The organism is Pseudobdellovibrionaceae bacterium (assembly GCA_019637875.1).
Taxonomy (GTDB): domain Bacteria; phylum Bdellovibrionota; class Bdellovibrionia; order Bdellovibrionales; family Bdellovibrionaceae; genus JAHBUW01.
Genome location: JAHBUW010000009.1, coordinates 57,672 through 114,146 on the forward strand (window position 1 = coordinate 57,672; position 56,475 = coordinate 114,146).

Sequence of the window (56,475 nt, forward strand, 5' to 3'; positions counted from 1 at the left end):
CACGGCATTCGGCGACTCCAGGTCTTCGGCCCCCAGATCGTGCGCGATCGTCGACATGCGCAGCGAAGCGTCGCGCTGAAACGGACGGATCAACGCTTCGATCCACTCGCGGCGCACCTGGGGCTCATCGCCCTGAACGTTCACCACCAGATCGTCCGCGCCCAAACCCAATTGCGTCGCGGCCTCGTGAATGCGATCCGAACCCGAGGGATGGTCGGTGCGGGTCATCGCGACCTGAAAGCCTGCGGCCTCGACCGCCTGGCGAATCCGCTCGTCATCGGTTGCGACCACGACCTGTGCTTCGGGCCAAGCCGCGCGCGATTTCTCCGCGACTCGTACGATCATGGGTTTTCCCTGCACCAGCGCCAGCGGCTTACCCGGAAAACGGGTCGAGGCAAAACGCGCGGGAATGACGATCGCAATTTTCATTCGCCCTCCACCGCTTCGTCGGCGACGGGTTTGGTCTTTTTCTTCGCGTTCAGCGCGGGCAACACCCAGCTCTTGAAAAGAAATTCTTCGACTTCTTCCGCGCCGATTTTTTTGGTGTTCGAAACCATGAAGACCGGGCTCCCCGAAGCCTTACGCAAAGACTGCTCGAGCTTGCGGACCTCGTTCGGTTTCAATTTGTCGATTTTGGTCGCGACCACGCAGAGCGAACGCCCCGTCGTGTTCATGAATTCTTTGAGCGCCTCTTCGTCCTCGGACCATTCGCGGCGGCAGTCCATCACGAGGATCGCGCCCACCAGACAGTCCCGATCCGCCAAGTACAGCTCGATCATCTCGGCCCATTCGTCGCGCTCGGCGTGGCCGCGGGCCGCAAAGCCGTATCCGGGCAGATCGACCCAACGGTATTTGCCGTTCGCGGCCTCGAAAAAATTGAGTAAACGCGTCCGGCCCGGAGCCTGACTCACGCGCGCGACGTCGCTTTTCGCCCAGTGATTGAGGAAGGAACTTTTGCCGGCGTTGGACCGACCGGTGATGGCGATTTCGGGTTTATTCCCGTCGGGAAAATCTTTGCTCCATTGAGCGCTCTTCAGGTAACGGACAACACGGCTCATGGGATTTAAAGACTAGTCGATTCTTCGAATTTGGACAACGAGTCTTAGACAATAGAAGTCCGCGGCAATCCCCTCGCCTCATCTCGAAAATACGGGCCCCTGAGGCCTTTCCGGCTTGGAACTGCTTTTGAAATGACCGCTTCGCGAGGTGATTATGAACGAATTCCAACTCCGCTTCCCCGGCCGTACGCAAAGTCTCGAGCTCTCCGAGCATACCCCCCTCGGCCGCGAAGCCCAATGGCCCGGGGCCACTGAGCCTAAAGCGAGCGACCGCCACGCCCGTATCGAACGCAAAGAACAAGGTTATCTGATCCGCGACCTGCGCAGTGAGCACGGCACCTTCGTCAACGGGACCCGCGTGAGCGAAGCCTGGCTGCAACCCGGCGACGAAATCCGCATCGGTGACGCCATCGGCCTTTTCCAAGCCATCACCGTCGAGCCCGTTTTCGGTTTGACCTCGAAATGCCCCGCTTGGAAGGAGCAGCTGAAACGGGTCGCCTCGGTCGCCCAATCCCCCTTCCCCGTCCTGCTTTTGGGTCCCTCCGGTACGGGGAAAGAAGTCCTCGCCGAAAGCATTCACAATTATTCTTCCCGTCGCGATGGCCCCTTCGTTCGCGTGAACTGCAGCGCCCTCACCGAAACCCTCGTTGAATCGGAACTCTTCGGTCACGTGAAAGGCAGCTTCACCGGCGCCATCGCCGACCGCAAAGGGGCTTTCGAGAGCGCCCGTGGCGGCACCCTGTTTTTGGACGAGATCGGCGACCTGCCCTACGGGCTTCAAGCAAAACTTCTGCGCGCGCTGGAAAACAACGAGATCCGCTCGGTCGGAAGCGACCGCACGATCCAAACCGACGTCCGCATCTTGGCCGCGACTCACCAAAATCTGATCGAAAAGATTCACGCCGGAAGTTTCCGTACGGATCTTTACTATCGTCTGAACGTCGTCGCGATCCAGCCTCCGGCATTGAACGAGCGGATGGACGATTTCGAGGATCTTCTGTACGGATTTGCGAAGCAGATGCGCGTGCGTTTCTCGCACGGCGCGATCCAAAAACTCAAAAAACACACTTGGCCCGGAAACATCCGCGAGTTGAAAAACACCGTGGCGCGGGCCTCCGCCTTCTTTCCGCAACGCCAAGTGGAAGAGACCGACGTCGTCGAAATCTTGGACCGCGCGAGCGTCGGTACACCCTTGCCGAGTTTCCCGGGCGCAGCGCTCGCCCCCGCCCCGGTTCCCGTGGACCTTCCCGTCATCAAAGAGATGGAGCGCCAGATGATCGTGAAGCGGCTGATCGCCAATCACGGCAACCAGCGCCGGACCGCGCAGGATCTGGGAATGCCCAAAAGCACCCTGCACGACCGTTTGAAACTCTACAATATCGACCCCCGCCAGTACGCACCCGGATACCCGGGCCTGGAAGGCGCCATCCGTGAAGCGATGGCGATTCCCGAGGCGCAAGGGGCGTCAGGAGTCTAAGGATTCACGGCCAAAAATTCGAAGTAAAGCTGCGCGGGACGCGGGACCTTGGCGCCGCAATCGTTCATCGTGTTCGCGCCCTCGCCGTTCAAGACCTTGTACTGCAACGACTCACGGGGTTTGATCCCGCCGGTATCGCGTTCTTCGAGCCGGATCTCTTCGAAGTCCTCGAAGGACATGTAGCGTAGAACGCCGTTGTGGTAGGTCGCCCAGCCTTTGGGGCGATCGGGATCCTCCGACGTCCAGATCAAAGCTTCGTTGATATAAAGTTCGACCCGACGATTTTCGATCGGCCCGAGTTTGAAATAGTACTGCGTACGTCCCATCGGGATGAACGAGAGCGTACATGGAACCGGCTCATTTTCGGGAGGCCGCTGGGCCGCCCGTTTCAATTCTTCCCAATCGCATCCAGACAAAATAAGAACCACCGCGGACAATAAAAGACCGCGCCAGGCGTTCGCCATGACTGACTCCTTCGTGAAATGTGTTAAGGGGACCGTTTATTCGCTAAAAATTTCCGCGCACTCGGGATTCGCCGTGAGCAAGGTCTTCAACGTCGGCGCGAGCTCCTGAAGCGGGGGAAGCTGGCCGCAGGCTTTCGCGTCCAAAGCGTTCAGGCAGGCACCCAATGCCGGGCCGTCGACTTTCACGCTTCCCTCACGCACACCGATCGCGACCGCGCGACTATCAGTGAACTTCGTCAGCCCGAAATGTGTCGGCAGCGTATCGGTCCCGAGCGTCCGCTCGCGGCAGTCGGCTCCACGGAGCGGTGAACCGCAGCGCTGAAGCGCGCCGCAGAGGCCCTGATCGATCAGCAGAATCGCGGGGTTTGATTGCGCGCAGTCCGTGTCATTTTCGCTTTCGCAATAACCGCTGTTCACGGGCATTTCCAAACCGGGGTTTCCCGAGTCCGTCCCTTTGAACATGCAGCCCGAAAGGGCGAAGCCGAGGATGAGAAGCAGTGCTTTCATGAGTTTCCTTTCTTCAGTTGCGCCACGGGAAAAAGCTGCAAGTTCAACTGAAGGACGTTTTCGGCGGTATCCGCCGCTTCGGAGAGTTCGAGAATTTCGTCTTTCAATTTTTGAATTTTTCGGCGCGCCAGTTCGTAGGCTTCGGGCGTCAGACGCACGGTGACCGCGTGGAACTCACGCTCGTGCGCCTTGAATCGACCGAGAGCTTGCTTCGCTAAATCGAGGATCTCGAGGTGGAAACCGAAGAGCGCCGAATTGATCACCCGGTCGCCCGAGCGTAAGGTTTGGTGGCGCACGCGCAGGAAGCCTTGGCCGTCGCTCGCGATGAGTCCCAGCTTTTGCAGATGCACGATCCCCTCGTGAATTTGCGCGCGCGAAAGCCCCAGGCTGACTTTTTCGTATATCTCGTCGGCGTTTTGAAAACCCTCGCGCAACGTCAGCACTTCGCGCAAAACCACGTAGGCCCATTTGCGGTGATACTCGAATTGATCTTTGGCTAAAATCGAAGTCGCCAGCCGTGGCTTCAATCCGACGAGCTTTTCGGCGTAGTGAAGTTTATCGGTCAGATCTTTCGCGCGTTGGAACTGCACCAAGGCGCGGAAGTAGTCCCCCTCGGCGACCGAAAGTTTGAACATCTGCACGACCTTCTCGGCGCCTTCGGCGGTCAGCTCGCGTTCTTGATCGATGACGAGCTTGAAGAAGTTCGGCGAGGTGTAGCCCGCCTGCTGCGCCATCCACCGGTAAGAGCAAGGAAGACCGCGGGCCTTGCGTTCGGCCATCAACTTCGCGAGCAACGCGCGGTAGTCGTCGTATTCAAAAAAGTGACGCGAAGGCGTCGTGGGCTCCAGGTTCATGTCCCTAAGTATCGGGGACCTCTGATGGAATTCAAGGCAAGGACGTGCAAATGCGTATTCAACCCGGAATACGCACCTGGACCATGGGCCAGGTCACGGCTTCAGCACGATGGTTTTGATCCGCAAGCCGCGCAGCTGCCCTTGGCTTAGATTGCGGTTCAGATCTTTGAGGAGATCTGCGGCCATCCCTTGCTTGCCGGGCGGCGTATCCAGGACATCGAAGCTGTACTCTTCGATTTTGCGCTGCATGCGATCACGGAAAAAGGCTTCCCGCGATTTCAACTCGAGGATGGATTCGGGACTCATTCCTTCGGCGAAAAATTCGACCGCGAGCATCGGGTTTTCGCCCGAATTCGAGCTGGGCCGGATGTTGACCACCATCTTCGTGATCAAAAGAAGGTTCGGTGTGGACCGGACGTTGTCGAAGAAAAGCTCCGGTTTTTCCGCCGGGTCGTATTCGAAAACGGGAGCGCCTTCGTCGGCGAAGTTCGCGATGAAAAGCTCTTTTTGTCCCGGCAGGAGGCGTCCCGTGAACGCGAAGTAGACTCCGTAGCCCGCGCCCGCGATGACCGCCAAAGTCGATACCAGCAGGAGCTTCCGTTTCAGGCTCATCGCGCCGAAGCTCTTCAGCCCGCCGCCCACGCCCTCTTTCAGCGAGGATGCGGCTTGGACCACGCCTTTGCGTGTCCCCTTCCACAGTCCGAGCGCCAAGTCGTGCGCCCGATTTCGCGAGGCGATGGCGAGCGCCACCGCTTTGGCCGCGAGCTTCGCGCGGAGTTTCCGCAGCCCCAGCACCCAGCCCGGCAAGAAGGTCAGATTGCGGTAGATGAATTTCCAAACCGGCTTACCGTGCTCCCACTTCGCGATCTCGTGGCGGAGCTCTTCGGCGACGTCTTCCTCGGGAACCTCGGCCAACTTCAGGTTTTTGTCGGCCGCCAGATCCTTCATCCGCGCGGCGAACTCGGGATCTTGTTCGTCGAGAAAACGATCGATCTCGGCCTCATCGGGCTCGTGATCCTCCGGAAGGAGTTCGTCGGGATTCGGATTGGCTTCGTCCTGCATCAGTTTCCAGTCTTCAGTCGAGGGAGATCCTGCAGATAGTCTAAGTTTTGCCGACCTTCACCGGCAACTGAATTTCGCGCGCGCAAGTTTCGTGTAGACTTGAGGAATCGGAGGCGTCGATGAAATTGGGGTTGCTGGCACTGTCTTTGGTCCTGAGCGCGGGTTGCACCCACTTCGAACGCAGCACCGGCAGCGGATATTCACCCGCGGCCAGCCCGAAAACCCAGGTTTACCGCACGAAGCCCAACGTCCGCGATCAGGAGTGGGGTTCACTGCAAACGAAAACCCGTATCAAACAGCTCGAAAACTCATTGCGCACCCGTAAGGAGCTCGATCAGTACTCGAAGGTACTGCCGCTTCTGAAAAGCGACCAAGAACGCATCGAATTCCTGGAGCTGAACAACTTCGAAGCGCGCAGCCGCTGGATGAACCAAAACAAAGTCCCGGCGCGCAACCAACTGCAGCAAGAAACGATGCGCGAGCTGATCGAAGCCCAGGACATCGCCGTCGGCATGCCGCAGAACCTGGTGAAAAAATCTTGGGGCGATCCCGAAAACATCGAAGTCTCGGGCAATCCCGAGTTCCGCAACGAGCGCTGGCGCTACTCGAAGTACGTCAGCACGCCCGACGGTTACAAACTCGAGCGCAAGGTCGTCTACTTCGAAGCCGGCAAAGTCGTCGGCTGGGAAGTGGAATAACGGCGCCATGTCGGTCGCCGGCAAAGCCGAATGCGTCGACGGCGGAGCCGTAACGTGCATACGGTGACGTGGATGCGTCGACGGCGAAGCAGTGACGTGCGGCTAGTGGGCTTCGGACCAGTTCGGCCCCTGGGCGGCGTTGACCTTCAACGGAACCGCGATCTTCACCACGGACTCCATGATGCGGATGATTTCGGGAGTCGCCTCGCGTAAACGCTCGGGCGTATCTTCAAAAATCAATTCATCGTGCACTTGCAAGGTCATCGGGACGCCGATGCCGTTCACCACGTCGATCATCGCTTTTTTCACGATGTCGGCGGCCGTACCTTGAATGGGCGCGTTGATGGCCGCCCGCTCGCCGAATTTACGGATCGCGGGATTCGCGCTCTTGAACTCTTTCATGTAACGTTTGCGCCCGAAGAGCGTCGACACGAAGCCGTCGGCTTGCGCCTGCGCGATCGTGGACTCGATGTAGCGACCGACGCCGGGGAAACGCTGGAAGTAGCGCGCGATGATCTCTTGGGCTTGTCCACGGGGAATTCCGAGCGTTTCGGCCAGACCGAAGGCCCCTTGGCCGTAGGCGATACCGAAGTTCACGGCCTTGGCCGTTCGCCGGTGATCCGCCGTCACTTCGGATAACGGAACTTGGAAGATCTCGCTGGCGGTCGCCGCGTGGATATCCAAATCGTCCTTGAAGGCCTGGATCAGATTCGCGTCGTCGGCGTAGTGCGCGAGGATCCGCAGTTCGATCTGTGAGTAGTCGATGCTCAAAAGCTCTTTGCCGGGACTTGCGACAAACGCTTTGCGGACCTCTTCCCCCCGCGCGGTGCGGATCGGGATGTTCTGCAAATTCGGATTGAGTGAAGACAGGCGGCCCGTCGCCGTATGCGTGGAGTTGAAGGTCGTGTGCACGCGGGCGTCGCCGTCCGCCAGCAGGGGAAGCGCGTCGACGTAGGTGGACTTCAACTTCGTGAGTTCGCGATAAGTCAAAATCTCGGCCGCGATCGGATGGAGCGGTTTCAGTTTGTCCATGACGTCGGTGTCGGTGGAGTAGCCGGTTTTGGTTTTACGTCCCGGCGGCAACTTCAATTCATCAAACAGAACCGCGCCCAGTTGTTTGGGGCTACCGATATTGAACTCGCGGCCCGCCAGCTCGTGGACCTTCTTTTCCACCGACTTGATATCGGCGGCCAGACCTTCGCTTTGTTTCGCCAGACGCGGCAAATCCAAACGGACCCCACGCTTTTCCATATCGAAAAGAATCGGGATCAGCGGCAAGTCGAGCGTCCGGTAGATCCCCTGCTGGGTTTCGTCGAGATCCGCGTCCAGCTTCGCATTCAAGCGGAGCAGCAACGCGAAATGTTCCGTGGGCGAAAGCGCGTCGGGCAACACTTCGCCCAACACTTTCGAAACGACGAGGGCGAGGTCGCTCCCTTCGCCGGGGGCCAGCAGATACGCTTTCACCTGCAAGTCGTCGCACATATGAATCGCTTCGAGTTTCAGTTCGTGGCCCAGGGCCTTGATATCGAAACCGCAGAGTTTCTGATCAGGTGAAGACAGCGCCGTTGTCCACTCGGGCATCTCGCCCGATAGACGGTAAATTTTTTGATCGTCATTCGGAGAAAGGTAAACCCCCATGGGCCCCGAAAAAAGCCACAGGCGTTCGGTCCGCGGAAACTTCGCCAAAAAGGCCGGAGCTTCGATCTCTTCGATTTCGATGCCGTCCGCCTCCGCCGAAGCGGCAGGGGCCTGAGGGGTGGGGGGCGTCTCGGTCGTCTTCGGCGCGAAGTTCGGCAAAGCCTTCTTTTCACCTGCGGCGGTTGAGGCCACATCCGTCGCGATCGTGAAACCGTCGGGAACTTGGTTGTCCGGATGATTCGGTAGTTCGCGGATCGTTTTCGCCAGATTTTTGAAATTGAGATCGGTGATCAGCTCTTCGATCTCGGCGACCTTCACGGGCTCGAGGTGATAGCTTTCGACCGTTTCTTGCAACGGCACATCGCAAACGATCGTCACCAGTTTCTGCGACAGATACGCGTTCGCCTTGTCATTGACGAGCTTGTCCTTCGTCGCACCTTTGATATTTTCGATGTTCGCGTAAATCCCGTCGAGGCTATCGAAATCCGTCAAAAGTTTCTGCGCGCCTTTGGGACCGATGCCCTTCACGCCGGGGACGTTGTCCGAAGAATCGCCCACGAGCGCGAGGTAATCGATCATCTGGTCGGGACGGATTCCCCATTTCGCGAGGGCTTCGGCCGGGCCGGTGCGCTCGGCCTTCATGGTGTCGTACATGACCACGCCGGGCTTCAACAGCTGCGCGAAGTCTTTATCGCCCGAAACGATCACGACATCGTAGCCCTTTTCGTGACCCTTCTTCGTGAGCGTGCCGATGATGTCATCGGCCTCGAAACCCAGAACATCGGCACACGCCACACCGAGCAATGGCCCGATCTTTTTGATGTACGGGATCTGCGGAATCAGATCCTCGGGCATCTCGCTGCGATTCGCTTTGTAGTTGGGGTCGAGCTCTTTGCGGAAGGACGGCTCGGGACGATCGAAACAGAACACCACGGCGTCGGGCTTTTCGTCCTTCAAAAGCTTCATGACCATGGTCATGAAACCGTAGATGGCGTTCACGGGCAGACCGCTCGGCGAAGTCAAAGGGCGGATCGCGTAGAACGCGCGGAAAAACAGCGAGCTGACGTCGACGAGGTAGAGATTTTTTTTAGACATTCGTGGCGCTCCCGGATCAGGAGCGCGTTCGGATGGCCCTAATCCTTTTTATCGGAACCGGACTCTAAACTGCGGAGATCGATCGACTCAAGGGCTCTTTCTCTTAATGCGGCTTCCGCTTGGCAGTTCTGCGAAATTTCGTACGCAGACAGCTCGGCTTGATTGAAGAGCATCTCCAGAATTTGCGTGATCGACGACTCGGGTTTCGACTGACCTTTTTCAAGGTTTGCGACAGTGCCGCTTTCGCAGTGAAGACGACGAGCCAGATCTGATTGGCTCCATCCCATGCGGCGGCGTAATTCACGGATACGTTCTGATGTCCATTCCATGAATCGAGTTTCCGCCCGAAAAGCGGCGAAATCAAGACTAGAGTTTGGATTCAATTCTAGCTTTTTCGCCACACTTTAAGTGTTGGAATCAGCTTGGGAATTTGACCCTGTTGCGAAGTGTCCTCAGTCAGAAGAGAACACAAATACAAGCTCATCTTCACCCGCCATATCCAGGCGGTCTTTGGCTTCTTTTTCGATGAAAACCGGGTCTTTCGCCTGACGGATTTTTTGATCAAGCACACGCAAGTCGCCTTGGATGTTCGAGAGGCTCGCGGTCAACGCTTCGCGATCGTTATGGAGTCGCAAGAGGTGAAACAGATTGCCCTGAATCAGCAGCTGCAAGAGCGCGAAAACCACGCACGTCAACAGCACCTTCACCGGGCTCGAGACCCAGCGACGAATCGCCTCACCTACATTTCGCAAGGATTGCATCATGTCCCGAGCTTACACCCGCAGGTGAGCCCGGAACAGTGAAGTGCGGCGTCTCGGACCTAGGCCTAGCGCGGCGGACGTGAGATTTCGTCCTGAGCCGAGGCGACGAGGAGGGGGCGACTGAGGCGTCCTTTATGGACGCCGCAGGGAGGAACCGACGAAGGCAACGAAGGATTCAGGGCGAAAGCTCACGTCCGCGAGCGGAAGGCCGATTTTCCCCAGTACTGCGCGGCCGAGCCCAATTCTTCCTCGATGCGCAGGAGCTGGTTGTACTTCGCCGTGCGATCGCTGCGGCAAAGGCTTCCCGTTTTAATTTGCGAGCAGTCCAGCGCCACCGCGAGATCGGCGATGGTGACGTCCTCGGTCTCGCCGCTTCGGTGGGACATGACGGTCGCGTACTTGTTGCGTTGAGCAAGGCGGACCGCACGGGTCGTCTCGGTCAAAGTGCCGATCTGGTTCACTTTCACGAGAAGGGCGTTCGCGGTGTTTTTGTCGATCCCCTCTTGCAGACGTTTCGGATTCGTCACGAACAGATCGTCGCCGACCAGTTGCAGTTTCGAACCCAGCGCCGATGTCAGATGCGCCCAACCGCTCCAGTCGTCTTCGGACAGACCGTCTTCGATCGACAGGAAGGGGAACTTCGCGGCCCAGCCGCGGTAGATCTCGGTCAGCTCTTCGGCCGAGATTTGTTTGCCTTCCCAAGTGTACTTCGAATCTTTGAAAAGTTCGGTCGCGGCGACGTCGAGCGCCAGGCCGACGTTTTCACCGGGACGGTAGCCCGCCTTTTCGATCGCGGTCATCAGAAGCTCGAGCGCCTCTTGGTTGCCCTTGAGCACGGGCGCGAAGCCGCCTTCGTCCCCGACCGCCGTCGACAGGCCTTTTTCGTTCAGGATTTTTTTGAGCGTGTGGAAAATTTCCGAGCCCGCGCGCAGCGAATCCGCGAACGAGTCGTTCACGGTGGGAACGATCATGAACTCTTGAATGTTCAGACCGTTGTTCGCGTGCGCGCCGCCGTTAATGACGTTCATCAAGGGAACCGGCAACTGACAAGCCTGCGAGCCGCCGACGTAGCGGTACAAAGGCAGACCCGACTCGATCGCCGCGGCCTTCGCCGAAGCCAGCGACACGCCCAGAATCGCGTTTGCGCCCAGTTGGGTTTTGTTGTCGGTGCCGTCGAGGTCGATCAAGGTTTCGTCGATTTCGACCTGATCAAAAACGTTCATCCCGATGAGCTCCACCGAAATTTTCTCGCGCACGTTCTCAACGGCCTTCTGCACGCCTTTACCTAGGTAGCGGCCTTTTTCGCCGTCACGCAATTCGCAGGCCTCGTGCGCACCGGTCGAAGCGCCCGACGGAACCGCCGCGCGTCCAGTGACCCCGGTGCTCAGAACGACGTCGACTTCGATGGTCGGAGTTCCACGGCTATCCAAGATTTCACGGGCACGAACGCTGACGATTTCAGACATGATGATCCTCCTGAGGATGGGGCAAACTGCGATTCTGACGGAAAAGGCGATAACACTGTTCGACGGTCTGCGGGAACTGCTGCTGGACGACCGGCCAATCCACCCGGCGCATGACCTCGCGCACTTCGGGCGAAATCTTTTTCGCCGAAGCCATAAGCGTGATGATCTGCTGCGCGCGAATCATGTAGTCACTGAGGCGCGCGATGTGATGACGGAGTTGATCGTAGTCCGCACGCAGCGCTTCGGCATCCGCGCTCGCGGCGGGAGTCGCGACGGGGGCGGTCGCGCGCATCGTGAACGGCGCCATGCCCGGAGAGAAAAAGAGCGGCAGCCGATCCATCGTCCGCGCCATGACCGAAGCTTCGATGTTTTGTTTCGCCACGGAGTCGACCACACTCGGCGCGAAGAAGCGCGGGTCGTTCGCACCGATCACGGCCGGTGCGGTCGCGGCGCTCTGCAAGTTCTGCAGCAGATCGCGCGCGAGCTCGGGACTCAACTGCCGATCAATCTGCTCGGCATCGAAAATCTGACGTTGGGGCGCATCCCAGTTGAGCGACAAACGGAAACCGTCCCACTCGCAGCGCGCGGCGGGGCGACCCATGAAAACCGGAATCGCCTCGAAGGATGCCGCCATGAATTTCGTGACGAGCGGATACTGCTCGCTCGAGATCGGCAAATCGAACGCCAAGCCGGACGACGAACGCTCTTGATTCGCGACCGGCGGCGCGGGCGCGATGAAGTAAGAAAGGAAACGCTCGGGCTGCGAAAAAACTTCGGCGGGCGAAGTCATCATGCGCATAACGGAATCGAGGACGCCCCAGCTGCGCGATTCAACGCAACTTTGCGCCATCGCCGAAAGAAGCTGTTGTCCGGGGACTTCACGCGAACGTTCGAGCACCACCGCGATCAGATGCTCGAGCTCCTCGGCTTTGATCCAGTACGAAGGGTCGCGAAGAAATTCTTCGGGCACCTCGACGGACTCGAGCAGCAACGTCGTATCGTCGCCACTGTTCTCGATGTAGCGCAGAATGGTCTGCGAAAGTTTGGAGCTAATATGCACGTCAAAATGCATACCTTAGCGTTTGGGGATTTGCGAGTGAAATGGAGGGGTTGCTGTTTCGAGCGGCGGCCGCCCGTGGGGACTCTAGGCCGCGCTCTTTTTCTGAAACTGAGCTTCCGTAAACGGAAGTTTGTTGTCCACGATCTCGGGCATGAAACTGGGGACGTAACCGGTGGGTTCGAGCTGCCCCTGGAGCTTCCCGTCGGGCAGGCGAGTCATGCGCGACATCTGATAAATCGGCTCTACGATGTAGGATCCGGTGCTATCGGTCCCTTTCACCTCGGAAATGGCGCCAATTCGACGCGACCCATCATGATAACGCGAGATCTGGATGACGACGTCGATCGCCGCACCAATTTGATAGCGCAGCGCTTTTTCCGACAGCTTTCCGTCACCGCCCGACGCCAAGGCTTCCAGACGCACCATGGCATCTTCCGGCGAGTTGGCGTGGACCGTTCCCATACAACCGCGGTGACCGGTGTTCATCGCCTGCACGAGCTCGAGGGCTTCGCCGGAACGAACCTCTCCGACGATGATGCGATCGGGACGCAAACGCAGGGAGCTTTTGAGCAGATCACGGATCGTGACTTCCCCTTTGCCGAGACCGTCGGCCATTTTGGTTTCGAAAAAGACGACGTGATCGTAGACGACTTTCAGTTCCGACGAGTCCTCGATCACGATCACGCGCTGACCTTTCGGAATGCGCGAGCACAGAAGTCCCAACAGCGTGGTCTTACCCGAACCGGTTCCCCCGCTGACCAGAATGTTTTTTCCGAGGTACATGCATACGTCGAGAAAACGCGCGCCATCGGCCGAGATCGCGCCCATGGCGATGTAGTCTTTGAAATTGATTTTCGACTGCGTGAATTTACGAATCGAGATCGTGGTGCCATTGCGTGCGCAGGGCGGAATCACGATACACACCCGAGAGCCATCGGGAAGACGCGCGTCCAGACGCGGTTCTTCGTCGGTGATTCGGCGTTGAATCGAATCGGCGATATTCCGGGCGGCGGCCAGGAGCGCGTCCTCGTCGGTGAAAGTCACTTCGGTCTTTTCGATGTGACCTTTGCGTTCGACGAAAACGTCTTGGTGTCCGTTGATCATGATCTCGGACACGGTGGGATCGTCGAGCAGCGGGACGATCGGGCCCAAAAAGTTACGGACCGCGCTTTGTTTCGCGGTCATCACCGGTTCTTTTTTGGCGCGCGCATTACTCATGACTTAAAACTCACTCGCTAGCCGGACGACGGCCCTCCGCATTGGGAGCGACGACGACCCGACCTTGTTTGGCGGTTTCCGGGCACTGAAACGAAAAGACCCCTTCGATTTTCGGCGAGATCTGGAAGGTCTTCGGCTGACCGTAAAAGGTGCCGTGATGTTCCGAGAACGCGTCGAACACGAAGCTGACGTTCTTCGCGGCCTCGTTCACGTTCACGACGTGAATCTTGTACGCTTGTCCCGCCTTCAGCTGAATCGTTTCGGGCACGAAACCCTTTTCGGTATTCATGATGACGATTTCCTGCGCGGGATCGAGAGAAGTGAAGATCCCGGCGAACATCGAATCTTTTTTCTGATTTTCGGTGACGACCGACGCGGGTCCGCGCGTCTTCACCTTTTGCAGATCGCCCTGACGACGCGAAAGATCGACTTCCCATGCGCGAACGGAAACGTGCATGAAGCTCACGGCCAGAAACAATGCGACCTTCATCGTCAACGCGAGACGCGCGACGAATTTAGTGTACGTCTTTGCGATCGGTGAATTCAGCGAACTCACGGGCCACCTCCACGGCGATAAAATTCACGGTCTGCGCATCGAGCGACATCAGTCTTTCAACCAACTGATTCTTGTCCCCGTGGCAGTCGTTCACGATCTTCATGGCTTGCGAGTACAGATCCGGACGCGCCTTCATCTCGTTCGAGATTTCTTTCCAATCGGCATTGAGAACGGGATCAATCGCTCCCACCGAATAAAGTGCGTCGAATACCGCTTGCAGATCGCCTTGAATGAACATCGTGTCCTCCCCTTGATGCCGGAAATCCTTTCCGGACATTGTCTTCATCGGAAATGAACCCGGAATACTTGAGTCGGATTGAGACGAATCCCCGTTTTTTTGAAAACGCGCCCGACGAAGATCGCGAGCTCGACGATTCGCTGAACATTCAAACATCCTGGACGTCCTGACGATGAGGAATCAGGCCTTCGTCTTGCTGGATGAAAGCCTAAAGGAGTCGCCATGAAAACCATCCTTCGTGTCTCGCGCGCTTGTCTGACCCTGGGCCTTCTGGTCGTGGTCGCCGCGTGCAACCGCACGCAGTTCTCGCCCATGCCGGAAGAGATTTCGAACTCGGTGACTCCGCAATCGGAAGAGATCATGCAGGGCTCGCAACCCGCGCCGGTGGATCTGCTCGTCGTGATGGACAACTCGCGCTCGATGGCCGACGAGCAAGAGAAGATGGCCGAGCGCACCCAAAACCTGCTGAATGAAATCGACTCGCTGGACTGGCGCATCGGCATCACCACCACGGACGTTTCGACCGGCAGCTACGGTCTGCGCGGCGAACTGCTGGCACTGACCGGTGGGCAAGGCAAAGTCCTGCTGAAAGGCGCCAACGACGCGCAACGGATTTTCGGCGACACCATGAAACGCGACGAAACCCTGACCTGCCCGACGACCGGAGTCTGCCCGACGGGCGACGAACAGCCGCTGGCTGCCACGCTGCAGGCCCTGCAGAAACGTAACGGCGTGAACCAAGGTTTCTTCCGCCCGAACGCGGACATGATGGTTTTGATCATCACCGATGAAGACGAAAAATCGAACGGCGCTGCGGGCGCGACGACGGGCGCGCAGCTGGTGAACGGCGTGCGCCAGATCCTGAGTGATGACCAGAAATTCATCGTGTCGGCGATCGTCGTGAAGCCGGGCGATACCTCGTGCTTCAATCAGAACTCTCCGGACGGAAATTACGCGAACGTCGTCGCGGGCGCGGTGGCATTGACCGGTGGATTTCTGGGTTCGGTGTGCGCGGTCGACTACGCCGATCAGCTAAGGCGCGTCGGGCAGTTGGTGCGTAAAGCGGCCGACTCGTTCGAGCTGACCCAAACTCCCGAAGCCGGGACCTTGGAGATCAGCTTCTCGCCGGCCCAACCGCAAACCAAATGGAAACTCGTGGGGCGCAAGGTGGTCTTCACGCAGAACCCGCCCCCGATCGGCACGTTCATGCGCGCGACTTATATCCCCATGCCTTAGCGGCATGGGGCCCGTCATCCCCATGCCCTAAAGACCTCGCTCGAAAAAGAAAACGCCGGGGGGACCCGGCGTTTTTCGTTTCGGCGGCGATTTGGATTCGCTCCCTATTCCTTTTTCTTTTCGGCGCCCTTGATGATCGCGCTCGCCATTTCCGACGGTGACTTGGTCGGCTTCATCATGCCGAGCTTGCGTTCGTTTTCGGCTTTACGGGTCAGCGAGATGTCGGCGTCGCGGATCTTCGTGACCATTTCCTTTTCGAAGCTTTCGGTCACCCGGGGCTTCATATCCGAAAGGAAGTTCTCGAGCATGACCGCGTAGGTAACCTGCGCCGTCGCCTTCACCTTGTCCGGTTTCTGCAGGGCCGCGATCGACTCCTCGACCAAAGACCGGACGGTGTCTTCGTAGGCTCCGTGCTCGTCCAACTCGTTGCGCAGGGGGCTCATGACCTTGTCGATCATGAAATCCTCGTTCGGACGGGCAAAAACGGCCTGCATCGCTTCACGCAAAGGGGCCACTTTATCGCCCTTGGACGCCCGCGACTCGCGGACCTTGTCTTGGACGAGCTTATTCATTTCGTCCAGATCCTTCAAAGCCAAGCGGGAGTAGCTGTACAAGGTGGTCGTCACCGTCGATTGCGCGAAGGCCGGAGCCTCGACGATCAAGGCCAGAAGCACCACGAGCATCAAAATCGAAAGACGTTTCGAAGGTATCATGCTTCATAGTGTAAGCCACTTGGGGGGTGGATGCCAAATGCGGCGGCTCGCCATTCGCAAAAGGGCTTGGTCTAGCCCGGGCCCTATGACAGACTTGGTGTCTCACAATGAGACACTCTCACGGAGGAAGCATCTTGAAAAAGTTTATCGTTGCACTGGCCGGTTTGACCTTCCTGCTCACGGGCTGCACCCCCAGCGCGGACGGACTGAAAAAAGCGATCGAAAAAGATCCCTCGATCGTGTTCAGCGCGATTGAAAAAGATCCCGAAGGCTTCATCGAAGTCGTCAACAAAGCGGCCCAACAGGCTCAGCAAAAAGGCGCCGAAAAAGCTCAAGCCGACGAAGGCAAGAAACGCGACGAAGAGTTCGCCAATCCCCTGAAACCCGAAATTCAAGCGGGTCGTCCGATCAAAGGTTCGGCGGATGCGGCGATCACGATCGTCGAATACTCGGACTTCCAGTGCCCCTATTGCACTCGCGGTTACCAGACCATCAACGAAGTCATGAAAGCTTACGAAGGCAAAGTGCGTTTCGTGTTCAAGCACTTGCCCCTGGATTTCCACCCGAAGGCGATGCCCGCGGCGAAATTCTTCGAAGCGGTCGCGATGCAAGACCACGCGAAGGCTTACAAGTTTCACGATATCGTGTTCGAAAACCAAGCCGAGCTGAACCAGCGTGGTGAGGACTTCCTGCGCGACGCCGCGAAAAAAGCGGGCGCGGACCTGAAGAAACTGGAAAAAGACATCAACGACCCGAAAGTCGCTGAGCGCATCCAAGCCGACATGGAAGAAGCCCGCAAATTCGATATCAGCGGAACTCCCGGCTTCGTGATCAACGGCGTGACCCTGAAAGGCGCATACCCTTTCTCGGAATTCAAAGTGATCATCGACCGCCACTTGGCTGCCGCGAAGTAATTTCGGCCCTCGTGAGTCTCAAAGAAAAACCCGGGTGACCCCCGGGTTTTTTATTTTTTGCGGCTTGTTTTCTTTTTCACCGGCGCGACCGGAAGATCCGACGGCCGCTCGAGGTCGAGCTCCAAAGCTCCGCCGACTTTCACGTCAAATCCTTCCGCCGACACATCCACCGTCCACACGCTGATTTTTACGCCATGTGCGGCCGCGCGCGCCAAGGTCTCGGCGTAATCGGGATCGATCTCCCATGCGGGCTGGAAGCGCGTGCAATCGGTTCGCTGCACGACGAAGATCAGCTCGGCTTCATGGCCCTCGTCGACAAGCTTCATCAACTCTTCGAGGTGCTTACGACCCCGCTCGGTCTTCGCATCCGGAAATTGCGCGACACCTTGCAGACGTTCGCAGTCCCCCACCGCCATCGAGACGTTTTTCACCTCGACGAAACGATGTTGGGAACCGTCCGACGACGTCAAGAGTCCATCCAAACGTGTCTCTTTCGAGATTTTGTGTTCGGGTTTGAACGTCGGGAACTTCGACCAATCGGGATTCAATCCCAATGCGTGAACTTTTTTGACGAGCTGATTCGGCCACGACGTATTGACGCCGATCCACGTCTTCCACGGCGTCTGGATCGCCTCGAGGCTGTAGCGAAGTTTGCGCTCGGGATTCGCTGCGGGACTCAAGAGCGCGCCGCCATCGACATGCAGGCAGGTTTTCATGCTGCCTGTATTCGCGACGTGCGCGACGACCGTCTCGCCATTCAGTTGGACGTCCGCGAAGAATCGATTGTAACGGCGCTGGAAGGAGCCCGTCTCGGTCGGCAAAGGGAACGCGAGCGTTTTATTTTTCATGGCGCAAACTTGCGTGAGCTCTGCCCGGTGGTCAAGCCGCCCCGAATGCTCTGACATTCATCACTTTACGACTCTGGATCGCGTTCATTTTTCAAAATGCGGCGTCAGGGTACTGTCTTCGGCCGGGGATTGTTAAGGAACGCTTATGCCTTTGATTCTGTTTGGGTTCGCGCTTTTCTTGAGCGCGCCCGCGTCCGCCGCTTTTTGGAATCCCCCGTCGAGTGTTGACCGTGTCTTCATCGGAAACTTTCACTTCGTCATGGACGTCGGACGTGCCGAACTTTACCGGGGCGCCCAACCTTCGGGCCGTGAACACGAAGCCCGCGACCTCGGCATCACCGACGTCCTCATTTTGAAAAATGAAACCTGGAGCGAAGTGCGCTCGGAGTTGCGGCGCTGGAGCGACCTGGGCTATCCGGAGAGTCGCGTGCGCCACGTTCCCTTCCGCTGGCGTCACAGCGAAGAAGAGACCGCCTGTTTACAGCTCATGGAGGGACTGGATTTCGCGCGCACGGTTCTGCGTGAGCCCGGCGCCAAACTCTACATCCACTGCACCGCGGGTGAGGACCGCACCGGCGTCTTCGTGGCGCTCATGCGCATGCTGGTCGAAGGACGTTCGCTGGAATTCGCCTTCGACGAGATGTGCGCTCGCGGTTACGCCGAAGCCAACCGCTGGAAGCCGGGCCTCATCGTCCGCCAAGTGAAAACGGGTCTCACGCCACTCCTCGTGAAGTTCGCGACCTGGATCGAACGGGGTGAGCTGCGCTGGGGACGCCCCCGTCCCGAACTCTGCCGCCAAATCGCTCAAACCGAGTCGCTGCGTCCTCCGGAAAGCCTGCGCTGCCGCTGATTTGACGCGGGCGCTATTCCCCCGGACTTGCGACCGAACGCCCCCGTCCCGTGTAGACAAAAACGTCTTTGCTCTATAAGACCTAAAGCCTACAAAAGAGGACGATTTCACATGTCATCTGCTGACCCTAAAGCGCCCGAGGCGCCAACGGCTCCCCCTCAACGGCCGACGAAACCGAATTGGCTCAAAGTCCGCGCCCCTTCGGGCGAAAACTACGCCCGCATCAAAGAGATGCTCAGCGACTTGAAGCTCGCCACCGTTTGCCAAGAAGCGAAGTGCCCGAACATGGGCGAATGCTGGGGCGGCGGCACCGCGACCATCATGCTCATGGGCGAAACCTGCACACGCGGCTGCAAGTTCTGTCACGTCAAGACCGGCAATCCCAAAGGCGTGCTTGATCCGATGGAGCCCGAAAAGGTCGCCTACTCGATCGCGCAAATGGGCCTCGAGTACGTCGTCATCACGTCCGTCGACCGCGACGATCTGCCCGATCAAGGCTCGAATCACTTCGCGCGCACGATCCGCACCGCGAAGCGCCTGGACCCCGATCTCATCGTCGAGATCCTGACTCCCGATTTCCGCGGCAGCTTCGAGTGCGTGGACTTGATCGTTCAAGCCAAGCCCGACGTCTTCGCCCACAACATCGAAACCGTCGAGCGCCTGCAGCGCCGCGTGCGCGACCCGCGCGCGAACTACGCGCAGTCGATGTCGGTTTTGAAACGCGTGAAAGACGTGGACCCCACCCGTTACACCAAAACTTCGATCATGCTCGGCCTCGGCGAAACCGACGAGGAAGTGCTGCAAACCCTGAAGGATCTGCGCGCCATCGGCTGCGACGTCGTGACCTTCGGACAGTATCTGCAGCCCACCCCCCGGCACTTGAAAGTCGAAGAGTACGTCACTCCCGAGAAATTCAAAGAGTGGCAAACGATCGCGGAAAGCATGGGCTTTTTGTACGTCGCCTCGGGCCCCTTGGTCCGCAGCTCGTACCGCGCCGGCGAATTCTTTATGAAGGGTATTGTAGAAAAACAGAGGAAGGAGACTCTCCAGCATGGCATCTGATTCGACATCCGTGAAACTCCCGGAACTGGGTGAAGGCGTCACCGAAGGTGAACTCGTTAAATGGCTGGTGAAGCCCGGCGATAGCGTGAAGCCCGATCAACCCGTTGCCGAAGTCATGACCGACAAGGCCACCGTGGAAGTCCCCTCGCCCGTCGCGGGCACCGTCAAAGAACTGAAGTTCAAAGTCGGTGACGTGATCAAAGTGGAAAACATCATCCTCACGCTGGAAGGCGGCGGTGCTGCGGCAGCTCCGGCTCCCGCGAAGACCGAAGCCCCGAAGGCGGCGGCTCCCGCAGCCGCGGCACCGAAGGCCGCTCAGCCCGCGGCGATGACGGCCGCTCCGGCTGGCGCAACCGCAGGACGTCCCGCCACCCAAGGCGTTTACCCGCCCGTGGCCGATGCCCGCACGCTCGCGACTCCCAGCACTCGCCGTCTGGCGCGTGAAACCAACGTCGACATCAATCAGATTCAGGGTTCGGGCCTCGCCGGTCGCGTGACCCGTGAAGATGTGATGGCCGCGTCGGGTGGGATGGATGTCCATACGCCCGCGCCCCAACGTCCGTCCGTGCCGATGCGGACTCCGGGTCCTCTGGCTTCGCACGGAACCGAAGAGCGCGTCCCGCTCCGTGGCATCCGCAAGAAGATCGCCGAGAACCTTCAGATGGCGAAACAGATCATCCCGCACTTCACCCTGATGGATGAAGCGGTCGTGACCGAGCTCGTGAAAACGCGCGAAGGTCTGAAAGATTTCGCGACTCAGAACAATGTGAAGATCACTTATCTTCCGTTCGTCATGAAGGCGCTGATTTCGTCTTGCCGTCAGTACAATATGTTCAATGCTTCGATCGACGATGCCGCCGGCGAAATCGTTTACAAGAAGTACTTCAACATCGGTTTCGCGGCCGATACGCCGAACGGCCTGGTCGTTCCCGTGATCAAAAACGCGGACATGAAGTCGATCTTGGAACTGTCGATGGAGATCACCGATCTGTCGAAGCGTGCGCGCGACGGCAAGCTGAAGCCCGACGAAATGAAGGGCGCGACGATCACCATCACGAACATCGGTTCGGTCGGCGGTACGTACGCGACGCCGATCATCAACCACCCCGAAGTGGCGATCCTCGGCATGTACAAGATCAGCGACAAAGTCATCGTCGACGAAAAAGGTCAGTTCAAGGCCGTCAAGTCGATGAACTTCACCGTGACTGCGGACCACCGTCTGATCGACGGCGCGGTGGCGGCGAACTTCTTGAAGGACTTCATCTCGAAAATCCAGAACCCGGGCCGTTTGATGCTCGACATGATGTAAGAGGACACGAATGGCACAGACTTTCGATACGGTTGTTATTGGCGCGGGTCCCGGCGGTTATGTCGCCGCGATCCGTTCGGCACAGCTGGGAAAAAAGACCGCGATCGTTGAACGCGAATACCTCGGCGGCGTCTGCCTGAACGTGGGATGTATTCCCTCGAAGGCGATGATCACCGCCGCGCACTTCCTGCACCGCGCGCAGCACGACGCCGCGACCATGGGTTTTGAAATCAAGGACATCAAAGTCGATTTCAAAAAAACCGTGGCGTGGAAGCAGTCGGTCTCGGACAAGATGGCCGGCGGCGTGAAGCAGCTCCTCGGCGGCTATGGCGTCACCATCCTGATGGGCGAGGCGGAATTCAAATCGGCAACCGAGATCAGCGTGAAATCTTCGAAGGGCACGGAGTCTGTGACCGCGAAGAACTTCATCGTCGCGACCGGTTCGCGTCCGATCCAGATCCCCGGCTTCACCTTCGACGAAAAAACGATCATGTCGTCGACCGGCGCGCTGGCGATGGACGCGGTTCCGAAATCGCTCGTCGTCATCGGCGGCGGCTACATCGGACTTGAGATCACGGGTTATCTGTCGAAGATGGGCTGCGAAGTGACGGTCGTCGAAGCCATGCCCGCGTTACTTAACGGCGTGGTCGATCCCGAGTGCGCCCAGGTCGTCGCGCGTAAGCTGAACAAGCAAGGCGTGAAGGTTCTTTTGAACGCGAAAGCGAAGGGTCAAAAGAAAGCCGGAAACGGCTATGAAGTGACCGTCGAAATCGACGGCAAAGAACAGACGATCAAAACCGAAAAGATCCTCGTGACCGTCGGTCGCCGTCCGAACTCGGACCAGGCGAACTTGAAGGCCGCCGGCATCCAGATCGACGAAAAAGGCTTCATCAAAGTGGACGCGCAACGCCGCACGACCGCGAAGAACATCTTCGCCATCGGCGATATCGCGTGCCAGCCCATGCTCGCCCACAAAGCGTCGCATGAGGGCGTGATGGTCGCGGAAGTCATCGCGGGTCACAACCGCGTGTACGACGCAAAGACCGTCCCGGCCGTCGTGTTCACCGATCCCGAAATCGCTTCGGCGGGGCTGATGGAGTCGGAAGCCAAGGCGAAAGGTTACGAGCTGAAGATCGGCAAGTTCCCGTTCGCGGCGAACGGTCGCGCGGTTTCGATGATGGAAACCGACGGTTTCGTGAAGATGATCGCGGACGCCAAGACCGATATTCTTCTCGGCGTGCACATCGTCGGTCCCGAAGCTTCGAACTTGATCTCGGAAGCGGTTCTCGCAGTTGAAATGGGCGCGCGTCTGCAAGACCTCGCACTTTCGATCCACCCGCACCCGACTCTCGGCGAAACGATGATGGAGGCCGCGGAAGCGACGCTGGGTCACGCGATCCACATCATCCAAAAGCCTTTGGCGAAAGCGACGACTCCGTCGGCCAATGTCTGAGTTGATTTTTCAAGACTGGGGGCTCATCGCTTACGATGAAGCCCTCCGTCGGCAGGAAGAACTGGTTCAAAAAGTCGCGGATGAAAAGTCCGCAGGTTACTTGATCGCCTGCCAACACCCGCCTACCGTTACCCTCGGCCGCAAAACGACCGCGGAGGATTTAACCGGCTGGTCGGGCCCCACCTTCGAAATCGCTCGTGGCGGTCGCGCCACTTACCACGGCCCCTCGCAAATCGTGATTTACCCGATCTGGAATTTGGATTTTCCCCGCACGGGCCTACCGGGCCGGGATCTGCATTGGTATTTGCGTTCGCTCGAAGAGGTCATGGTCCGCGCCGTCGCCGAATACGGAATCGAAGCCCAAGGCCGCAGCCTGCAGGCCAAAGATCCCGGCGTCGAGCCCGCCACTGAAGAAACCGGCGTCTGGGTCGGCCGCGAAAAACTCGCGTCGATCGGCATCGGTGTCCGCCGCTGGGTCACGTTCCACGGTTTGGCGATGAATGTGCTGGATGATCCGTCCGCGTTTCAGGGAATTCGCCCCTGCGGTTTCAATACGAATGTGATGACTTCACTCGAGAGACTACTGGGTCGCCCGGTCGAAATCGCGGATACGCAGACGAAGCTGCTTCGCCATTTCGCCGGGGTTTTTCAATCAACGCTTATTTAACCAAGCTGTCATCCAGCACGAGACCGCGCGCTTTCAGCGTGTCCATGCTGCAGTTTTCGGCCTGATTCGGCTTGGAGTGATATTCACCGTCGAAGACGAATTGCTTGCCGCGTTCGAACATCAACCAGTGACACTGAATCTCCTTGTTGAAAACGACCTCCATCATCCCCATCTCGTTCGCGCCGACGGGATAGTACAAAAGATATTCGTCCTTCGAGCCGTTCGTATAATAGGCTCCCATGGGTTGGCCCATGCTTGCGACGACCTGCTTGGGCGTCTTGCCTTTCTGCTCCCCGGCGACTTTCGCAAAGTCCTCGCCGTTCGAATAACCTCTGTATTTCACGCTCGCGCAGCCCGCCGAAAAGAGGACACTGAGCAAAATGGAAAACTTCATCAAAGCTGTCAAAACGATCTCCTTGGTTGAGTTCTGTCCCCCATAGTAATCAAGAGGAAATATCCAAGGAATACATATCGGGATCACCAAGACCAAAGCATGAACCTGCCCCACCTCTCGAGTGCGATGGCGATCAGACTGCGGATCTCGGGACAATGCTTCAACGATCTTGAGTATTTCTTGAAGGCGCGAGTTGATCAAACTTCGGCAAGCTTCTACTGACGACTGTCCTGGGGCTTACCGGCCTCACGCATTTTATCTTCGCGTTTCTTCACTTCACCGGCGATGCGATCCGCGGTCTTCGCTTTACACGAGGTCAAACGATCACCGAAGTGTTGGTAGATCCGTAGATACAAAGTGCGGAGCGCGGCCTGCTCGGGATCGTCGAGCTTCGCCACCAGCGGCAGCGAAATTTCGGCGGGCACGACGCCGCCCTCTTTTTCACCCGTCGCCTCACCGGTGCGCTTCGGATTGGGCACCAAGATTTCGCTGAGGGTGTTGTCGGCATTCGCGTTGTAACGAACCACCAGCTTGCCGGTTTTCGCGTCGTACATCTCGATTTTACCGAGCTTCGTTCCGTCGATCTGTGCGCTGACCCGCAACTCCAAACCCTCTTTGAGAACTTGGTAGAAGGCCTTGTACTCTTGCTTCCCTTTGGAAACGTCACCGATCTCGCCGCAGGTTTCGCCCGCGGTTTTGATGGGCGCTTCGCCCGGCTTGCTGTCGACCAACGCCGGTTTCGCGGCGAGCACCGTGGGGTTTTCCGCGACGACTTTTTTCTGTGCCTCGATGTACTTTTCGCACATCTTGGTCGTTTTCATATACTCCCAGCTGGCTTGTTCAATGCCGAGGTAACAGGCCCCGTACTCGGTCGCGTCCAAAGCGCGGTCGCCATAACGATCAACCAGCTTGTTGGCGATCGCCACCCCGACGAAGGCCAACGGGATCGCCACGAAGGGCGCCAAGGCATGGGCCTCGGGAACGAACGCGCGGTAAAGCGCCGACTCCTGCGCGCCGGGCTGGGCGAGGGCCTTTTCGATCTGCTTCAGGAAAGTTTCGTGATGATTCAGCTCGATGCGCACTTTGCCGAGGTACACGACCTTGCGCGAGATCTCGCGGAAGTCCATGCGCAGTTCATCTTTGCCGATCTTAAAACGTGCGGCGGTCCCGTCCTGCTGGATCTCGGGCCAACGCTTCAGCGACCTTGAGTATTTTTTGAAAGCGGCGCGATCTTCCTCTTTCCAGTTGGTCGTGTAACGAGCGACGAAGTCGTTCACGCTCTTCACCTGCTGGAACTCGAACAAGGTGCGCGAGATCAGGTAATACTGAAAATCGACGGGCTCCATGGCCCGCGCGTTCAATGCACCCGAGAAGACGAAAAAACTCAGTAGGACAAGCCGCTTGGTCATGCCTCTACATCGGCAAAGCGAAGCCCGCAATTGAGCTTCGCCCGTTTCAAGATGAAACGAACTGGACCTTCGCGTTCACTAGGCCTCGTACTCGCGACGGCCTTCGGCGCTCTGCAAGCGGTGGAGCTGGGCGTAGAGCCCGTTCTTCGCCACGAGGTCCGAGTGGGTTCCCTGCTCGACGATGGCTCCCGCTTCAAGGACCAAGATGCGATCCGCGGCCACCACCGTGGACAAACGGTGCGCGATCGTGATGATCGTCCGCTCCCCGCGCAGCGATTCGATGGCGCGCTGGATGAGCGTTTCGGTTTCGTTGTCCACGGCACTGGTCGCCTCATCCAAGATCAAAACGGGCGCACGCTTCAGTAGCGCGCGGGCGAGCGCCAAGCGTTGCCGCTGTCCGCCCGAGAGTTTCTGCCCGCGCTCCCCCACGACCGTGTCATAGCCTTCGGGAAGTTTCACGATGAATTCATCGGCACTGGCCAGTCGCGCGACACGCTCGACTTCCGCGCGCGAGATTTCGCCGTCCGAGCCGTACGCGATGTTTTCCGCCACCGTACCCGAGAATAGGAACACGTCCTGTCCCACGTACGCGACCGCACGGCGAAGGACCGAAAGATCCAGATCTTGAATCTTCGTGTCCCCCCACACAATTTCGCCGCCGCGAGGTTCATAAAAGCGCAAGAGCAATTTCACGAGCGTCGATTTTCCGCTACCCGTCGGACCGACGAGCGCCACGGATTCACCGAAGCGCACATCGAAAGAGACGTCACGCACCGAAGCCACGCGTCCCGGATACGCGAAGTCCACGTGCCGGAAACTCACCGTCGCGCGTGGATCGACCGCGGTTACCGCGCCGTCCTTCGAGCGGATACGGATCGGGGCGCGCAAAACTTCCAGCACCCGTGCGGCGGACGCCATCGAGCGTTCGAATAGATCGACGGTTTCGGCCAGCCCGGTCATCGGCCACAACAGCCGCTGGGTCAAAAACACGAGCACGCCGTATAGACCGACGTTCAATTCGCCCGCGATGGTTTTCTGCCCGCCGACGATCAACGTGACCAGAAAGCCCGAAAGGATCGCCATGCGGATCAAGGGAATGAACGCCGAGCTCACCCGAATGGCTTTGCCGTTCGCGGTCAAGTACTCACGACTTTCCCGGTTCAGCGCCTGCGCCTCACGGTCTTCCATCGTGAAGCTTTGGATCGTCATGATGCCCGAGATGTTGTTGGACAAGCGCGAAGCGAGCGCGCCCGCTTTGTTCCGCACGTCCAAGTAAAGCGGAGCCGCTTTGCCTTGGAAGAAAAACGCTCCCCACAAAATCACGGGGATCGGCAGGAAGCTGAACACCGCGATGAGCGGAGAAATGAAGAAGAACACCGCCCCTACGATCACGACGGTCGTCGCGACCTGAATCAGATTCGAAGCGCCACCGTTCAAAAAGCGCTCGAGCTGATTGACGTCGTCGTTCAAGGTCGCCACCAGCGATCCGGTCGTCTGATCCTCGAAGTAGCCCAGATCCAGCTTCTGTAAATGCGCGTAGGCATCCGTACGCAACTCGTGCTGAATATCCTGGGCCAGATTCCGCCAGGTGATCAAAAGCAGATACTCGAAGATCGACTCGCACACCCAGATGATGAATGTGAGCGCCGCCAGAAAGCCGATCTGCTCGGCCGGAGTCACGAACCCCAGCTGCGCGACGAAGCTGTTCTTCTGGCTGACGACGACGTCGATCGCGATCCCGATCAGAATTTCGGGAGCGACGTCGAAGATCTTGTTCATCACCGAATAGAACGCGCCCAGATAGAAGCGCCCGCGGTAGGGACGCGCATACTTCAAAAACCGGCGTAAACGCCCAACACTTGTTTCTTTCGACACGAACTAAACCTTTCCGTCCAAAACGGCGTTCAAAAATTCAAATTCATCTTTCGCCGCGGCCACGTCTTTATCGACGCCGCCGCCCTTGTGCCCTTCCCCGTCCTGAATCTGGATGCGGTGAGGAGTTTTCGCGCCCGCGAGTTTTTCAAGGAATTCGGTCATCGTCGAGATCGGCACACGGCGATCGTTCTTACCGTGCGCGACAAACAGCGGCGTCCGCAGACGTGCGAAGTTCCGCACCGGTGAACGTTCGCGGTACAGGGCCTCGTTCCCCTCGTAGGGACCGAGCAGATCCACCAGCCAATCCGAGATCCAGCTCGTGCGCATGAAATCTTCCAGGTCGGCGAAGCCCGCCCAGCACAGACCGAAACCGAAGTCGAAATCCGCGTTCACGCCGCGGAAATCCGCCGGCATCGTGAGCGTGCGCAGAACCGCGTAACCGCCGTGGCTTCCACCCTCGACACCGACTTTGTTTTCGGGAAGGCCCAACGTCTGCGCCAGAAAACGTGCGCCCCAGATGACGTCCAAGATTTCGCCGCCGCCCAGATCGCCTTTGAGTTTATTCTCCCACTCTTGGCCCCAGCCCCAGCTGCCGCGCACGGCGGGACTCAGAATCGCGATGCCTTGCTCGAGGTACATTTGGTATTTCGGAGCGAAGTAATCCTCGCCGCCGTAAAACGCGATCACGAAGGCGGCGCGGATCGGCCCCTTCGGACGGAAGAGGAAGGCCGGAATCTCGAGACCGTCGTAACTCGCGTAGCGCACGATCTCGCGCGTGCACTGGATGAAGTCCGCGCCGCCCCCACGCAGCGTCGTGAAACCCAGGCGCGGGCCTTGGTCGCCACGAAGGCTCCGGCGCAGGCGCATGTACCGGGGCTCGCGGGTCATCGCGGTTTCCGCCACCCACAAAGAGCCGTGATGGCGAACCGCGCGCAGGACATTGTCATGAACTTCACGCTCGATCTCGCGCCCTTCCAGATCGAAGAACACGACCTCGGCGTCGCGATTCGGCATACGGTCGAAGATTTGGTAGGCGAAAGGCTCACGCCCCTCACCCAAGCCGGCGAGTCCCGTGTCGTTTTTCGTCGTCGCGTGCGTCAGCTGTCGGACTTGCCCCGAGGCGGGATCGTAAACGTACAAATTGTCGTAACCGGTCTTCACGCTCGTGAAGTAGATGAGTCCGTTGATCGGCCGGTGGTACGCGAGGTAATTCCGCGACTCCGCGAAGTCCGGCGGCAGGCAGGGCTTGCGCTCGCCGGTGCGCAAATCGATATCGTAGAGTTGGAAATGTTGGCGACGACCGCCGCGATCCATGAACATGAAGACGCGATCCTTCGTCACTTCACACGGAGTCACGAAGTTGAGTTTGTCCTCCAGCGCGCCGTCGTTCAGCAGCGACGCGGATTCGCCCGAATCGAGATCGACCCGGCATAGGTGGCTGACGAAGCCGCCGCCTTCCGCCGGGACGCGCGAGTTGTACCACACCGATTTGCGGTCGGCCGAAAGCACCGGCATCAGTGCCTGACCTTCACGCGTGAGCTGACGGCGGGTGCCCGTGCGCAGATCCAAGAGGTAGAGATTGTACTTTTCCTCGTTCGCGACGTCCATGTGCAAGAGCAGCTGTTGCCGCTCGGGAATTTCCTCCGCGATCATGACCGACAGCTTCAGGAAATCCTCGTCCGACAAAGTCTGCGCGTTTTCAAAATCGAAATCGCCGCGCCCGCCGGTGCCGAGTTTCTGCAATGCCCGCTTCAACTTCAACTGAACCGGCGCTCCACCTTGACTGCCGAGCTTAGGCCGCTCCTGCTCGAAGTAATAAAGTCGCGTTTCGTCTTCGCTGATATGGAAGCCACGATAAGCCTGGGCTTCAAGATAGGAACGGATGCGCTCTTCGGTCAGAATGTGCGGTTTCGTCATGATGATCTCCGTGTGGCACGGAATTCACCACAAACTCGCCCTAATTGGCAGTAACGAATCCAGGCCACCTGCTGAAGAAAGCAGCCTGAGAGTGATAACGCACAAGCGAAAGGTAGCTGCTACCTTCCGGAAAGTAGCAGGTACCTTCTGGAAGGTAGCGCGTACCCTCAGTTCCCCAGATTGAAGAGGACCAGCTTGTACCAGGGTTCGTAGGTTTGGTTGATGCGTAAGGATTGGGTATCGAGCACCGGTTTTTTGCCGCTCATTTTGGTTGAGAAGTCGATTTTGACGCGGAAGGAGTTCACCAGCGACAGTTTTGATGAGCCCGTCGGGCAGACGTGGGTGAGGTTTCCGGTGATGCGGTACTCGCCGGCGCCGTCGTTTTGCGCACCCTTTTCCCAGTGGACGTTGTGGTAGACCACGCCGAGCGGCGGCTTTTTGCCGAACTGAAGATCGGGGAAAGGCAGAATCGGGATCGGCAGCGTGAAGACCGGGCAATGCACCGAGGCGCGGAAGGTTTTCGACAGGTCCCACATCTCGTCGCCGACGGTCAGCAGGATTTGCGGGAAGCTTTCGACCTCGTCGCCCGAGACGATGTTCGCTTCGACATCTTGGCTCCAGGGCAAGACCGGCGTCGATTGGATGCGCGCCTGCAGAACGTTGCCGACCTTTACGCCCAGCAGATCCAGCTCTAAGTGCGAAGCTTTCGAGACGTGATGCCCCAGCTCGTGAATCAAGATCGCCGTCGCTTGCGACAAGCTGATGGGCTCAAGCTTATTCATTTTGTTGAACGTATAGAGCATGTCGATGTTCACGTAGATCGGGTGACCGACCGTGGAGCCCGTACGTGCGACTTTGGGTTCACCGTCGATGATGAAAGTTCCCGGCGCGCGTTTTTCTGAGGCGAAAACGATCAAGTCGACGTTTTGTTTCGCTTTCGGCAGCGTCCGCAAAATCTCGCTCAGGATGCCGCGTTCTTTTTCGGAGAGATTGCAACGAACGCCGTCCAGGCAAAGTTTCGAATAGAAATCCAAGTTGGCCAGCGCTTGCAGGATATTCTTTTCGGCGAGGCCCCCGCCGTTACCGACGTCATCCCCCCCGAACCGCCACGCCTGTGCGGTGGACATCATCGCGAACAAAACACAGACTCCCAGAAAGATCTTTTTCATCTTCAGTTCCCCTTCGGTGTTTGGCCCTTCGGGCGGCTATTCGTTCGACTCTCGGTGATTGGAAACAGCTGCATGGCGAGAACAAACACGTCTTGCGGGTCTTCGCAATCGCCGATGAGTTTTGAAATACGGTGGCGCGTCCGCTGTAGAATTTTTTTCGCTTCCGACAGCTTGGCGGGATCGGCCGGCATCGTGATCGCGGTGATATCCCGCGCTTCGACCGGTAAATTCAGCAGAGCGTGCTCGGCCCGCCGAAGAAGTCCGGCGTGGAATCGACGGATGGCCGCCGAGGGCACATCGGTCGAGGTGACAAAGGGACGCGCGGTCCGCTCCATCCGTCCCTCGACATCTTTGATTAATCCGAACTTCATTAAACGGTCAAAAGACTCACGCGCCTCGCCCAAATTCAAACCCAGACGCTCCGCGATCCACTGGGGATCGGCGACGTTCGCTTTCAAACGAGCGAGGTTCAAAATGGCGACGGAAACCCAATCCGAGATCAGCTGAAACTCGTCCTCGCTGAGGACGGCATGGGATTTTGTGACATCCAAAGAGGACGGCGCGCGCGTCGCTTTCCCGCCAAAGCTCGCGGCATCCAAAGGCGAAAGCCCCAGCCGGGTCACGATGGAGTTGCGGTTCTTGGGCGAAAGTTCACGTTTACGATTCAGATATTGGGAAAGGGCCGCCGGGCTGACCCCCACGTCCCGCGCAAAGGCCCGCAAACTGTACGACGGATTTCGCGTACGGCGCTCGGTCATCTCTTGAATCAGTAAAAAGCGGCCATCCTTCATATATGGAGGCTCGGTCTAATCGCCATGAAGCAAAGGCGTCAACTCGAAACAATGTGTTTCGAGTTTTAAGGTTCGAAACACCTTGTTTCGAGAGGGGCTTGGCAAAACCTGCACGGCTGGCCTATTTCCAGCCCCGGGAATTGAAACAACAAACGGACTTCGGTCCCAAAAAACAGGAGATTCTAGATGAAAAAGTTTATCGTCGCGGCCGCTCTCTCGCTGATCGGTTTTGCAGCTCAAGCTGGTGAAGCACGTCCCGCATGGGTTTGCGCTTTGGGCTTCGAAGGTCAAGCACGTGGCGTGCAGATCCTCGTCGGTTCGTTCAAATCGGTCGCTTACGGCGAAATCCGTTGCACCGACCTGATCGGTGGCGAATACGTTCAGCCCGTGAAAGTGACGATCGGCGCTGAGCCCGTCGCCCTCAACCTGGCGATTGGTACTTTCGACTTCGTCGGTGGCGCAGCGGAAATCAGCCTGTTCAACAACCAACCTTCGGACCTCCTGGGCAACTATCTGGTCGTCCAAGGTCGCGCGGCCTTCGCACTGGGTGCGGGCGCGTTCACCGCGGTTCGCGTCAACATCCCCAACATCGCTCTGAACATCTCGGTCGAAGTGATGCGCGGTCTGGGTGCTCAAGTCGGCATCAACAAAATGCGTATCGAAGCGATCAACTAAGTTAAGTCGCTTTCGAACAGCTTAGACTCTTAAAAGGGAAGGCCGACGGCCTTCCCTTTTCTATTTCAATGTCCTTGAATGCCCCACGGCTTCCGTTATCCTTAAAAGGAACTTAGACTCCCCGTTTCTGACTAAGGGCTCTCATCATGAATATCTCGAAGGGTCAGTTTTCTGCATCGCTTACCGTGGTCGCCATCTCGGCTTTCGCGGCGGGCCTGATCGGCGCCAACATTCTTGAAGGCATCGAAGAGGCCCAACAGCAAACCGAGATTCATCTGGGCCAAACGGATTTGATCAATCCGCTACTGGCGTGCCGACCGCCGGAAGACGTTCCCTTCTATCCGCAGGATCGAATCGAAACCCATATCCGCAAGCTGATCGAAGAACTCAAGACGCGCCACCAACTTCAAGAGATGTCCCTGGTGTTCCGCGACCTCAACAATGGTCCGAGCTTCAGCATCAACCCCCATGCGAAGTATTCGGGCGCGAGCCTTCTGAAAGTCCCGATCATGATCGGCTATCTGCGCAAAGCCGAGGAAAGTCCCGATATCCTTCTAGAGAAAATCGTCTACGATCCCGCCAAACACGATGCCACGAACCACGTGCAGCTGGTGCAGCCGCCCGCCCCGCTACTTCCGGGCGAGGACTACACGACCGACGAGCTGATGGCCCGGATGATCACCCAGTCGGACAACTCGGCGACGATCATGCTCGGGACCCAACATCCCGAAGCCGACGTCATCCCGACGCTGCAAGCGATGGGTGTCACTTTGAGCTTCGTCGGCGATGACGCCTATATCTCCGTGCGTGACTACGCGAGTATTTTTCGAATCTTGTTCAACGCCACGTTCCTGACCCGGAAGTGGTCGAATGCCTCGCTCCATCTGTTGAGCCAGTCTTTGTTCAAGGACGGATTGGCCGCCGGCGTGCCCCCCGACATCAAGGTCGCTCACAAATTCGGTGAGCGCAGCGTGGACACCGACGTTCAGCAGTTCCACGACTGCGGAATCATTTATAAACCCAAACAACCCTACTTGCTTTGCGTGATGTCGCGCGGGTCGAACCTACAAAATCTGATTAAGTCGGTCGCCGAAGTTTCGGCGGCCGTTTATCAAGAGGTCTCGGCTCCGGCGGAACGCAATTAGCGACAGGTCACGCCCAGCGTATCGCTCGTGTAACTGGGATCCAGGCCCTTACGGATGATGATCCCGTTCAGGAATTCACCGAACTCATAGGGGCTTCCGGGAACGCCATCACCGCAATGGAAGCTGAAGGAGCCACGCGTAGCGCCACTTCCCCAGTAGTCCGTTGAGGTCGGCTTAACGGTGACCAACACTCCGCTCGTCAGATGTTTACAGACGTAACGAATGCGACCGGTCCGATCCTGGCTGGGGCTTCCGAAGGTTCCCAGGTCCCCTTCCACTTGGTAAAGCGCGTGGTCCGCGGGACACGCCGCGGGACCGATATTCGTGAACGGTCCACCGCCCATCCCACCGTAGTGGGGTCCTTGGCGAACCGGGCCGACGATCTGACCATCTTCGAATTTCGCGCACAGGACTCCCAAGCGGTCGATGATCGCGCCCGAACGTCCCCATAATCCCACGCCGACCTCGTCGTCCGCGCAGCTCAGCACCACCGCATCCGGATTGGCCACGCAGGCACTGCCGTTACTGAGATAACCGTCATCGCACGTCCACGGACAGTTCAGCGTTTTCGCCGTCGGACTGGTGTAGCGCGCATTCGTCGCGGGCTTATTCGAGCAGGCCGTGCGGCCGTTGTCGTTCGCCGGTGACCACCAACCCGCGCCCACCGGGACGCAGGCGTTCACACCGTTCGAATACATTCCCGCGGCGCAAACTCCGTAAGTGATCGCGACCGAGTAGGTGCGCGTCTGTCCCCCGAACGTCATGCGAACTTCGAGCGTATTATTCGAAGGGAGAGGCGTCGCCGGGGTTAAAGCCGCGCTGGCCACACCCGACGACACTTCCGAGAATCCACTGCCGTTGAAGTTGATTTCGATCTTCGTTTCCGGATCGGCCGCGGTCGGCGTTACCGTGAAATTGGGGGGAACATCGCTCATCAGTACACTGTAGTTCAAGGTCGCCGTCGCGAAGCCCGGAGTCAGCTCTCCCGAAGAGAGCGCCAGTCCCGTCAAGTTGAGGGGATCGGGTTTACGTTTCGCGACGATATTGTAAGTCTTCACCGTTCCGTCGGCCGCGGTCACCTCCACCACGACGGGGTTATCCCCCAACGTCAGCGCGAGAGTCTTAGCCTCGCCGGCGAGGACGCTCTGTCCATTGATCTTGAAGGTGCTATCCGGGGTTTCCGACAGCAACGAAAAGTCCATGCTGGTCGAGGCGAACGGCAACACCACGGTGTAGTCGCTCACGGAGGTATCGAAATCCGGAGTCAACGCACCGATCGACAACTGCAGTCCACTCAGTGGACGAGGCGCTTTCTGCGACGAGTGCATCGAATAGCCACCGTCCACGCAGCCGGACAAAGCAAAAACCAATACGGGCCACAAAATCAGATTTTTCAACATCATGACTCTACTCCTGTTGCCCTTGGGGGGTGACGATATGAATTTCGACGCGACGGTTTTTGGCACGTCCCGCTTTCGTGGCGTTATCGCGGATCGGTTTCTGCGACCCTAAGCCCACGGCCTGGATACGTTCGGCGGCCAGCCCCTGGCCGATCAAAAATTCCCGCACCGCCGTCGCGCGCTCTTCCGACAGACGCTGGTTTTCCCGGGCGCGGCCCGAGGTGTCGGTGTGACCTTCCACGCGAATGTGCGTGTCGCTTCCGGTTTTTGTGAGGGCTTCGGCCACCGACGTGAAAACCGCACGGGCCGAGTCCGTCATCTTTGCGCTCCCCGGAGGGAACGATCCATCGCCTTCGATTTTCAGCTTCAAACTATCCGCGGTTCTTTCGACGTCACCGACTTGGGCGAGGGATTTTTCAAGATCCGGCGCAGAGGGCGTGACCTCGGCGACCGGGGTCGGGCTCGGTGCTTCCACGACGGCCGGGGCACTGCCCGCCATCGCCGGTGCGCCGAAGTGATACGTGAGCGCGACCGCCGCGAAAGTTTGCGTCGTGCGCCAGTCGTGGTTTTGCCCGGCCAAACGGAAAGTTTGGAAACTCACCCATTGTAAATCCGCATCCACACTGAGCGGCAGTTCTTCGCTCCAGAAGTAACCCGCCTTCAGACGCAGACCCAAGGGCTTCTGCAGTTCATCCCGATCACCGGTACTGGTGGGCTCGGCGAAATCATAAAGACCGAAAAGATCCAAGGCGGCCATCGTGTAGAAGTTCTTGTTCACGCGGTAAGAGGCACCCAGCCCCAGCAGATAGCCGCTTCCGCGAAGATTGGTCTGGTTGACCTCGGACAGCGGAGTCATCTGGTATTGGTAACGTAAATCCCCGTGCAGACCGAAGACCCACGCCTCGTGGCGGTAGCCCACCAAAGCGTCGACGGAGGCCGCGTTCATCGTACGCGCGGCCAATCCGGCGTCGGCGCTTTCCGTGCGTCCGAGACCTAAACCGGCGCTAACGCTACCGGCGAACCGGTTCTGCGCGAGCGCGAAAGAGGTCGAGAGTAAAACCGCCAGTGCGACAGGGGAGCGAAGAGTGACTTTGGTAAAGTACGTCATGTCTTCCTTATCGGAAGGCCGTACCAAAGCCCCATGGGAATCACGATGAGGATTCCTTCTCGAATCGCCAAATAGCCGTTCAATTTGGGAATTTTGAAGAGCCGATCAGCTCTTCTTGATGGCGTCCGGGGACATGATCGTCGCGTCGCCCTTCACGCAGACGTCACCCGCTTGGTTCTTCACGATCGTTTCCACGAAAGCGAGACCGCGTTCCGCGCGAAAGTTGGTGAGTGTCAGTTCGAGAGTGATCTCGTCACCGATGAAGATCGGCTGCATGAACTTCAGGGTCTGCCCCAGATAAATTCCGCCGTGACCGATCTTCATCGCCAGAACCCGCGAAATGAACGCGGCCGACAGCATGCCGTGGGCGATGCGACGACCGAACCGGCTTTTTTTGGCGTACTCTTCATCCATATGGATCGGATTGTAATCGCCCGAGACCTCCGCGAATTTGCGGATCATCTCGTCGGTGATCGTGATCTTTTCCGTGATGACCGTACCTACAGCCGGCGTCATTTTCGACAGTTCTCCTTACAGAATATTCGCCGCGAGTTCCGCCAGTGCCGAACGTTCGCCCTTCGTCAAAGTCACATGGGCCGCAATCGCGTGGCCCTTGAACTTTTCGACGGCGTAGGTCAGACCGGAGTTCGCAGAATCGACGTACGGATTATCAATTTGGTAAACGTCGCCTGTCAAAACAACTTTAGTCCCCGCACCCGCGCGCGTGATGATCGTTTTGATTTCGTGAGGCGTTAAGTTCTGCGCCTCGTCCACGATCAAATACTGCTTCGGGATGCTGCGACCGCGAATGTACGTCAGGGGCTCGATATTGAGCATCCCTTGGTTAATCAGCTCCTGCGCGCGGCCCGCGGCCTTCTTGTCCGCACCCATCAAAAATTCGACGTTATCGAAGATGGGCTGCATCCAAGGATTCAGCTTCTGCTCGATGTCACCGGGCAGATAACCGATGTCGCGGCCCATCGGAAAGATCGGACGGCTGACCAGCAGACGTTGGAAAACGCCTTCATCCAGCGTCTTGTGCAAACCCGCCGCGATCGCGAGGAGGGTCTTTCCGGTTCCGGCCTTACCGACCAAAGAAACGAACAAGATCTCGTCGTTGAGCAGACAATCCAAGGCGAACGCCTGCTCGACGTTGCGGCCGTGAATACCCCAGATGCCGTTCGATTGTTGCAGAACGGGAACCACCGCTTTTTCGGCGAAGCTGTAGCGGCCGATCGCGCTGTGATTTGGATTCGAAACGTCCTTCATGATCACGTACTGGTTTGCCAGTAGCTTCATGTCGGGAACGAAGCGTTTTTCGCGGAAGAAGGTGTCGATCTGCGCGGCGCTGAGCTCGATCTCCTGGTAACCTTCGTACAGATCCTCTTGGGAATTGCCGTCGGGCTCGTAGTCACGGGCGTCGATGCCCATGACATCGGCCTTGATACGCAGGTTGATATCCTTCGTGATCAGTTCGACTTGGCTGCGCGGGAACTGCTTCTGCAGCGACATCGCCGTCGCGAGGATGCGGTTGTCCGCTTTCTCTTGATCCAGCTCGACCGGGATTCCGCTCATCTGGAAATCCAGGCTGATGTACATGATGGTGTCGTTGTTCTCGAGCTGCACGCCTTGGGCGAGGCTGCCCTTTTCACGGAGGGTATCGACGAAGCGGCTGAACTGACGGGCGTTGCGTCCGTTTTCACCCGGATCCCGTTTGAAACGATCCACTTCCTCGATCACCGAGATCGGGATGTGCACATCCGAATTGTGAAACTTCATGATGGCCAAAGCATCGAACAGGATGACGTTGGTATCGACGACGATTTTGCGACGTTTCGTTTTACCCGTGGATTCCTTCTCACTCGTGCGCGCCAAATTTCGCTCCTTGCGGAGTCCTTCGTGGACCCCGTCCTTCCATTGGAGCGAACTGGACTGGACTTGTCTACAGGCTTTACGAGTAGATGTTCGAGACAATGCGGTCGCCCGTATCCGTACGGAGTGACGCCGAAATCGTCTGCAGGAACTGAGTGAAGTGATGTAACGCCACGTTATTCAGCGATTCGCCGATGAACGCCGTCCCGTGACGGTAAACGCTTTCGTTTTCCACGAAGCTCGAGTGCGCGACCTGCACGTTGAATTTGAAGTAGGTTTCGTGATTCAGATAAAAGCGGATTTCGAGTGTCTCGCCGCGGGTGAACTGCCCCTGGCGCTCGTCGATATCGAAGGCCAATCCGCCATCGTGGATGTCTTTCATGGTGATTTTGACGAGTCCACGGCCCGCCACGAAGACGTGCGCCGAAATGAACTCGTTCAAAACGACCCGCTTCACGCGGCGGCGGTCTTCCGCCTGGCGCTCCTGGATGCGTTGGGTGACGTCAAGGACGCGGCCCTCATCGGGTGCCGGTGCGGGGGATTCCGGAGCGTTCTCAACGCCATTGGCTTCGCTGGTTTGGCTTTGTACTTTGCTGCCCGGAAACTTCAGAATATCGCCCACTTTGCCCCCTCTAAATGCGTAATCCCGTCTCTTGTCTTTTCGGCAGAAATTGTTTCAACTTGAGCCCGCTCGGGTGGCAGAAATTGAGACAGGACCTTAGAATCAAACCTGGCGGGAATCAGAATCAAAATGCGGATCTTACAGGGAATTTTACTCAGTCTAGGGGTTCACTTGCTGCTCGTCTGGGCCAGCCAGTTCCTTCCCCCTCCCGAGGCCTTCCAGGCCCAGCGGGAACGCATTGAGTTCGAGGTCGTCGAGAGCTCCCCCGAGACTCAGCGCGAACGCGGTCAGGTCGTGCGCCAGCCCCTCGTCCCCGACGACATGCTTGTCCAAGACAACAACGACGAAAGATTTTTGTCCGAGCGTCGCCAACGCGTGCGCGAGCAGCGGCGTGCGGCCCAAAGCGGGATGACCCAGAACCGCGCCCGCCCCGGCGCCCCCACTCCGCAAGGTGACGTCGCGGAAGAGCGGCTGCGCCCGCCCAAAGAACCCGACCTGTTCCGTTTGCGCCCGCGCGATCCCGAAGAGGTCGTCGCGCAAACACCGCCCCGCACGCGCGGGCAGCGACGCGCCCCCGGGGACGGCATCGCGAATCTGCCCCCCGGCTTTTCCACCGTCGGCGAGACGCTTCCGCGCGAGCTTGAGGTCGGCAGCTTCACCTCGCTGAACACCGATCGCTATTTGTTCTACTCGTTCTTCATGCGGGTCGAAGAACTGATCCGTTACAACTGGGAATCCTACGTCAAAGACACGATCAACCGGACACCCCGGAGCGACTTCCTGAAACAAACGGGCGATCTGTGGGTCACGCACGTCGAAATTCAGCTGAAGCCGAACGGCGAATTCCACCGCGCGCTGCTTTTGAAATCCTCGAGCATCGAAGGTTTCGACTGGGCCGCCGTGGACGCCTTCAGCCGCGCGCGCCGCTTCCCCAATCCGCCCGCGGAAATGGTGGAAGACGACGGCCTCATCCATCTGAAATACTCCTTCACCGTGCACTACCGCCCCACCACGCTGGGAGAAGGTCCAGGCCGCCCCACCATTCGGTAGCCATTGGTCACGTCCAGTCGCTTCGCGCTCACCCGCACGGGAGGCCGGTGTTAGACTGAAAACGTGAAAAACCTCATCCGTCTTTTGAGTCTAGTCGTCGTGGTTTGCGCGGGCGCGCGCGCGCAGGCCGTCTATACCGAAGTGAGCCTCATGTACAATTACAAGAAGGTGACCTTCGACAGTAAAAACACCAGCGAGTCGCAGGGCGCGACGGTGTCGATGTCCTTCTACCTGTGGGACCGCATCGCCCTGGAAGGCGCTTACACGAATTCGCTGTTCGTGAAGAAGGAAAGCGAAGTCGCGACGGTCGGCTCGACGCAAACGCGGACCGTGACGCAAAAATCCGACATCTACGAAATGAACTTGCAGTACCTGATCGTTCCGGATCGTAAGGCGGTCTTTCAGCCCTACGTGAAGGCCGGGGTCGCTTACATCAACAAGAAACAGAACATCCAAATCGATGGCGACTTTCCGTTCGAAGTGCGACCCGAGCCCGGCATGGGTCCGAGCGTCGGCGTCGGCGCGAAGATCTTCGTGACCGAGTCGCTGTCGCTGCGACTGAGCTACGACGTCGTCCGCACGCCCATCGAAGGCAGCCAGACCGCCGACGACGCCACCGGCCGCGCCGGAATTTCCTGGATGTTCTAATGCGCGCGCGGATCACCACCCTCGCGCTGCTTGTGCCGCTCTTGGCGGGCTGCCAGATCAACTATCTTTTGAAGTCCGCCAAAGGTCAGCTGAGTCTGCTCACTTCGGGCGTCGCCATCGAAAAGGCCCTGCAAGATCCCGCGATCGAGGAAGAACAAAAACGCAAACTGCGATTGGCGCAGGAAGCGCGCGAGTTCGGCGAAAAACAGCTGGGGCTCAAACCCACCAAGAACTACACCAAGTACGTGCAGCTGGATCGCTCATCGGTCACCTACGTCGTGAGCGCCGCGCCCGCCTGGGAACTGAAGGCGCACCAATGGAGTTTCCCCATCGTCGGGAAAGTCCCCTACAAAGGTTATTTCACCGAAAACGAAGCGAAAGAAGAAGAGCTCGAGTTGCGCGCGCAGGGACTGGACACCTATATGCGCGGGGTTTCGGCGTATTCGACGCTGGGTTGGTTTCAAGATCCGCTGCTTTCGTCCATGCTTCGGGCGAAGGATCACGATCTGGTCAACACGATCATCCACGAGTCGACCCACGCGACCCTGTACGTGAAAAGCTCGGCCGATTTCAACGAGCGGCTGGCCACCTTCTTCGGGAACCAAGGCGCCGAAGCGTTCTACTTCGCGAAGGAAGGCCCCGAATCGCCCACGGTAAAACAGATTCGTGACGAAAATGCCGACGAGAAGGTCTTCGCGGATTTCATCTCGAAAGAGCTGAAAGATCTTGAAGCTTGGTACAAGGCGCTTCCGGCCGAGGGGCGCGATCCCGCGCAGAAGATCGCGCGCATCAAACAGATCCAGGAAAAATTCCGGAGCGACGTCCAACCCGGCTTGAAGACCGACGCGTACAAACGCTTCCCGGAGCTGGAGCTGAACAACGCCCGCCTGATGGTATACAAGACCTATCTGGGCGATTTGCGCGACTTCCAAACGGTGTTCGACACCATCGGCGGCGACTTCCCGACCTTCATTCGCCTCGCGCATCTGCTGGAAAAAGTCGAAAAGCCCGAAGCCACCCTCAAAGAGTGGACCGGGCTTTCCAAGGAAGTCCTTCTCGCGAAGTTGAATTAATCCGTATCGCGGCGCTGAAGCCCCTCGTACAACTCGGCCTGACGCTCGAACGCACGGTACAGATGTTTCTGGCGGTCGGCGAGCTGCGTGTACTTGTAGGTGACGCCGGCGTGGGTGAATTTGTTCGCCCCCCGTCCGGTCAGAAACGGCGAGAGCTGCGCGTCCGCGCCTTGCGCGCGCGGGAAGATGTGGAAGCCTTTCGCGGCGCCTTCCTGACTGTGGCAACCCGAACAGGTGCGGATCGCGAAGGCGTGACGGCGCTCTTCGGGCGCGCCGGCGGCCAACTTCCAGATTTGTCCTTCGTCACGGAAAGTCGCGAACGGCGCGGTGAAACGCGGCGACTTTTCCTCTTGCTGGTCCGACCACATCTCGTAGGGCATGTTGTTTTTGTTCTGACCGCAGCCGTCGAAGGAAGCCGCGACGCCGTCCGATCCCATCTTCACGCCGTCGGCGTTCGTCAGGTTCTCGAAGAACGGGACCGCGACGTCGCGGTAGACGGTATAACCGTTGCTGTTGCGACGGGCGACGCCGACCGCGGGCTTCTTGTAACCGAAAACATCGAGGTCGCCCTTGTCCGCGCGCCAGAAGCTGTTCACGAACTTCGTCAATAGCTTACCGCCCGACAAGCAGCGGTAGGGTTCCGCGCGCGGTTTACGTGGAATCAGCTGCAGGTTCGTGTTCAGCAGGTACCACTCGCGCATTTCGAACGAACGCTCGTTGATCTTCGTATTGGAGCGGATGTTCATGAAGTTCTCGGGCTGCACCGCGAGCTCTAAGATCCGCGCCAGGCGCGCTTGGTACTCGGGCGAGGTGGGGGCGTACTGCGAAAGCCCCGCCCACAGACGCGCCCACCACTTCAAACGCCAGCGCCAAGTGGCGTCGTCCTTCATGAGCTTATCCATGTCGACGTCTTTATTACCGCCTTTGAGCGACTCCAGTCGCCCGTCACGCCACTCCAGGATCGGTAAACGGTAACTCAAAACGAAAGTCTGCGGATACACGCGACCGTTCTTTTCGTAGGTCGGATCGACGAAGCCGTAAACGAGGTGCACCTCGCCGAGCGCCCGCGCGTTTTGCGTGGGTTCGGTCGTGCCGCGGTCGTCGATGTTGCCCGCCTGATCCATCAAATTCGCGACCGCCAACAGCCGGAAGGGCGAGCCCTGAAGTTCTTGGCGACTCTGCTTGTAAAGCGTGTCGGCCGAGCGCCAGGTCGTGAAGATGCGGTCCATCCGGCGGTCCGCGTTCGGCACGTCGCCCACGCGCAGGCTCGCGTCCTTCACTTGCGCGTGCGCCGCTTGCTCTTCGGCGGCGTTTTCGAAAATCCGCGCGAAGAACTCGCCGGCTCTTTTCGCGCGCATCTTGTCGTCGGGCGTATTCAGATTGTCGCGGACGTAATGGTAGAAATCACCGAGCTTCACGGCGAAGTCGACCCGCCCCTGCACTTTGTCGAGCACGCGGTGATCGGTGATCAAGACGCTGCGACCGATGTCGATGTCGGCGGGAGCGCGCACGTCCAGACCCGAGTTCGGATCGTCATCGCGCAACAGGCGCGGTAGACCGTCGGAATCGGCGGCAAAAAACCGCGTATCGAGCGCCTCGGAGGACAGCTCGGAGGTTTGCAAATGTTGACCGCAATTTTGGAACGAGAGAAGCGCGATGAGCGCGATCGGCGTCGCGAGCATCCACGGTTGACGCCACTTGGAATTCCCCACACATCCCCCTGGTGAGGTTCTCAGTTTAGCGTAAGCGAATTTCGTTCTCGAACCGGGGTGCCCCCCCCGTCTCAGACTGAGGCGGGTTTAACCAAAAACAAAGGCCACAAGGATGTGGCCTTTGAGTCTATTGAATCTTACGTTTCTCGACCGGGACCGCACTCAGCGCGGGCCGGGCTTCGGGTTTAATTTCGAGCGCGAGCATGATCCGGTCATGTAGCGCCTGAAAGTCATAGCCTTTTAGAATCTCCTCGATGGGATCGTTCTCTTCCACGTCAGGGGGACGCCACTCCACCTCTGCATTGCGGGGTTTGGTATCGACCATCACGTTTCGACCTCCGTCCGTTTTTTCTGGAGTTCCATGAGTCCTCCCTCATCGAAGTTCCAGTGTTTGAGTTCCGTGTCCATTTCGAATTCATCTTTGAGTTTCAGAAGGGCGTGGCGGTAATTCGCCTTGGCCGTGTCGTAAGGACATTGCATGATCTCGGCGATCTCTTTGAAGCTCAGGTCTTCAAAGATGCGCAGGACCAGTGCCGTCTTCTGACGAAACGGGAGCTCCTCGACGGCTTTGTGGATCAACTTCGACAGCGCCTGGTGGCTGACAGACTCTTCCGCCACCGAGGGAATCGACAGTTGAACCGAATCCAGATCGGAGTGACCGTCACGACGCTCACGAAGTTTATTCTTCGCCGTGTTCACCGCGATCTGGAACAACCAACTCTTGAAACTCGCTCGACCTTCGAAACTGTCCAGGCGCTCATAAGCCTTCATGAACGATTCCTGCACGACATCTTCCGCGGTCGCGAGGTCCTTCACGAACCTCAGACTCACCCGCAGCAGACTCTTCTGGTACTTTCGCACCAGATGAGAGAAGGACGTCCTTTGTCCCGCGCGAATTTGGCCAATCCACTGAAGATCTTCGTTCCCAAAAATCTCTCTCTCGCCCATAAGACACGCCCCCCCTGTCTTTCGGTGAATGGGGGAAACGATTTTTCGTCGCGGCCCCCGCTGTTTCCTTTGTGCAACGGGGGGACCACGAACTTCTTGCTGAAATCGGTAGCAGAATGGCTCCGCGAAAAGGCGGGCTCGAAGCTGGTGAATTTGGCGTTAAGACGGCCCGCGAAGGGGGCGGTGCGAGTTGGATCGCCCCCCGCTGAAAGCCGGTGGCGATCCGAACCAGGGACGAATTTTGTTAGGGACTTGGTGTTACGGAACCTGGGGCTCAATCGACTCGGGGATCAGGACCAGGTCGTAGTTGGGTTTTTGGTAAACTTCGCCCTTCAGGCAATAGCGCTGGCCTTCCACGAGGGAGTCAATAATCAGGCCGGCCTCTTGGACTTCGCTGTAGGTCTCACCGGCCGCGGCCAGCTCGAACTCTTGGAAGGCCGGAGTCATCGGACCCGACGACACTTCAAGGTAGTTACGGATGACCATCAGCATGCCGTCGGAGCTTTCCGTGCGGTAGATCCCGCAGACGGTTTGGATTTCGGCTTGAGCGAAGGTCGCGGGCAGGATCAGGGACAGGATCACGAACAGATGTTTCATGGAGTCTCCTTGGTTGGGGGAACCGAGAAGTACCAAGGAGAACGGAATCTGCTCAACGGCCGCGCGTGACGCCTGACGTATTCACAGGGTGGGTCCCGGAAGGGGGCCACCCGCGTTCTCAAATCTGATTATTACTGAGAGATCGTGACCCGGTTCCGGCCGTTTTGTTTGCTCTGGTAAAGAGCGGTGTCGGCCCGTTTGAAGAAGGTGTCCCAAACGTCCTCGTCGGACTTACGGGTCGCCACCCCCACCGAGACGGTGACGGGAATACGTTTCCCTTCCGACATGAACGCCGTCGACTCGACCGTCGCGCGGATCCGCTCCGAGACTTCAGCCGCCGCACGCAGGGGCGTGTGCGCGAGCAGAATCACGAACTCTTCCCCCCCGTAGCGGGCGAAGAAATCCTGCGAACGGACCACCTTCGTGGAGATGACATCCGAAAGCTGTTTCAGAACCACGTCGCCGGCCGCGTGGCCGTACTGATCGTTGATCTTTTTGAAGTGATCGATGTCGAGCACGATCAAACTGAGCTCTTCGTTCAAAACTTCCGAGCGTTTGATCAATTCGGGACCGCGTTCGATGAGGGCGCCTTTGGTGTACGCGCCGGTCAGACCGTCTTTCACGGCCTTTTCGTTCATCTCGCGGTTCGTGATCGCCTCCAAGTTTCCTTTTTCGAGAAACTTCAGGATCAGATTGCCGATTTTAATTTGATCGTTGTTCTTCAGCTTCATCGGCGCCATCGGGTTCAGCACGTTGCCGTTCACGACGGTCTTGTTGGCCGAGCCGAGGTCGACGACCGTCACTTCGCTGCCCACGATCACGAGACGTGCGTGGTTGCGGCTGACGGATTTGTCATCGAGGTGGATTCCGCAATCGACGGAACGGCCCAGAACGTACTCGGCTTGGACGAGCGCGTACTGTTTTCCGACGTAGCCTTGCGGCCCCAGAAGGACCACAAGTGCGGGGGGCGCCTCGTCCGCGGGACGCATCAGACCGTTGAAGGTCTCGCCCGTGACGATGCTCGTTTTTTCGGTGAGGTCATCGCTCCCGAATTGCTGGTTGTTGGCTCCAGAACTTTGCGACATCCCTCATAGTATGGGCTGCCTTTAAAGCTCCGGCAAGACTCCGTTTTTAAGGATTCCCTTGGCGAGTCTTTTGCCCAGCTCGACTCCAGGCTGGTCGAAGGCATTGATGTCCAGGGCTTCGCCCAAAGATGCGACAACCAGCATCCAAGTCTGAAGCACGGCCCCGATGGTTTGGGGCTTCAGGTCCTGGAGTTCCAGCTCCAAAACCGAGACACCTTGACGGCGCAGGGCTTCGGCGGTCGCCCGCGCTTCGACGTTCAGGATTTCGCCCAATTTTTTGCCACCGATCTCGGCGAGTTCGGGGATCACCGGCGACGCCGCCAGCTGGATATCGCCCCCGAAATCGGCGACGCGGTGTAGGACGACCCACTTGTCGCGGGGCCCTTCCATGACCTGCTGAAGGATGGAGTGCTGATCGTTCGCGCCCAGCGCCGCGACGGGCGACGACGCGCGGGCCGGAGTTTTCCCCTGACGGTCCTTCGCTTTACCGAGACTCTCGGCCCACAGCTGCACGATCCACGCGGCGAGGTTTCGGATCGAAGAGCTGTAAGTCCAAAACTGGGTGATCCACTCTTCGCGCTTCCAGCTGGCCAGGGACTGCGCGGTCAGCTCCGCGACGAGTTTGTCTTGAGTTGCGGCCCACGCCGCGCCGTCGTGAAAGGCCTTCGCGTCCTGACCGAGGTATTCCGCCAAGAACATCCCCACCGGCGACAGCACCGAAAAGCGTCCGCCGACGTCCAGGGGCACTTCAACCTGGCGCACGCCCTTCGCTTGCGCCCAGTTCATGAGGGGGCTCGCTTTGGACTCGGTCACGACGAGCGCACGGTCGGTCCAACGGGGATCGAGGGTCGCGAGTTGATCGTGCACGTACTGAAGGCCCGAGAGGGTTTCGAGGGTCGTTCCGGATTTCGAAACGAACACGAACGCGGCGTCGCTCCAGGTTTTGGCGTCGCCGAGGGACTTTTTCACGAAGTGGGGATCCGGATTGTCGATGATCGTCACTTGGCCCGGTTGCGCGAAAACGTCGGCCAGAAACTGCGGTCCGAGCGAGCTCCCGCCGATGCCGAAGAAGAAAAGCCGCTTCGACATCTTTTGCAGACGCTGCGCCTCGGCCCGGCACGACTCGCGAAGGGCGGCGCGGGCGGGAAGCTGCGTGAATCCCAAATCCGCGCGCTTCAGCACGGTCCGCAAATGTTGGGTGGCTTGTTCGAGGGCGGGAGCGGAAACTTCGGAGGGACGCGACAGGATTTTGATCATGGCAGAGAACCTAGGCGGACTCTTCCCGCCCGTACACTCTTGGCGCGGCCTATTATCGTTGTCCTCCGCGGAATTTCAGGCTGAGATGTCGGAAACGGAGGACCCACGGATGAAAAGCCTCATTGTTTCTTTGCTCACGCTGGCCGCGTTTCCCGCTTCAGCCCATATCCTGAGCTGCGCGTACACCATTTACGGCGCCCCTTTTTCCACGGTCGAAATCCAGTTCGATGAGGCGGGTCAGGCCCTGTCCCCGGCGACGATCATCGTCTCGGGAAAAGCGCATACCGAATCCGTCACTCTCGAGCCCAACGGCCCCGGCGAAAGTCTGCATCTGTGGCTGTCGAAGGAAAGCTCCCAGAACGACGTCGAGCTGATCGTTTACGAAACGCGCCAAGCCCAGGGCGACTCGAAGATGATCAACCACCACATCCCCATCGGCAAAGAGATGTGGGGCGACTGCACGACGCGCGAATAGCGGTTACGAAACGCCCGCTCCGGAGCGTGAAGGACGTTCGTAAAGCTTCACCTGCAAGGCGGAAGGAGGAAGGCGTACCCTCGCGGTACGTCGACGACGACCAACGCAGTCAGGTGAAGCTTTACGGACGTCCCTAAGACACCGCGACGTCTTCTTCGATGCGGTGATAGCCCCGCCATTCTTTCAGGCGGCAACGAGGACGGGTCGAATCCTCGGGGTATTCGATCAAGACGTAGGTGAGCTTGGTGATTTTCCCCAGCGAGACGACGTCCAGGCTCGTGATTTCGGTCCACGTGCCGGTGTTGAAGTACTCTTTCCCCTGCTTCCACTGACGGTACTGGTAAACGTGCGAGTGACCGAAGATCACGGTGTGCACGCGGTCGTCCTGCAGGATCTTGCGGGCGGCGCCGCCCAGATCCGGGAAGATCGCGCTCTCCAGAATGATGCCCAGGACCTGGCTCGCGCGAACGTGACGCCGCGGATCCTTCACGAAGGCCGACTTCACGAAATAACCGAACATCTGCCACGAGGTTTTCACCGTCATCCAGGTTTCGTTGAAGATCGCCCAACGCACCATGCGGCCGAAGGGGCGAATCTTGTCCACGAAGGGGTAACGGTGTTTCACCTTCAAGACGAGATCCACGAAGAAATGGCTGCCGAAGGGTAGATTCAGGATGGGCTCGGCCAGATCCTTCTTCAGGAAGAAGCGGCGCGGGTCCATGCGGTTCGCGGCCTCATGCATGTGGCCGTGCTCGATGTGGACGCCGTCGAAAAAGTGCACGATGTTTTTGTAATGGATCGAGGCGTCGATCACGCCGTTCAGATACTCGCGGCAGGCGGGCCAGAGCATCGCCTGGTCGTGATTGCCGATGATGTAGGTGATCTTGTTTCCGGGCTTCGCCGCGAAAGCCGCGAGCGCCGCGAAGACGCGTTTGTGACCGTCGCAGATGGATTTCAAAATCTCCAGGCACACGGGCTCGGTCAGGACCGTCAGAAAGTGTCCGCGGTAATCGACCTGCAGGAAGTTCAGAAAATCGCCGTTGATGATGAGCTCGACTTCGGCTTCGCTGAAGACGCCCGACGAGTAGTACTCGATGAACTCGACGAGTTTGTCGCCGAAGTAGAACTCCTCGAGGAAGTTCACGCCCCCGCCGGGAAGCAGGCGACCTTTCCCCAAATGCAAATCGCTGACGACGACTTTGATTTTTCGTTTGGGAGAGGGAGGGTTCGCGACGTCCATGGCAGTCTCTTTACCTTAACAAGGTGGCCAGCGGAAGTCTCATTCCGCCTTTTTGATCGGGAGGATCTGGCCGCCGGTCGTGTCACTCGACTCGAGATTCGTCAGGGCCATGCGGAGCGCCCGCACGGTCCGGCCGAGCTGCTCTTGTTGCGCGTCGATCCGTTTTTGCAGATCGGCCGCCTTGTGCTTTTCGAGCTCCAAGTTGCTTGAATACTCATCGAGCTTTCGCTTCAGATCCAGGATCGTCTCGTCCTTGGTGCGGACGAGCGCCGATTTTTCCAGGCGCGCCAGCTCCAGACGGTTTTCCAGCTCGCGTTCGCGCACCCGGACCTTCTTCAAGTCCGTGTGCATGCGGCCGTCCATCTCGTCGAGCTTCTTTTTCAGTTTGTTGTACTCGCGGTCCTTGTCCATCAAGCTTTCCTTGAGGATTTTGACTTCGAGCTCCGCGGTTTGCAGGACGTCGTTCCGAACCCGTTCGGCCTCGAACAGCTTGGCCTGCATCTCGTCTTCCTGGCGCTTCGCGATCGCGCCGGCCGAAACCAGCAGGCGGATCTCTTCTTCCAGGCGTTCTTTTTCGGTCGTCAGTTCGTTGATGCGCGCTTGCGCCAGATCCAGGGTCGCCGCTTGCTGGAGTGCCACCTCGGATTGCTGTCCCGCAGCCGATGCGGGATTGCGGCCCGCGCTGCGGCCCACGCCCACCGCCACTTTGATCGAAGACTCGCGATTTGATGCAAGGCCCTTCGCCATGGGTTGAGTACGATCCGAGAACCCAGCGCCCACGCCGCCCGTGCTTTGCGAGTGCGTGACCGAGGGATTGGAGTGATTGCCGGTGTCCTTCGGGAGCGGCACGGTCACGCTCTGCTCTTCTTGCAGCGGACGGACCTTGTGTTTCGCGTTCACGTCTTTCATGTCGAGACCGTCGGGCAGCGCCGCGGTCGTCGACTCGTCCGAGGGCGCTTCGCCTCCGACGTCTTCGAAGTTGATGTCCTTCGCGATGTCCTTTTGGGAAACGTCGATCACGGATTCCGAGACGTCGGCTCCCAAAACATCGCCCTCCCCTTGCTGTTTCAGCTCGGAGATCAGCGCTTCGATATAACGGTCGGACGTGCGACCCTTTTTGCCCTTGGACATAACTTAAGAGACATATCGGCAAAAAGAGCCGGGAAGTGAAGAACCGCCGCCGGGACGGAGCCCGGCCTGGACGTTGGCCGGGTTTCCCCGGCCCACTGTCAATTCCTCAGACAAAAAGAACGGACCTAGGCGTGGGCGACGGTCTTGAGGTAGACGCCCATGCGGGTTTCCAGAGCCTCGGGCGCGACTTTCGCCAGCGCGCGGACGCTGAAATCCTGGATGGTGAAGCTCGCGAGCACGGTGCCGTGCATGCAGGCTTTTTTCAGGTCTTGGAACGTGGGTTTGCGATCGAGCTTCGCGAGGTAACCGAAGAAGCCGCCCGCGAAAGTATCGCCCGCGCCCGTCGGATCCACGACGTCCGCCACCGGTACCGCCGGCAGGATGAAGTAGCCTTCGCCTTTGACGTACATCAGGAAGCCGTACTCACCGCGTTTGATCACGATGGCCTGCGGTCCCAATTCGCAAACTTTCGGCGCCGCCTCGATGGCGTTTTTCGCGCCGGTCAGCATTTTCGCCTCGCCCTCGTTGATGAGGACGACGTTCACGCGCGACAGGGTCTTTTTCAGATCGTCGATCTTCGACGAGATCCAGAAGTTCATGGTGTCCATGCCGACGAAGACCGGCGACTTCACTTGATCGAGGACTTTCACTTGCAGATCGGGCGAGATGTTCGCCAGGAAAACGAACTTCGTGCCTTTGTAGGAATCCGGAAGATCGGGATCGAAAGCTTCGAAGACGTTCAGCTCGGTTTTTTTGGTGATCGCTTCGTTCATGTCGCCGGCGTAGGCGCCTTCCCAATGGAAGGTTTTGCCGGGAGCGACGAACATTCCCTCAAGGTCCACACCGCGAGCGCGCAGAAGTTCTTTGTCCGAATCCGCGTAATCTTCGCCGACGACGCCGACCACACGGACTTTCGCCGACAGCGAAGCCGCGAGCGAAAAATAATTCGCGGAGCCGCCGAGAGCGCGCTCGACTTTGCCCGACGGTGTTTCGATGGTGTCATACGCAAGGCTACCGACGACGAGAATTTCAGACACGATTTCTTCCTCCCAATTTCGAGTTGGAGATGTCCATGTTGGTGGGTTTGTTTTCAAATTCCGAGGTCAACTGACCGCAGGCCGCGAAGATGTCGCGACCCATCGTCCGGCGCAGCAGCACGTGCGCGCCCAGGCGCATGAGCTCGGCGTGGAACTTTTCGACCTGCGCATCGTCCGGACGTTGAAATTCCGAGCCCGGATGTTCGTTGAACGGGATGATGTTGATCTTGCAAGGGATGTGGCGGACGAGCTGCCAAACTTTCTTCGCGTGCTCGAGCTGATCGGTGATGCCTTTGAGCAGGACGTACTCGAAGGTCACGCGGTCGCCGGTCTCTTCGCAGTATTTCGAGCAGGCGTCGAGCAGCATGGGAAGCGGATACTTCTTGTTGATGGGCATCAGCTTCGTACGCGACTCTTCGTCGTAACCGTTCAGCGAAACCGCGAGGCGCGTCTTCGACTGGGCGATGCGGTACATCTCGGGAACGAGGCCCGACGTCGAGACGGTGAACTTCCGGCGCGAGAAATTGCGGCCGGTCGGCTCGTGCAGAATTTCGATCGATTTGAAAACCTCGTCCGGATTGTCGAGAGGCTCGCCCATGCCCATGAACACCACGTTGGTGACGCGGGCATCGGGGTTGTCCTTCTTGATCATGTCTTCGACCATCATGAACTGCGCGACGATTTCATCCGCGCGCAGGCGGCGCTTCAATTTCTGCTTCCCGGTGAAACAGAAAGCGCACGCCATATTGCAGCCGACTTCCGACGACACGCAAAGGGTCTCGCGGCCTTCCGAAGGGATCAGCACGGCTTCGACGGTGTAGCCGTCTTCAAGCTTGAACAGGAATTTCTGGGTGCCGTCCTTCGACTTCAAGTGCGCGGTGGGCTTCGGCAGATGCAGCGAGAAAAGTTTCGGCAGCTCTTTACGGAACTCTTTCGAAACGTTCGACATCTCTTCGAAGTCGCTGACGCGCTTTTCGAAAACCCATTTGTAGATCTGGCCGGCGCGGAACTTCTCTTTGCCGAGGCCTTTGAGCTCGGCCGCGAGATCGCTCAACGTCAGGCCGTAGATGTTCTTCGCGGGACGCTCGATCTTCTCGGCGGTGGCCTGTTCGGCCGCCACCTTCTGGATCAGCTGTTGGTTGAGCGCGAGCTTGAGGTCCGCCGCCGTCAAAGACGACGCTTGGGGCTCGGCCGTCGGCGGAACCACCGGCTTCGATTTCTGGATTTCGTTCTGTGTTTGCACGGGCGAAGCTGTACCACATTCCGGGCGAAAAATCGAAATATGAGGGCGCTTTAAAAAAACCGACCTCATTTTGTGGAATTTTTCCGAAAGCTTTGTGTTTACGCCTACTTCGAAGAGCGGATATAGGCCACCAGCTCGGCCGAACTGCAGGGAACGCAGCCCACCTGACCGACGACCACGCCCGCCGCGAAGTTCGCGAGGACCGCGGCCTCTTCCGCCGGAAGCCCCGCCGACAGGGCGAGCGCCAAGGTCGCGATGACCGTATCCCCCGCCCCCGTGACGTCGAAGACCTGGCGCGCGTAGGTCGGAACCTGCACCGTCTTTCCGCCCTCGAACAGGATCATGCCGTCTTTACCGCGCGTGACGATCAGGCGCTCCGCACCCGTGCGCTCGAGCAGCACCTGCCCGATCTGGCTCACTTTCGCGGGCGAATCGCGGAAGTCGTCGTAGCTGAGTCCCGAGAGCGCGAGCGCCTCGTCGAAGTTCGGCTTGATCAGATCCACGCCCTTGTAGAAGTCCGCGACGTTCGAGCGGTGCGGATCGACGTAGATCGGTTTGCCGTGGGCACGCGCCAGGCGAATCAGGTCTTTCATCAGCGACTCTGACAGCAGACCCTTCGCGTAGTCCTCGAGGATGACCGCATCGACTTCGGGTAGAACTTTTTCGATCATCTTCACGGTCTTCGCTTCGGCCGCGGCCGAAAGGAATTTGCGCGACTCATAGTCGACGCGGACCAGGTGGTGATGCTTCGCCATCACGCGGGTCTTGCGCGTGGTGGGACGCTCGAGATCTTCGATCAGGTAATCGGTCGACACGCCTTTGGACTGAAACAGCTCACGCAAACGATCGGCGCCCGAGTCGCGGCCGACGACCGAAATCAGATACGGAATACCGCCCAGAGCGGTCACGTTCTGCGCCACGTTTCCCGCCAGGCCCAGGCGCATGTCTTCGCTTTCGACCTCCAGCACCGGGACCGGGGCTTCGGGACTGATGCGGCGGACTTCGCCGAGGACGTACTCATCGAGTCCGACGTCCCCCAGGATCATGAGCTTCTTGCCCGCGAGTTTCTTCACGTCCTCGATGAGGCGGGTTTTCACCTCGCCGGTGACTTGGAAAAAGGGGATGGGCAAGCTCGTGGATCCGGCACTTTTTGACATTCCCGGATATGACCAGCTACACCGCCTTTATGCAACGACAGACGCGGCGCCAGCCGTTCCCAAATCGCGCCAAAGAGACCACGGCCCCGGCCGCGAAAACTTTGCCGCAAGGGCTGTTTTACGAGGCGAATTACCTCGCGCCGAAAACGAAGTCCGCCGTGCTCGCCGAGCTGGAAGGCTTGCGCCCGATCTGGGAACAACGCTTCTCGAAGTCGAATCCCCCTCCCGAAGGCAAAGAAAACCGCCAGCTTTTGCGCCCGGTGTATTGGCTCGGCAATTGGCAGTTCGCGTGCCTGAACTACTACCATCCCCCGAAGGGCATTGAGTTTCGCTGCGTGCGCGGCGAAGCCTACCCGCCCGCGCTGGCCGCCGAGGTCGCGAAAATCGAAAGCTTCGTGCGCGCGAACTACACACCACGCGATCTACCGCGCGGCTGGAATCTGAACACCTGCCTCGTGAATTATTACGGAGCGAAAGAGGGCGACCCCGGGAAGTGGACGGACTCCGCCCGCGTCGGCGAGCACAAGGATTTCGAGCCCGGCCCCGTGGCGTCGTTGTCGTTCGGCGAGCGCGCGCTTTTCCAGTTCGTCGCGAGTGAAGGCAAACAGGCGCAAAGCCAGGTCCGCCTTCAGATGTGGCTCGAGGACAATTCATTGCAAATCTTCGGCGGCGACAAATGGAAGAAGCACCTCTTCCACCGCGTGCAACGCGTGGAAGACAAGGACCGCTTCGAGTACCTGAAGGGCTTTCCGGGCTACCGCACCCGTCGCATCAACCTGACGTTCCGCTACGTCCCCGACGAGCACATCCTGCCCCTCGCGAAATTCCCGCCCCATCTCCTCGAAGACATCAAACCCTACGTCACCCAACTCGCCGAAGGCGGCTCCGCCCATTTCCGCGAAGCCCTGAGCTCGGTCCGCTAAGGTACCTGCTACTTTCCAGAAAGTAGCAGGTACCTTCCAGAAAGTAGATGCTACCTTTCGGGCACGGGCCACGCCAGCGCGAGGTGGCCGTCTTCGGTGGCGCTGAGGTGGATGTTTTGCTGGGCCCAGCGGGCAAGGGTGCGGGCTTCGGTTTCGTTGCGGACGCGGCCGATCGTGCCCCAGGCGAGAGCGTCGATCGGGATTTGTGTCGCGACCTCTGTGCCTTCGGCCGTCGTGATTTTGGCGGTCAGGAATTGATCTTGATCGCGCAGCTCAAACTTCACTTTCGCGTTCACGACCTGGCCGGACTCCAGTTGCGGGACCGGCCACGTCTGCCGGCGGAAACCGGGCACGCCCGACTCTAAGCTGCGCGCGCCGAAGAACTGCGCCTTCAGAAGTTCGCCCATCTGCGCCCAAGAGTAGGCGCCCGGAAAACTGCAATGGAACGACTCTTCGAGAGGGTAGATCCGCACGTCGGGATTTTTTTCGGGCAGCTCCATCAGCATGCCCGTGTTGATCGCGAACGGCACGAGGTCATCTTTCTTCGTCGCGAACACCGAGACCGGGTGACGGATCGTTTTGATGTACGGAAGCAGCACGTTCCCCCTCAGGAAATCGGCCTTCGGTAGTCCCTCGGGGAACTTCACGCTTCCGTCGTCCGTCAACGGGCCCTGGTAGCCGTCGCGCACGTAAGCGAAAGCGTCCGGCAAAAACCACGAGCGACGGATGTTCGGAATGCGCTTCATCAACGGCGACATGCGGAACGAGGCGTACAGATTCATCCCGAGAAACGACAGCGGGCTGCGCTCATGACCGGAAAAGGTCTCTTGGAACTGCACCATCGGGCACAGCCCCACCGCGGATTTGAAAACCGGCGGATTGAGCTCGTTCAAAATCATCGCCATGAAAAGACCGTGGCCGCCCATCGAAAGCGCCATCAGGTGAATGTCGCCGACCAGACGGCTGAGCGGTTCCGCGGGATCTTTCAGCCGACGCGCGATCTGGTAATTCTGCAAGCCCTCATCGAGTCCGCCGACCGAGAGTTTTTCGTTGAGTTTGATCGTTTCGGCGCTCGTCATGCTGTCGAGGAAGATCACGTTGAAAGGACCTTGCTCGAAAAGTTGCAGCAGGATGAAACGCTCGGCCTGGATATCCACCGAGTTTCCCAGAATCCCCGCGCGCAAGATCAGCCACGGACGACGATGTTTATCGTCCTTCAGCGCGATCAGCCCCGGTTGCCGATAGCCGTTCGGCAAATTGAAAATCACGCGGCGGAAGTACGGATTGTTTTCGACGGCGAAGCGGATGAACAGCGTGCGGTAAAGGTTGCGCGCCAGATCCTTCGGCCCCGTCGCGATCTCTTTCTCGCATTTCGCGAGGTAGTCCGCCGTCAGGTCGACCAGCGCCTGACCTCCGGCCGCGGTCTCGGCCGCGCCGTGCGCTCCGTAGATCGCCTCAAAATTGCGGAACTCGCAGGCAGCGGAAATCTTCTCGTCGTCCAGGCCCGCGTCGAACGTCAGCCAGGGCGATTCGTAGATCCAGCGGAGCACTTTCAACTGCTCGGACGAGGCTTTGTCGTTCGTCGTCATGAAAGAACTTTCAAAAGCTTTGATCCACGAGCTGGCTTGCAACGGATCTTGAAGCGCACCGGGTGAGCAACTCACGACGAACCCAACGCCCAAAGCGCACAGAATGATTTTGGCGAATCGGAAAAGGGCTAGCTCTCGGATGTTGCGCAACGGCATGGCCCCGATTTAGCCCTGAAACCCGCGCTCCGCAAGGAAGGATAATAGGCCGCGCCAACGCTATACGAATCATGAATCTGGGCCTAGTCTCGGTAAACTTATTGCTCTAGTCGTGTCCTCTAAGGAGACCGCATGTCCACCCACGATATTCCCGAAACGGAATCGCATCTGAAGCACCCTTTGTTTTTCAACGCCCTACAGTCGATCGACGAGGCCGGCCGCATTATCAACTGCGACCCGAACGTGCTCGCCCGACTCAAGCGACCCAAGAGGTCCATCGCGGTCAGCGTGCCCGTGCGGATGGACGACTACTCGGTCAAAGTCTTCACGGGTTTCCGCGTGCAATACAATTCGACTCTCGGTCCGTACAAAGGCGGGATCCGTTATCACCAAGATGTTTGCATGGGCGAGGTCACGGGCCTGGCGGCTTTGATGATGATCAAGAACTCGGTCATGGGTCTTCCTTACGGAGGCGGTAAGGGCGGCATCAACGTCGACCCGACCAAACTCTCGCGCACCGAAAAGCAAAACCTCACTCGTCGTTATACGTCCGAGCTCGGCCCGTTCATCGGACCGACCAAGGACATTCCCGCTCCCGACGTCGGCACCGACTCGCAGACGATGGCTTGGATGATGGACACCTACTCGCAAGAGCAAGGCTTCGCGCAACCCGGCGTCGTCACCGGTAAGCCCGTCGAAATCGGCGGTTCGTTGGGTCGCGCGGGCGCGACCGGTCTCGGCGCGGTTTACGTCGCCGAAAAAGCTTACGAGCGCCTCGGCTGGACCATGAAGGGTTCGACGATCGCGGTCCAAGGTTTCGGTAACGTCGGTAGCCACGCGGCTTTGTACGCGTGGGAGCGTGGCGCGAAAATCGTCGCGGTCTCGGACGTGAAGGGCGGCATCTTCAACGGTGACGGCCTGAACATCCCCGAAGTCATCGAGTACGTGAAGCAGAACAAATTCCTGGAAGGCTTCCCGCGCACGCAGCCCGTTTCGAACGACGAGCTGCTGCTCTTGAAAGTGGACGCGCTTTTCCCGTGCGCCCTCGAAGGACAAATCGACGTGCACAACGCCGAAAAAGTTCAGGCGAAGATGATCGTGGAAGGCGCGAACGGTCCCGTGACCAACGACGCGACCAAGATCCTTCACAAACGCGGCATCTTCATCTGCCCCGACATCATCGCCAACGGCGGCGGCGTCGTGGTTTCGTATTTCGAGTGGGTCCAAGACATCATGTCGTTCTTCTGGGACGAAGATGAGATCAACGGCCGCCTGAAAACGATCATCACGAAGGCCTTCGACAAGGGCTACCAGATGTCGCAAGAGAAAAACGTCGACATGCGCCAGGCCGCGATGGCCGTCGCCGTCGATCGTCTGCAGAAAGCGATGCTCCTCCGGGGTCTGTACCCGAGATGAGTTTTCGTCCCTGGAAATACCTTCCCGTTTCACTCGCTCACTCCCTCGCGGGAGTGGGCGTCGAGCTCTCGGCCACTTTTTTCGGACAGGATGAACCCGCGACGTGGAATTCGTTTTCCGCGAAAGGGCTCGTTTTTCCGAATCGCTTGGGTCTTGC

Annotated in this window: 57 protein-coding genes (2 of these 57 running past the window's edge); 18 read left to right on the plus strand and 39 right to left on the minus strand. The window is 58.6% G+C overall.

Going from position 1 to position 56,475, the window contains the following annotated elements; genetic code table 11:
- Both kdsB and yihA read right to left on the minus strand, forming a co-directional pair.
- Positions 1-429, minus strand: the 5' portion of a protein-coding gene (kdsB, locus tag KF767_12120) for a 3-deoxy-manno-octulosonate cytidylyltransferase (protein MBX3018629.1). 315 nt of this gene lie to the left of the window's left edge; 429 of the gene's 744 nt are visible here — the first part of the coding sequence; it begins with the start codon at positions 427-429; its stop codon lies beyond the left edge, outside the window.
- Positions 426-1,058, minus strand: coding sequence for a ribosome biogenesis GTP-binding protein YihA/YsxC (yihA, locus tag KF767_12125; GenBank protein ID MBX3018630.1), 633 nt, complete (start codon positions 1,056-1,058; stop codon positions 426-428). The genes kdsB and yihA overlap by 4 nt, the downstream gene beginning before the upstream one ends.
- 154 nt (positions 1,059-1,212) lie before the next feature.
- On the opposite strand from yihA, the gene KF767_12130 reads away from it, so the two are divergent.
- Positions 1,213-2,535: a sigma 54-interacting transcriptional regulator gene (locus KF767_12130; GenBank protein MBX3018631.1), complete on the plus strand. Its 1,323-nt coding sequence runs from the start codon at positions 1,213-1,215 to the stop codon at positions 2,533-2,535.
- Here the strand turns inward: KF767_12130 and KF767_12135 are convergent.
- The 4 genes from KF767_12135 to KF767_12150 all read right to left on the minus strand — a co-directional run bounded on the left by KF767_12135 (position 2,532) and on the right by KF767_12150 (position 5,422).
- On the minus strand, positions 2,532-2,999 hold the full coding sequence (locus KF767_12135) for a hypothetical protein (protein ID MBX3018632.1): 468 nt from the start codon (positions 2,997-2,999) through the stop codon (positions 2,532-2,534). The two genes, KF767_12130 and KF767_12135, sit on opposite strands and share 4 nt — an antisense overlap.
- 36 nt (positions 3,000-3,035) lie before the next feature.
- Positions 3,036-3,506 (minus strand): hypothetical protein, encoded by a 471-nt coding sequence (locus KF767_12140; GenBank protein ID MBX3018633.1) that lies wholly within the window; start codon positions 3,504-3,506, stop codon positions 3,036-3,038.
- Positions 3,503-4,360 carry a TIGR02147 family protein gene (locus KF767_12145; GenBank protein ID MBX3018634.1) on the minus strand — a complete coding sequence of 286 codons (858 nt, stop codon included), beginning with the start codon at positions 4,358-4,360 and terminating at the stop codon, positions 3,503-3,505. The genes KF767_12140 and KF767_12145 overlap by 4 nt, the downstream gene beginning before the upstream one ends.
- A gap of 93 nt (positions 4,361-4,453) precedes the next feature.
- Complete coding sequence (locus KF767_12150; protein MBX3018635.1) at positions 4,454-5,422, minus strand: hypothetical protein; 969 nt, start codon at positions 5,420-5,422, stop codon at positions 4,454-4,456.
- A 119-nt stretch (positions 5,423-5,541) separates the two neighbouring features.
- Between KF767_12150 and KF767_12155 the strand changes: the two genes are divergently transcribed.
- Complete coding sequence (locus tag KF767_12155; GenBank protein ID MBX3018636.1) at positions 5,542-6,120, plus strand: hypothetical protein; 579 nt, start codon at positions 5,542-5,544, stop codon at positions 6,118-6,120.
- A gap of 102 nt (positions 6,121-6,222) precedes the next feature.
- Here KF767_12155 and polA read toward each other — a convergent pair whose 3' ends face one another.
- From polA to KF767_12195, 8 genes are all read right to left on the minus strand, one after another.
- Positions 6,223-8,853 carry a DNA polymerase I gene (gene polA, locus KF767_12160; protein MBX3018637.1) on the minus strand — a complete coding sequence of 877 codons (2,631 nt, stop codon included), beginning with the start codon at positions 8,851-8,853 and terminating at the stop codon, positions 6,223-6,225.
- Between the two features lie 38 nt (positions 8,854-8,891).
- Positions 8,892-9,254: a helix-turn-helix transcriptional regulator gene (locus KF767_12165; GenBank protein ID MBX3018638.1), complete on the minus strand. Its 363-nt coding sequence runs from the start codon at positions 9,252-9,254 to the stop codon at positions 8,892-8,894.
- 51 nt (positions 9,255-9,305) lie between these two features.
- Entirely contained in the window at positions 9,306-9,617 is a 312-nt protein-coding gene (locus KF767_12170) for a septum formation initiator family protein (GenBank protein MBX3018639.1), read from the minus strand.
- 185 nt (positions 9,618-9,802) lie between these two features.
- A complete protein-coding gene (gene eno / locus KF767_12175) occupies positions 9,803-11,080 on the minus strand; it encodes a phosphopyruvate hydratase (GenBank protein MBX3018640.1) in 1,278 nt (425 codons plus the stop codon).
- On the minus strand, positions 11,073-12,152 hold the full coding sequence (locus KF767_12180) for a hypothetical protein (protein MBX3018641.1): 1,080 nt from the start codon (positions 12,150-12,152) through the stop codon (positions 11,073-11,075). Before KF767_12180 ends, eno begins: the two co-directional genes overlap by 8 nt.
- Before the next feature lie 72 nt (positions 12,153-12,224).
- Positions 12,225-13,325, minus strand: a complete 1,101-nt coding sequence (locus KF767_12185; GenBank protein MBX3018642.1) for a CpaF family protein — start codon at positions 13,323-13,325, stop codon at positions 12,225-12,227.
- A gap of 43 nt (positions 13,326-13,368) precedes the next feature.
- The gene (locus tag KF767_12190) at positions 13,369-13,815 is read right to left on the minus strand and encodes a cupredoxin domain-containing protein (GenBank protein ID MBX3018643.1); all 447 of its coding nucleotides are present in this window, start codon (positions 13,813-13,815) and stop codon (positions 13,369-13,371) included.
- A 58-nt stretch (positions 13,816-13,873) separates the two neighbouring features.
- The gene (locus tag KF767_12195; GenBank protein MBX3018644.1) at positions 13,874-14,152 is read right to left on the minus strand and encodes a cytochrome; all 279 of its coding nucleotides are present in this window, start codon (positions 14,150-14,152) and stop codon (positions 13,874-13,876) included.
- A gap of 222 nt (positions 14,153-14,374) precedes the next feature.
- Here KF767_12195 and KF767_12200 point away from each other — a divergent pair, with 222 nt between their 5' ends.
- Positions 14,375-15,388, plus strand: a complete 1,014-nt coding sequence (locus KF767_12200; GenBank protein ID MBX3018645.1) for a hypothetical protein — start codon at positions 14,375-14,377, stop codon at positions 15,386-15,388.
- 104 nt (positions 15,389-15,492) lie between these two features.
- Here the strand turns inward: KF767_12200 and KF767_12205 are convergent, their stop codons facing one another.
- On the minus strand, positions 15,493-16,014 hold the full coding sequence (locus tag KF767_12205; protein MBX3018646.1) for a hypothetical protein: 522 nt from the start codon (positions 16,012-16,014) through the stop codon (positions 15,493-15,495).
- Between the two features lie 194 nt (positions 16,015-16,208).
- Between KF767_12205 and KF767_12210 the strand changes: the two genes are divergently transcribed.
- Positions 16,209-17,015, plus strand: coding sequence for a thioredoxin domain-containing protein (locus tag KF767_12210; GenBank protein ID MBX3018647.1), 807 nt, complete (start codon positions 16,209-16,211; stop codon positions 17,013-17,015).
- 50 nt (positions 17,016-17,065) lie between these two features.
- On the opposite strand, the gene sfsA is transcribed toward KF767_12210, so the two are convergent.
- Positions 17,066-17,863 (minus strand): DNA/RNA nuclease SfsA, encoded by a 798-nt coding sequence (gene sfsA / locus KF767_12215; protein MBX3018648.1) that lies wholly within the window; start codon positions 17,861-17,863, stop codon positions 17,066-17,068.
- A gap of 145 nt (positions 17,864-18,008) precedes the next feature.
- On the opposite strand from sfsA, the gene KF767_12220 reads away from it, so the two are divergent.
- From KF767_12220 to lipB, 5 genes are all read left to right on the plus strand, one after another.
- Positions 18,009-18,713 carry a tyrosine-protein phosphatase gene (locus KF767_12220; GenBank protein ID MBX3018649.1) on the plus strand — a complete coding sequence of 235 codons (705 nt, stop codon included), beginning with the start codon at positions 18,009-18,011 and terminating at the stop codon, positions 18,711-18,713.
- Positions 18,714-18,824: 111 nt separating this feature from the next.
- A complete protein-coding gene (gene lipA, locus KF767_12225) occupies positions 18,825-19,775 on the plus strand; it encodes a lipoyl synthase (protein MBX3018650.1) in 951 nt (316 codons plus the stop codon).
- Complete coding sequence (locus KF767_12230; GenBank protein ID MBX3018651.1) at positions 19,765-21,084, plus strand: 2-oxo acid dehydrogenase subunit E2; 1,320 nt, start codon at positions 19,765-19,767, stop codon at positions 21,082-21,084. The genes lipA and KF767_12230 overlap by 11 nt, the downstream gene beginning before the upstream one ends.
- 10 nt (positions 21,085-21,094) lie before the next feature.
- The gene (lpdA, locus tag KF767_12235; protein ID MBX3018652.1) at positions 21,095-22,537 is read left to right on the plus strand and encodes a dihydrolipoyl dehydrogenase; all 1,443 of its coding nucleotides are present in this window, start codon (positions 21,095-21,097) and stop codon (positions 22,535-22,537) included.
- Positions 22,530-23,204, plus strand: a complete 675-nt coding sequence (lipB, locus tag KF767_12240; GenBank protein ID MBX3018653.1) for a lipoyl(octanoyl) transferase LipB — start codon at positions 22,530-22,532, stop codon at positions 23,202-23,204. The genes lpdA and lipB overlap by 8 nt, the downstream gene beginning before the upstream one ends.
- Here lipB and KF767_12245 read toward each other — a convergent pair.
- From KF767_12245 to KF767_12270, 6 genes are all read right to left on the minus strand, one after another.
- The gene (locus KF767_12245) at positions 23,197-23,598 is read right to left on the minus strand and encodes a hypothetical protein (GenBank protein MBX3018654.1); all 402 of its coding nucleotides are present in this window, start codon (positions 23,596-23,598) and stop codon (positions 23,197-23,199) included. The two genes, lipB and KF767_12245, sit on opposite strands and share 8 nt — an antisense overlap.
- Positions 23,599-23,813: 215 nt before the next feature.
- Positions 23,814-25,007 carry a hypothetical protein gene (locus tag KF767_12250; protein MBX3018655.1) on the minus strand — a complete coding sequence of 398 codons (1,194 nt, stop codon included), beginning with the start codon at positions 25,005-25,007 and terminating at the stop codon, positions 23,814-23,816.
- Positions 25,008-25,085: 78 nt separating this feature from the next.
- Entirely contained in the window at positions 25,086-26,786 is a 1,701-nt protein-coding gene (locus KF767_12255) for an ABC transporter ATP-binding protein (protein ID MBX3018656.1), read from the minus strand.
- A gap of 99 nt (positions 26,787-26,885) precedes the next feature.
- Complete coding sequence (locus KF767_12260) at positions 26,886-28,799, minus strand: S9 family peptidase (GenBank protein MBX3018657.1); 1,914 nt, start codon at positions 28,797-28,799, stop codon at positions 26,886-26,888.
- Between the two features lie 167 nt (positions 28,800-28,966).
- Complete coding sequence (locus KF767_12265; protein MBX3018658.1) at positions 28,967-29,968, minus strand: hypothetical protein; 1,002 nt, start codon at positions 29,966-29,968, stop codon at positions 28,967-28,969.
- A gap of 2 nt (positions 29,969-29,970) precedes the next feature.
- Complete coding sequence (locus KF767_12270; GenBank protein MBX3018659.1) at positions 29,971-30,759, minus strand: TIGR02147 family protein; 789 nt, start codon at positions 30,757-30,759, stop codon at positions 29,971-29,973.
- 186 nt (positions 30,760-30,945) lie between these two features.
- On the opposite strand from KF767_12270, the gene KF767_12275 reads away from it, so the two are divergent.
- Together KF767_12275 and KF767_12280 are read left to right on the plus strand one after the other, a co-directional pair.
- Positions 30,946-31,434, plus strand: coding sequence for a hypothetical protein (locus tag KF767_12275; protein ID MBX3018660.1), 489 nt, complete (start codon positions 30,946-30,948; stop codon positions 31,432-31,434).
- Between the two features lie 146 nt (positions 31,435-31,580).
- Positions 31,581-32,579, plus strand: coding sequence for a serine hydrolase (locus KF767_12280; GenBank protein MBX3018661.1), 999 nt, complete (start codon positions 31,581-31,583; stop codon positions 32,577-32,579).
- On the opposite strand, the gene KF767_12285 is transcribed toward KF767_12280, so the two are convergent.
- From KF767_12285 to KF767_12305, 5 genes are all read right to left on the minus strand, one after another.
- Positions 32,576-33,982, minus strand: a complete 1,407-nt coding sequence (locus KF767_12285; protein MBX3018662.1) for a cadherin-like beta sandwich domain-containing protein — start codon at positions 33,980-33,982, stop codon at positions 32,576-32,578. The two genes, KF767_12280 and KF767_12285, sit on opposite strands and share 4 nt — an antisense overlap.
- 4 nt (positions 33,983-33,986) lie before the next feature.
- Positions 33,987-35,087: an OmpA family protein gene (locus KF767_12290; GenBank protein ID MBX3018663.1), complete on the minus strand. Its 1,101-nt coding sequence runs from the start codon at positions 35,085-35,087 to the stop codon at positions 33,987-33,989.
- Positions 35,088-35,192: 105 nt separating this feature from the next.
- Positions 35,193-35,603 (minus strand): MaoC family dehydratase, encoded by a 411-nt coding sequence (locus KF767_12295; protein MBX3018664.1) that lies wholly within the window; start codon positions 35,601-35,603, stop codon positions 35,193-35,195.
- Positions 35,604-35,618: 15 nt separating this feature from the next.
- Positions 35,619-36,962: a PhoH family protein gene (locus KF767_12300; protein MBX3018665.1), complete on the minus strand. Its 1,344-nt coding sequence runs from the start codon at positions 36,960-36,962 to the stop codon at positions 35,619-35,621.
- 76 nt (positions 36,963-37,038) lie between these two features.
- Positions 37,039-37,581, minus strand: coding sequence for a PilZ domain-containing protein (locus tag KF767_12305; protein MBX3018666.1), 543 nt, complete (start codon positions 37,579-37,581; stop codon positions 37,039-37,041).
- A gap of 171 nt (positions 37,582-37,752) precedes the next feature.
- On the opposite strand from KF767_12305, the gene KF767_12310 reads away from it, so the two are divergent.
- From KF767_12310 to KF767_12320, 3 genes are all read left to right on the plus strand, one after another.
- The gene (locus KF767_12310; GenBank protein MBX3018667.1) at positions 37,753-38,631 is read left to right on the plus strand and encodes a TonB family protein; all 879 of its coding nucleotides are present in this window, start codon (positions 37,753-37,755) and stop codon (positions 38,629-38,631) included.
- Between the two features lie 63 nt (positions 38,632-38,694).
- Positions 38,695-39,279, plus strand: coding sequence for a porin family protein (locus KF767_12315; protein MBX3018668.1), 585 nt, complete (start codon positions 38,695-38,697; stop codon positions 39,277-39,279).
- The gene (locus KF767_12320) at positions 39,279-40,352 is read left to right on the plus strand and encodes an aminopeptidase (protein MBX3018669.1); all 1,074 of its coding nucleotides are present in this window, start codon (positions 39,279-39,281) and stop codon (positions 40,350-40,352) included. The genes KF767_12315 and KF767_12320 overlap by 1 nt, the downstream gene beginning before the upstream one ends.
- Here KF767_12320 and KF767_12325 read toward each other — a convergent pair.
- The 6 genes from KF767_12325 to KF767_12350 all read right to left on the minus strand — a co-directional run bounded on the left by KF767_12325 (position 40,349) and on the right by KF767_12350 (position 45,951).
- The gene (locus KF767_12325; protein ID MBX3018670.1) at positions 40,349-42,064 is read right to left on the minus strand and encodes a hypothetical protein; all 1,716 of its coding nucleotides are present in this window, start codon (positions 42,062-42,064) and stop codon (positions 40,349-40,351) included. The two genes, KF767_12320 and KF767_12325, sit on opposite strands and share 4 nt — an antisense overlap.
- A 127-nt stretch (positions 42,065-42,191) precedes the next feature.
- The gene (locus tag KF767_12330) at positions 42,192-42,392 is read right to left on the minus strand and encodes a hypothetical protein (protein ID MBX3018671.1); all 201 of its coding nucleotides are present in this window, start codon (positions 42,390-42,392) and stop codon (positions 42,192-42,194) included.
- Positions 42,389-43,012 carry a sigma-70 family RNA polymerase sigma factor gene (locus KF767_12335; GenBank protein MBX3018672.1) on the minus strand — a complete coding sequence of 208 codons (624 nt, stop codon included), beginning with the start codon at positions 43,010-43,012 and terminating at the stop codon, positions 42,389-42,391. The genes KF767_12330 and KF767_12335 overlap by 4 nt, the downstream gene beginning before the upstream one ends.
- Positions 43,013-43,270: 258 nt before the next feature.
- Positions 43,271-43,609 (minus strand): hypothetical protein, encoded by a 339-nt coding sequence (locus tag KF767_12340; protein MBX3018673.1) that lies wholly within the window; start codon positions 43,607-43,609, stop codon positions 43,271-43,273.
- 131 nt (positions 43,610-43,740) lie between these two features.
- The gene (locus KF767_12345; GenBank protein MBX3018674.1) at positions 43,741-44,694 is read right to left on the minus strand and encodes a GGDEF domain-containing protein; all 954 of its coding nucleotides are present in this window, start codon (positions 44,692-44,694) and stop codon (positions 43,741-43,743) included.
- Positions 44,695-44,715: 21 nt separating this feature from the next.
- Positions 44,716-45,951, minus strand: a complete 1,236-nt coding sequence (locus KF767_12350; GenBank protein ID MBX3018675.1) for a glucose-6-phosphate isomerase — start codon at positions 45,949-45,951, stop codon at positions 44,716-44,718.
- A gap of 109 nt (positions 45,952-46,060) precedes the next feature.
- On the opposite strand from KF767_12350, the gene KF767_12355 reads away from it, so the two are divergent.
- Positions 46,061-46,426 (plus strand): hypothetical protein, encoded by a 366-nt coding sequence (locus KF767_12355; protein ID MBX3018676.1) that lies wholly within the window; start codon positions 46,061-46,063, stop codon positions 46,424-46,426.
- A gap of 133 nt (positions 46,427-46,559) precedes the next feature.
- Here KF767_12355 and KF767_12360 read toward each other — a convergent pair whose 3' ends face one another.
- From KF767_12360 to rfaE1, 5 genes are all read right to left on the minus strand, one after another.
- Positions 46,560-47,666, minus strand: a complete 1,107-nt coding sequence (locus KF767_12360) for a metallophosphoesterase (GenBank protein MBX3018677.1) — start codon at positions 47,664-47,666, stop codon at positions 46,560-46,562.
- Between the two features lie 39 nt (positions 47,667-47,705).
- Complete coding sequence (locus KF767_12365; protein MBX3018678.1) at positions 47,706-48,797, minus strand: hypothetical protein; 1,092 nt, start codon at positions 48,795-48,797, stop codon at positions 47,706-47,708.
- Between the two features lie 125 nt (positions 48,798-48,922).
- Positions 48,923-49,834 carry a sugar kinase gene (locus KF767_12370; GenBank protein MBX3018679.1) on the minus strand — a complete coding sequence of 304 codons (912 nt, stop codon included), beginning with the start codon at positions 49,832-49,834 and terminating at the stop codon, positions 48,923-48,925.
- On the minus strand, positions 49,827-51,146 hold the full coding sequence (rlmN, locus tag KF767_12375) for a 23S rRNA (adenine(2503)-C(2))-methyltransferase RlmN (protein MBX3018680.1): 1,320 nt from the start codon (positions 51,144-51,146) through the stop codon (positions 49,827-49,829). The genes KF767_12370 and rlmN overlap by 8 nt, the downstream gene beginning before the upstream one ends.
- A gap of 35 nt (positions 51,147-51,181) precedes the next feature.
- A complete protein-coding gene (gene rfaE1 / locus KF767_12380) occupies positions 51,182-52,234 on the minus strand; it encodes a D-glycero-beta-D-manno-heptose-7-phosphate kinase (protein MBX3018681.1) in 1,053 nt (350 codons plus the stop codon).
- An 8-nt stretch (positions 52,235-52,242) separates the two neighbouring features.
- On the opposite strand from rfaE1, the gene KF767_12385 reads away from it, so the two are divergent.
- A complete protein-coding gene (locus tag KF767_12385; GenBank protein MBX3018682.1) occupies positions 52,243-53,157 on the plus strand; it encodes an alpha-ketoglutarate-dependent dioxygenase AlkB in 915 nt (304 codons plus the stop codon).
- Between the two features lie 50 nt (positions 53,158-53,207).
- Here KF767_12385 and KF767_12390 read toward each other — a convergent pair whose 3' ends face one another.
- Positions 53,208-54,746, minus strand: coding sequence for a hypothetical protein (locus KF767_12390; protein MBX3018683.1), 1,539 nt, complete (start codon positions 54,744-54,746; stop codon positions 53,208-53,210).
- A 288-nt stretch (positions 54,747-55,034) separates the two neighbouring features.
- Between KF767_12390 and KF767_12395 the strand changes: the two genes are divergently transcribed.
- Positions 55,035-56,318 carry a Glu/Leu/Phe/Val dehydrogenase gene (locus KF767_12395; protein MBX3018684.1) on the plus strand — a complete coding sequence of 428 codons (1,284 nt, stop codon included), beginning with the start codon at positions 55,035-55,037 and terminating at the stop codon, positions 56,316-56,318.
- Positions 56,315-56,475: the start of a quinone-dependent dihydroorotate dehydrogenase gene (locus KF767_12400; GenBank protein ID MBX3018685.1), read on the plus strand. Its footprint extends 817 nt past the window's final position; the window shows 161 of its 978 coding nt (coding positions 1-161); it begins with the start codon at positions 56,315-56,317; its stop codon lies beyond the right edge, outside the window. Before KF767_12395 ends, KF767_12400 begins: the two co-directional genes overlap by 4 nt.

What these genes read in the sequence shown, in the direction of transcription:
- KF767_12335 (MBX3018672.1), bottom strand. Translation starts at nt 43,012, where the DNA reads ATGGGCGAGAGAGAGATTTTTGGGAACGAAGATCTTCAGTGGATTGGC.
- eno (MBX3018640.1), bottom strand. Translation starts at nt 11,080, where the DNA reads ATGTCTGAAATCGTCAGCGTTCGTGCCCGTGAAATCTTGGATAGCCGT.
- KF767_12265 (MBX3018658.1), bottom strand. Translation starts at nt 29,968, where the DNA reads ATGAAAAAGATCTTTCTGGGAGTCTGTGTTTTGTTCGCGATGATGTCC.
- KF767_12185 (MBX3018642.1), bottom strand. Translation starts at nt 13,325, where the DNA reads ATGACCGCGAAACAAAGCGCGGTCCGTAACTTTTTGGGCCCGATCGTC.
- KF767_12320 (MBX3018669.1), top strand. Translation starts at nt 39,279, where the DNA reads ATGCGCGCGCGGATCACCACCCTCGCGCTGCTTGTGCCGCTCTTGGCG.
- KF767_12270 (MBX3018659.1), bottom strand. Translation starts at nt 30,759, where the DNA reads ATGAAGGATGGCCGCTTTTTACTGATTCAAGAGATGACCGAGCGCCGT.
- KF767_12360 (MBX3018677.1), bottom strand. Translation starts at nt 47,666, where the DNA reads ATGGACGTCGCGAACCCTCCCTCTCCCAAACGAAAAATCAAAGTCGTC.
- KF767_12260 (MBX3018657.1), bottom strand. Translation starts at nt 28,799, where the DNA reads ATGACGAAACCGCACATTCTGACCGAAGAGCGCATCCGTTCCTATCTT.
- KF767_12180 (MBX3018641.1), bottom strand. Translation starts at nt 12,152, where the DNA reads ATGCATTTTGACGTGCATATTAGCTCCAAACTTTCGCAGACCATTCTG.
- polA (MBX3018637.1), bottom strand. Translation starts at nt 8,853, where the DNA reads ATGTCTAAAAAAAATCTCTACCTCGTCGACGTCAGCTCGCTGTTTTTC.
- KF767_12285 (MBX3018662.1), bottom strand. Translation starts at nt 33,982, where the DNA reads ATGATGTTGAAAAATCTGATTTTGTGGCCCGTATTGGTTTTTGCTTTG.
- rlmN (MBX3018680.1), bottom strand. Translation starts at nt 51,146, where the DNA reads ATGAGGTCGGTTTTTTTAAAGCGCCCTCATATTTCGATTTTTCGCCCG.
- KF767_12355 (MBX3018676.1), top strand. Translation starts at nt 46,061, where the DNA reads ATGAAAAGCCTCATTGTTTCTTTGCTCACGCTGGCCGCGTTTCCCGCT.
- rfaE1 (MBX3018681.1), bottom strand. Translation starts at nt 52,234, where the DNA reads ATGTCAAAAAGTGCCGGATCCACGAGCTTGCCCATCCCCTTTTTCCAA.
- KF767_12145 (MBX3018634.1), bottom strand. Translation starts at nt 4,360, where the DNA reads ATGAACCTGGAGCCCACGACGCCTTCGCGTCACTTTTTTGAATACGAC.
- KF767_12135 (MBX3018632.1), bottom strand. Translation starts at nt 2,999, where the DNA reads ATGGCGAACGCCTGGCGCGGTCTTTTATTGTCCGCGGTGGTTCTTATT.
- KF767_12150 (MBX3018635.1), bottom strand. Translation starts at nt 5,422, where the DNA reads ATGCAGGACGAAGCCAATCCGAATCCCGACGAACTCCTTCCGGAGGAT.
- KF767_12255 (MBX3018656.1), bottom strand. Translation starts at nt 26,786, where the DNA reads ATGAACAAGATCTTCGACGTCGCTCCCGAAATTCTGATCGGGATCGCG.
- KF767_12340 (MBX3018673.1), bottom strand. Translation starts at nt 43,609, where the DNA reads ATGAAACATCTGTTCGTGATCCTGTCCCTGATCCTGCCCGCGACCTTC.
- sfsA (MBX3018648.1), bottom strand. Translation starts at nt 17,863, where the DNA reads ATGAAAAATAAAACGCTCGCGTTCCCTTTGCCGACCGAGACGGGCTCC.
- KF767_12250 (MBX3018655.1), bottom strand. Translation starts at nt 25,007, where the DNA reads ATGACCAAGCGGCTTGTCCTACTGAGTTTTTTCGTCTTCTCGGGTGCA.
- lipB (MBX3018653.1), top strand. Translation starts at nt 22,530, where the DNA reads ATGTCTGAGTTGATTTTTCAAGACTGGGGGCTCATCGCTTACGATGAA.
- KF767_12385 (MBX3018682.1), top strand. Translation starts at nt 52,243, where the DNA reads ATGACCAGCTACACCGCCTTTATGCAACGACAGACGCGGCGCCAGCCG.
- KF767_12155 (MBX3018636.1), top strand. Translation starts at nt 5,542, where the DNA reads ATGAAATTGGGGTTGCTGGCACTGTCTTTGGTCCTGAGCGCGGGTTGC.
- KF767_12245 (MBX3018654.1), bottom strand. Translation starts at nt 23,598, where the DNA reads ATGAAGTTTTCCATTTTGCTCAGTGTCCTCTTTTCGGCGGGCTGCGCG.
- KF767_12140 (MBX3018633.1), bottom strand. Translation starts at nt 3,506, where the DNA reads ATGAAAGCACTGCTTCTCATCCTCGGCTTCGCCCTTTCGGGCTGCATG.
- KF767_12365 (MBX3018678.1), bottom strand. Translation starts at nt 48,797, where the DNA reads ATGTCCAAGGGCAAAAAGGGTCGCACGTCCGACCGTTATATCGAAGCG.
- KF767_12220 (MBX3018649.1), top strand. Translation starts at nt 18,009, where the DNA reads ATGCCTTTGATTCTGTTTGGGTTCGCGCTTTTCTTGAGCGCGCCCGCG.
- KF767_12130 (MBX3018631.1), top strand. Translation starts at nt 1,213, where the DNA reads ATGAACGAATTCCAACTCCGCTTCCCCGGCCGTACGCAAAGTCTCGAG.
- KF767_12395 (MBX3018684.1), top strand. Translation starts at nt 55,035, where the DNA reads ATGTCCACCCACGATATTCCCGAAACGGAATCGCATCTGAAGCACCCT.
- KF767_12195 (MBX3018644.1), bottom strand. Translation starts at nt 14,152, where the DNA reads ATGTTCATTCAAGGCGATCTGCAAGCGGTATTCGACGCACTTTATTCG.
- KF767_12390 (MBX3018683.1), bottom strand. Translation starts at nt 54,746, where the DNA reads ATGACGACGAACGACAAAGCCTCGTCCGAGCAGTTGAAAGTGCTCCGC.
- KF767_12200 (MBX3018645.1), top strand. Translation starts at nt 14,375, where the DNA reads ATGAAAACCATCCTTCGTGTCTCGCGCGCTTGTCTGACCCTGGGCCTT.
- lipA (MBX3018650.1), top strand. Translation starts at nt 18,825, where the DNA reads ATGTCATCTGCTGACCCTAAAGCGCCCGAGGCGCCAACGGCTCCCCCT.
- lpdA (MBX3018652.1), top strand. Translation starts at nt 21,095, where the DNA reads ATGGCACAGACTTTCGATACGGTTGTTATTGGCGCGGGTCCCGGCGGT.
- KF767_12280 (MBX3018661.1), top strand. Translation starts at nt 31,581, where the DNA reads ATGAATATCTCGAAGGGTCAGTTTTCTGCATCGCTTACCGTGGTCGCC.
- KF767_12295 (MBX3018664.1), bottom strand. Translation starts at nt 35,603, where the DNA reads ATGACGCCGGCTGTAGGTACGGTCATCACGGAAAAGATCACGATCACC.
- KF767_12170 (MBX3018639.1), bottom strand. Translation starts at nt 9,617, where the DNA reads ATGATGCAATCCTTGCGAAATGTAGGTGAGGCGATTCGTCGCTGGGTC.
- KF767_12230 (MBX3018651.1), top strand. Translation starts at nt 19,765, where the DNA reads ATGGCATCTGATTCGACATCCGTGAAACTCCCGGAACTGGGTGAAGGC.
- KF767_12275 (MBX3018660.1), top strand. Translation starts at nt 30,946, where the DNA reads ATGAAAAAGTTTATCGTCGCGGCCGCTCTCTCGCTGATCGGTTTTGCA.
- KF767_12345 (MBX3018674.1), bottom strand. Translation starts at nt 44,694, where the DNA reads ATGTCGCAAAGTTCTGGAGCCAACAACCAGCAATTCGGGAGCGATGAC.
- KF767_12190 (MBX3018643.1), bottom strand. Translation starts at nt 13,815, where the DNA reads ATGCACGTTTCCGTTCGCGCATGGGAAGTCGATCTTTCGCGTCGTCAG.
- yihA (MBX3018630.1), bottom strand. Translation starts at nt 1,058, where the DNA reads ATGAGCCGTGTTGTCCGTTACCTGAAGAGCGCTCAATGGAGCAAAGAT.
- KF767_12350 (MBX3018675.1), bottom strand. Translation starts at nt 45,951, where the DNA reads ATGATCAAAATCCTGTCGCGTCCCTCCGAAGTTTCCGCTCCCGCCCTC.
- KF767_12290 (MBX3018663.1), bottom strand. Translation starts at nt 35,087, where the DNA reads ATGACGTACTTTACCAAAGTCACTCTTCGCTCCCCTGTCGCACTGGCG.
- KF767_12210 (MBX3018647.1), top strand. Translation starts at nt 16,209, where the DNA reads ATGAGACACTCTCACGGAGGAAGCATCTTGAAAAAGTTTATCGTTGCA.